Source organism: Niveispirillum lacus (assembly GCF_002251795.1).
GTDB lineage: Bacteria > Pseudomonadota > Alphaproteobacteria > Azospirillales > Azospirillaceae > Niveispirillum > Niveispirillum lacus.
The window spans coordinates 171,942-229,612 of the sequence record NZ_NOXU01000028.1; the positions used below are offsets into that span (position 1 = coordinate 171,942).

51 protein-coding genes (2 of these 51 cut by a window edge) are annotated in these 57,671 nt (G+C 59.6%); 25 read left to right on the plus strand and 26 right to left on the minus strand.

The annotated features are described in order from the left end of the window. The 5 genes from CHU95_RS11215 to CHU95_RS11235 all read left to right on the plus strand — a co-directional run. Nucleotides 1-349, plus strand: partial view of a glycoside hydrolase family 43 protein gene (locus tag CHU95_RS11215; RefSeq protein ID WP_207762453.1) — the end only. It extends 659 nt beyond the left edge of the window; 349 of the gene's 1,008 nt are visible here — the last part of the coding sequence; its start codon lies off the left edge, out of view; its stop codon occupies nucleotides 347-349. A gap of 258 nt (nucleotides 350-607) precedes the next feature. Beyond that, on the plus strand, nucleotides 608-1,450 hold the full coding sequence (locus CHU95_RS11220) for an alpha/beta hydrolase (RefSeq protein WP_207762454.1): 843 nt from the start codon (nucleotides 608-610) through the stop codon (nucleotides 1,448-1,450). Between the two features lie 181 nt (nucleotides 1,451-1,631). Continuing rightward, nucleotides 1,632-2,321: an isochorismatase family protein gene (locus CHU95_RS11225; RefSeq protein WP_245838153.1), complete on the plus strand. Its 690-nt coding sequence runs from the start codon at nucleotides 1,632-1,634 to the stop codon at nucleotides 2,319-2,321. A gap of 17 nt (nucleotides 2,322-2,338) precedes the next feature. Further along, nucleotides 2,339-3,298, plus strand: a complete 960-nt coding sequence (locus tag CHU95_RS11230) for a polysaccharide deacetylase family protein (protein ID WP_094456425.1) — start codon at nucleotides 2,339-2,341, stop codon at nucleotides 3,296-3,298. Further along, complete coding sequence (locus tag CHU95_RS11235) at nucleotides 3,298-4,221, plus strand: polysaccharide deacetylase family protein (RefSeq protein ID WP_094456426.1); 924 nt, start codon at nucleotides 3,298-3,300, stop codon at nucleotides 4,219-4,221. The genes CHU95_RS11230 and CHU95_RS11235 overlap by 1 nt, the downstream gene beginning before the upstream one ends. Nucleotides 4,222-4,340: 119 nt before the next feature. Here CHU95_RS11235 and CHU95_RS22430 read toward each other — a convergent pair whose 3' ends face one another. The 16 genes from CHU95_RS22430 to bchF form a co-directional block, all read right to left on the minus strand. Continuing rightward, a complete protein-coding gene (locus CHU95_RS22430; protein WP_165772123.1) occupies nucleotides 4,341-4,514 on the minus strand; it encodes a hypothetical protein in 174 nt (57 codons plus the stop codon). A gap of 372 nt (nucleotides 4,515-4,886) precedes the next feature. Continuing rightward, a complete protein-coding gene (gene idi, locus CHU95_RS11240; protein ID WP_207762455.1) occupies nucleotides 4,887-5,462 on the minus strand; it encodes an isopentenyl-diphosphate delta-isomerase in 576 nt (191 codons plus the stop codon). A gap of 21 nt (nucleotides 5,463-5,483) precedes the next feature. Beyond that, entirely contained in the window at nucleotides 5,484-6,701 is a 1,218-nt protein-coding gene (gene hemA, locus CHU95_RS11245; RefSeq protein WP_094456427.1) for a 5-aminolevulinate synthase, read from the minus strand. Nucleotides 6,702-6,733: 32 nt separating this feature from the next. After that, nucleotides 6,734-7,570, minus strand: a complete 837-nt coding sequence (gene puhE / locus CHU95_RS11250) for a putative photosynthetic complex assembly protein PuhE (protein WP_094456428.1) — start codon at nucleotides 7,568-7,570, stop codon at nucleotides 6,734-6,736. A gap of 6 nt (nucleotides 7,571-7,576) precedes the next feature. Beyond that, nucleotides 7,577-8,686, minus strand: a complete 1,110-nt coding sequence (gene acsF / locus CHU95_RS11255) for a magnesium-protoporphyrin IX monomethyl ester (oxidative) cyclase (RefSeq protein WP_094456429.1) — start codon at nucleotides 8,684-8,686, stop codon at nucleotides 7,577-7,579. Next, nucleotides 8,683-8,988, minus strand: coding sequence for a hypothetical protein (locus tag CHU95_RS11260; RefSeq protein WP_094456430.1), 306 nt, complete (start codon nucleotides 8,986-8,988; stop codon nucleotides 8,683-8,685). Before CHU95_RS11260 ends, acsF begins: the two co-directional genes overlap by 4 nt. Then, entirely contained in the window at nucleotides 8,985-9,479 is a 495-nt protein-coding gene (puhC, locus tag CHU95_RS11265) for a photosynthetic complex assembly protein PuhC (protein WP_094456431.1), read from the minus strand. Before puhC ends, CHU95_RS11260 begins: the two co-directional genes overlap by 4 nt. A 10-nt stretch (nucleotides 9,480-9,489) precedes the next feature. Further along, nucleotides 9,490-10,161 carry a photosynthetic complex putative assembly protein PuhB gene (puhB, locus tag CHU95_RS11270; RefSeq protein WP_094456432.1) on the minus strand — a complete coding sequence of 224 codons (672 nt, stop codon included), beginning with the start codon at nucleotides 10,159-10,161 and terminating at the stop codon, nucleotides 9,490-9,492. Beyond that, entirely contained in the window at nucleotides 10,158-10,943 is a 786-nt protein-coding gene (gene puhA / locus CHU95_RS11275; protein ID WP_094456433.1) for a photosynthetic reaction center subunit H, read from the minus strand. The genes puhB and puhA overlap by 4 nt, the downstream gene beginning before the upstream one ends. A 37-nt stretch (nucleotides 10,944-10,980) precedes the next feature. Beyond that, the gene (locus CHU95_RS11280; RefSeq protein ID WP_094456434.1) at nucleotides 10,981-12,420 is read right to left on the minus strand and encodes a BCD family MFS transporter; all 1,440 of its coding nucleotides are present in this window, start codon (nucleotides 12,418-12,420) and stop codon (nucleotides 10,981-10,983) included. Next, a complete protein-coding gene (bchM, locus tag CHU95_RS11285) occupies nucleotides 12,417-13,130 on the minus strand; it encodes a magnesium protoporphyrin IX methyltransferase (protein WP_094456435.1) in 714 nt (237 codons plus the stop codon). Before bchM ends, CHU95_RS11280 begins: the two co-directional genes overlap by 4 nt. A gap of 13 nt (nucleotides 13,131-13,143) precedes the next feature. Then, nucleotides 13,144-13,962: a ferredoxin:protochlorophyllide reductase (ATP-dependent) iron-sulfur ATP-binding protein gene (gene bchL / locus CHU95_RS11290; protein WP_245838158.1), complete on the minus strand. Its 819-nt coding sequence runs from the start codon at nucleotides 13,960-13,962 to the stop codon at nucleotides 13,144-13,146. Between the two features lie 107 nt (nucleotides 13,963-14,069). Then, complete coding sequence (locus tag CHU95_RS11295; RefSeq protein ID WP_094456437.1) at nucleotides 14,070-17,843, minus strand: magnesium chelatase subunit H; 3,774 nt, start codon at nucleotides 17,841-17,843, stop codon at nucleotides 14,070-14,072. Then, entirely contained in the window at nucleotides 17,815-19,371 is a 1,557-nt protein-coding gene (bchB, locus tag CHU95_RS11300) for a ferredoxin:protochlorophyllide reductase (ATP-dependent) subunit B (protein ID WP_094456438.1), read from the minus strand. Before bchB ends, CHU95_RS11295 begins: the two co-directional genes overlap by 29 nt. After that, a complete protein-coding gene (locus tag CHU95_RS11305) occupies nucleotides 19,368-20,669 on the minus strand; it encodes a ferredoxin:protochlorophyllide reductase (ATP-dependent) subunit N (RefSeq protein WP_094456439.1) in 1,302 nt (433 codons plus the stop codon). Before CHU95_RS11305 ends, bchB begins: the two co-directional genes overlap by 4 nt. Continuing rightward, on the minus strand, nucleotides 20,666-21,205 hold the full coding sequence (gene bchF, locus CHU95_RS11310; protein WP_094456440.1) for a 2-vinyl bacteriochlorophyllide hydratase: 540 nt from the start codon (nucleotides 21,203-21,205) through the stop codon (nucleotides 20,666-20,668). Before bchF ends, CHU95_RS11305 begins: the two co-directional genes overlap by 4 nt. 394 nt (nucleotides 21,206-21,599) lie before the next feature. Here bchF and CHU95_RS11315 point away from each other — a divergent pair, with 394 nt between their 5' ends. From CHU95_RS11315 to CHU95_RS22090, 6 genes are all read left to right on the plus strand, one after another. After that, nucleotides 21,600-22,382: a cobalamin B12-binding domain-containing protein gene (locus CHU95_RS11315; protein ID WP_133065508.1), complete on the plus strand. Its 783-nt coding sequence runs from the start codon at nucleotides 21,600-21,602 to the stop codon at nucleotides 22,380-22,382. Further along, a complete protein-coding gene (gene ppsR, locus CHU95_RS11320; protein WP_094456442.1) occupies nucleotides 22,379-23,818 on the plus strand; it encodes a transcriptional regulator PpsR in 1,440 nt (479 codons plus the stop codon). The genes CHU95_RS11315 and ppsR overlap by 4 nt, the downstream gene beginning before the upstream one ends. Before the next feature lie 152 nt (nucleotides 23,819-23,970). Then, complete coding sequence (gene chlG / locus CHU95_RS11325; RefSeq protein ID WP_094456443.1) at nucleotides 23,971-24,891, plus strand: chlorophyll synthase ChlG; 921 nt, start codon at nucleotides 23,971-23,973, stop codon at nucleotides 24,889-24,891. Nucleotides 24,892-24,999: 108 nt separating this feature from the next. Then, nucleotides 25,000-26,286, plus strand: coding sequence for a BCD family MFS transporter (locus tag CHU95_RS11330; RefSeq protein ID WP_245838162.1), 1,287 nt, complete (start codon nucleotides 25,000-25,002; stop codon nucleotides 26,284-26,286). 66 nt (nucleotides 26,287-26,352) lie between these two features. After that, a complete protein-coding gene (locus CHU95_RS11335) occupies nucleotides 26,353-27,561 on the plus strand; it encodes a geranylgeranyl diphosphate reductase (protein ID WP_094456445.1) in 1,209 nt (402 codons plus the stop codon). Then, a complete protein-coding gene (locus CHU95_RS22090; protein WP_133065509.1) occupies nucleotides 27,545-27,844 on the plus strand; it encodes a hypothetical protein in 300 nt (99 codons plus the stop codon). The genes CHU95_RS11335 and CHU95_RS22090 overlap by 17 nt, the downstream gene beginning before the upstream one ends. On the opposite strand, the gene CHU95_RS11340 is transcribed toward CHU95_RS22090, so the two are convergent. Then, nucleotides 27,811-28,260: a TspO/MBR family protein gene (locus CHU95_RS11340; RefSeq protein WP_207762456.1), complete on the minus strand. Its 450-nt coding sequence runs from the start codon at nucleotides 28,258-28,260 to the stop codon at nucleotides 27,811-27,813. The two genes, CHU95_RS22090 and CHU95_RS11340, sit on opposite strands and share 34 nt — an antisense overlap. A gap of 154 nt (nucleotides 28,261-28,414) precedes the next feature. Here CHU95_RS11340 and CHU95_RS11345 point away from each other — a divergent pair, with 154 nt between their 5' ends. From CHU95_RS11345 to CHU95_RS11355, 3 genes are all read left to right on the plus strand, one after another. After that, on the plus strand, nucleotides 28,415-28,804 hold the full coding sequence (locus CHU95_RS11345) for a c-type cytochrome (protein ID WP_094456446.1): 390 nt from the start codon (nucleotides 28,415-28,417) through the stop codon (nucleotides 28,802-28,804). A gap of 201 nt (nucleotides 28,805-29,005) precedes the next feature. Next, the gene (locus tag CHU95_RS11350; protein ID WP_094456447.1) at nucleotides 29,006-30,913 is read left to right on the plus strand and encodes a 1-deoxy-D-xylulose-5-phosphate synthase; all 1,908 of its coding nucleotides are present in this window, start codon (nucleotides 29,006-29,008) and stop codon (nucleotides 30,911-30,913) included. A 123-nt stretch (nucleotides 30,914-31,036) separates the two neighbouring features. Then, the gene (locus CHU95_RS11355) at nucleotides 31,037-31,954 is read left to right on the plus strand and encodes a cobalamin B12-binding domain-containing protein (RefSeq protein WP_245838155.1); all 918 of its coding nucleotides are present in this window, start codon (nucleotides 31,037-31,039) and stop codon (nucleotides 31,952-31,954) included. A gap of 150 nt (nucleotides 31,955-32,104) precedes the next feature. Here the strand turns inward: CHU95_RS11355 and CHU95_RS11360 are convergent, their stop codons facing one another. The 4 genes from CHU95_RS11360 to CHU95_RS11375 all read right to left on the minus strand — a co-directional run bounded on the left by CHU95_RS11360 (nucleotide 32,105) and on the right by CHU95_RS11375 (nucleotide 38,066). Continuing rightward, nucleotides 32,105-33,532 carry an alkaline phosphatase PhoX gene (locus CHU95_RS11360; RefSeq protein ID WP_094456448.1) on the minus strand — a complete coding sequence of 476 codons (1,428 nt, stop codon included), beginning with the start codon at nucleotides 33,530-33,532 and terminating at the stop codon, nucleotides 32,105-32,107. A gap of 43 nt (nucleotides 33,533-33,575) precedes the next feature. Further along, on the minus strand, nucleotides 33,576-36,497 hold the full coding sequence (locus tag CHU95_RS11365; protein ID WP_245838156.1) for a TonB-dependent receptor: 2,922 nt from the start codon (nucleotides 36,495-36,497) through the stop codon (nucleotides 33,576-33,578). A gap of 124 nt (nucleotides 36,498-36,621) precedes the next feature. Next, nucleotides 36,622-37,584 carry a FecR family protein gene (locus CHU95_RS11370; protein WP_094456449.1) on the minus strand — a complete coding sequence of 321 codons (963 nt, stop codon included), beginning with the start codon at nucleotides 37,582-37,584 and terminating at the stop codon, nucleotides 36,622-36,624. Next, nucleotides 37,581-38,066 (minus strand): RNA polymerase sigma factor, encoded by a 486-nt coding sequence (locus CHU95_RS11375; RefSeq protein ID WP_094456450.1) that lies wholly within the window; start codon nucleotides 38,064-38,066, stop codon nucleotides 37,581-37,583. Before CHU95_RS11375 ends, CHU95_RS11370 begins: the two co-directional genes overlap by 4 nt. Before the next feature lie 326 nt (nucleotides 38,067-38,392). Between CHU95_RS11375 and CHU95_RS11380 the strand changes: the two genes are divergently transcribed. The 6 genes from CHU95_RS11380 (at nucleotide 38,393) to CHU95_RS11405 (ending at nucleotide 42,793) form a co-directional block, all read left to right on the plus strand. Further along, nucleotides 38,393-38,551, plus strand: a complete 159-nt coding sequence (locus tag CHU95_RS11380) for a periplasmic nitrate reductase, NapE protein (RefSeq protein ID WP_094456502.1) — start codon at nucleotides 38,393-38,395, stop codon at nucleotides 38,549-38,551. 96 nt (nucleotides 38,552-38,647) lie between these two features. Then, nucleotides 38,648-38,860, plus strand: coding sequence for a 4Fe-4S dicluster domain-containing protein (locus CHU95_RS11385; protein ID WP_245838163.1), 213 nt, complete (start codon nucleotides 38,648-38,650; stop codon nucleotides 38,858-38,860). Next, the gene (locus tag CHU95_RS11390; protein ID WP_165772124.1) at nucleotides 38,857-39,126 is read left to right on the plus strand and encodes a chaperone NapD; all 270 of its coding nucleotides are present in this window, start codon (nucleotides 38,857-38,859) and stop codon (nucleotides 39,124-39,126) included. The genes CHU95_RS11385 and CHU95_RS11390 overlap by 4 nt, the downstream gene beginning before the upstream one ends. Next, nucleotides 39,123-41,624, plus strand: a complete 2,502-nt coding sequence (napA, locus tag CHU95_RS11395) for a nitrate reductase catalytic subunit NapA (protein WP_094456453.1) — start codon at nucleotides 39,123-39,125, stop codon at nucleotides 41,622-41,624. Before CHU95_RS11390 ends, napA begins: the two co-directional genes overlap by 4 nt. Nucleotides 41,625-41,627: 3 nt before the next feature. Beyond that, complete coding sequence (locus tag CHU95_RS11400; protein ID WP_094456454.1) at nucleotides 41,628-42,158, plus strand: nitrate reductase cytochrome c-type subunit; 531 nt, start codon at nucleotides 41,628-41,630, stop codon at nucleotides 42,156-42,158. After that, nucleotides 42,158-42,793, plus strand: a complete 636-nt coding sequence (locus CHU95_RS11405) for a NapC/NirT family cytochrome c (RefSeq protein ID WP_094456455.1) — start codon at nucleotides 42,158-42,160, stop codon at nucleotides 42,791-42,793. Before CHU95_RS11400 ends, CHU95_RS11405 begins: the two co-directional genes overlap by 1 nt. A gap of 938 nt (nucleotides 42,794-43,731) precedes the next feature. On the opposite strand, the gene CHU95_RS11415 is transcribed toward CHU95_RS11405, so the two are convergent. From CHU95_RS11415 to CHU95_RS11425, 3 genes are read right to left on the minus strand one after another with little or no spacing between them, the layout of a single operon-like run. Then, nucleotides 43,732-44,676, minus strand: coding sequence for a LysR substrate-binding domain-containing protein (locus CHU95_RS11415; RefSeq protein ID WP_094456457.1), 945 nt, complete (start codon nucleotides 44,674-44,676; stop codon nucleotides 43,732-43,734). Nucleotides 44,677-44,691: 15 nt separating this feature from the next. Next, nucleotides 44,692-46,527: a CocE/NonD family hydrolase gene (locus CHU95_RS11420; RefSeq protein ID WP_245838157.1), complete on the minus strand. Its 1,836-nt coding sequence runs from the start codon at nucleotides 46,525-46,527 to the stop codon at nucleotides 44,692-44,694. Next, nucleotides 46,524-48,080 (minus strand): AbgT family transporter, encoded by a 1,557-nt coding sequence (locus CHU95_RS11425; RefSeq protein ID WP_094456459.1) that lies wholly within the window; start codon nucleotides 48,078-48,080, stop codon nucleotides 46,524-46,526. Before CHU95_RS11425 ends, CHU95_RS11420 begins: the two co-directional genes overlap by 4 nt. A gap of 440 nt (nucleotides 48,081-48,520) precedes the next feature. Here CHU95_RS11425 and CHU95_RS11430 point away from each other — a divergent pair, with 440 nt between their 5' ends. Together CHU95_RS11430 and CHU95_RS11435 are read left to right on the plus strand one after the other, a co-directional pair. After that, complete coding sequence (locus CHU95_RS11430) at nucleotides 48,521-51,244, plus strand: TonB-dependent receptor (RefSeq protein WP_094456460.1); 2,724 nt, start codon at nucleotides 48,521-48,523, stop codon at nucleotides 51,242-51,244. A gap of 141 nt (nucleotides 51,245-51,385) precedes the next feature. Beyond that, nucleotides 51,386-52,522 (plus strand): CapA family protein, encoded by a 1,137-nt coding sequence (locus tag CHU95_RS11435; protein WP_094456461.1) that lies wholly within the window; start codon nucleotides 51,386-51,388, stop codon nucleotides 52,520-52,522. Between the two features lie 219 nt (nucleotides 52,523-52,741). On the opposite strand, the gene CHU95_RS11440 is transcribed toward CHU95_RS11435, so the two are convergent. Together CHU95_RS11440 and CHU95_RS11445 are read right to left on the minus strand one after the other, a co-directional pair. Beyond that, nucleotides 52,742-53,581 (minus strand): universal stress protein, encoded by an 840-nt coding sequence (locus CHU95_RS11440; RefSeq protein ID WP_094456462.1) that lies wholly within the window; start codon nucleotides 53,579-53,581, stop codon nucleotides 52,742-52,744. A 29-nt stretch (nucleotides 53,582-53,610) separates the two neighbouring features. Then, nucleotides 53,611-54,477: a universal stress protein gene (locus CHU95_RS11445; protein WP_207762458.1), complete on the minus strand. Its 867-nt coding sequence runs from the start codon at nucleotides 54,475-54,477 to the stop codon at nucleotides 53,611-53,613. Nucleotides 54,478-54,602: 125 nt separating this feature from the next. Between CHU95_RS11445 and CHU95_RS11450 the strand changes: the two genes are divergently transcribed. The 3 genes in view from CHU95_RS11450 to CHU95_RS11460 are tightly spaced (at most 49 nt apart) and all read left to right on the plus strand, a layout consistent with a single transcriptional unit that may run on beyond the window. After that, nucleotides 54,603-54,854 carry a helix-turn-helix domain-containing protein gene (locus tag CHU95_RS11450; RefSeq protein WP_094456463.1) on the plus strand — a complete coding sequence of 84 codons (252 nt, stop codon included), beginning with the start codon at nucleotides 54,603-54,605 and terminating at the stop codon, nucleotides 54,852-54,854. Nucleotides 54,855-54,858: 4 nt separating this feature from the next. After that, on the plus strand, nucleotides 54,859-56,580 hold the full coding sequence (locus CHU95_RS11455; protein WP_094456464.1) for a cation:proton antiporter: 1,722 nt from the start codon (nucleotides 54,859-54,861) through the stop codon (nucleotides 56,578-56,580). Nucleotides 56,581-56,629: 49 nt separating this feature from the next. Next, nucleotides 56,630-57,671, plus strand: the 5' portion of a protein-coding gene (locus CHU95_RS11460) for a cation-transporting P-type ATPase (RefSeq protein ID WP_094456504.1). The gene runs 1,568 nt beyond the window's last position; 1,042 of the gene's 2,610 nt are visible here — the first part of the coding sequence; the start codon lies at nucleotides 56,630-56,632; its stop codon lies off the right edge, out of view.

Here is a 57,671-nt window from a genome sequence, read left to right on the forward strand (position 1 = left end):
GCACAAAAGAGGTGATGTATATTACTTGACTTACGCATCCCTTGACCGGTCGACGCACCAAGATGAGCGCGTGTCCTATGCAACGGCGCCGTCGATCGAAGGGCCATGGACTTGGCGCGGAGAATTGACCGGTTCCGGCAAATACAGTTTTACGATCCATCCCGCCATCATAGAGTTCAAGGGAAATTGGTACTTATTTCTGCATAATGCTGCACTGACCATCGGGGACCTGAATGGTGCCCTTGGCCGGCGGTCCGTGACTGTTGAGTATCTGCACTACAACAAAGATGGAACCATGATACCAGTAATCCAAACCAATGCTGGCGTCACGACTGAGCAGCAACCATAGTAATTTTTCCATCTACCGGTGTATACTGTTGGACTAGGGCATTTCTGGATTTTTTTTAATGAATAAGACGGATGTTGACTGTATTTTTTATCAAACAATTCAAATGACGAGGGTTAACAAGTCCACCGAAAGGACTTTTCAACATAGCTCAACATAGGTAAGGGAGAAAATACCATGCCGCCAACGAAGTGGCCTACTATTCTGGCGATGACTTTAGCGTTGAGTCTGGCACCGCCAGCCCCCGCTCAAACTGATAAAATGACGCCCATCGCTATTCCCGACCAACCAAATGCCATTGAGTTGGGAACTGGTTCATTGCCGGGTGCTACAGTGAAGGAGAGCTGGCATAGCCAGTATGGAAGCCTTTTCGCGCGCAACGTCACCATTGCGACGCTTACACCCTTCCTGCCAGATCCGTCTCAGGCAACGGGCGCTGCGGTCATTGTGGCACCTGGCGGGGGATTCCGCACCCTATCCATGAACAATGAAGGTTGGGACGTTGCCAAAGCCCTTGCTGACCAGGGGGTTGCCGCCTTTGTGCTGAAGTACCGTCTCAATCAGACACCAGCGGACATGGGGGCCTTTGAACAATCGATGCGGGATATGTTCTCCGGCGCAGCCCGTCCCTCCCGGTCATCCCCTGACGAGATGATGCCCCTTCTCGAACCACAGATTGCCGATGCGCGTGCGGCCTTTACACTGATCCGGCAGCGGGCCAACCACTGGCGCATTGATCCAGATCGGATCGGAATGGTGGGGTTTTCGGCCGGCGCGATGCTGACCATGGCGATGACACAAAAGGGTGTAGATGCCAAACCCGCCTTCATCGCCAACATCTATGGCCCTGTCGGTGCGATGAAACCACCCGCCGATGCGCCCCCCTTGTTTGTGGCGCTAGCAGCCGATGACCCCCTGTTCGGTAACATGGGGTATGGCTTGATCGATAGTTGGCGCACGGCTGGACACCCAGTCGAATTCCACCTTTATGAACGGGGTGGCCATGGATTTGGCATGTATCATAAGGAAACCACCAGCACCGGCTGGTTTAATGCATTCAGCCGCTGGCTGGCCATGCACGGATACATGAAGCCAAGGGCCTGATGGCTTGAAGCTCTTCCCGTTGCCACCCAAAGCAGTGAGTGACAAGACCGAAGGGGAATCCAGGTCAACCGCCCTCCTGGCCGCATGGTGGCCATATCGTGATTTACCGGTTGATCCGTCAAGCATGTTGCGATTAAATGATATATTATTATATCATTGACTGCGCAAAAGGGACGGTACGATGCGGTTTGAACCGACGATGGTGCGGGAGGACAAGACAGCCCGCCAATTGTTTGAACAGGTGAAAGCCAATCCGGCCCGCGCGAGGTTTGGGTTCGGAAACCGCGTCGCCATCGTGAATGTCGACTTTCAGCAGGCCTATACGCGGCCAGACCTGTTTCCGAGAACGGCCTATGTTACCGATCCGGATCAGATTATCCATGTTAACCGGATCAGCGCTGCCGCGCGCCGGCTGGGCATGCCCGTTATATGGACCCGTGTCGCCTACAAGGCGGATGCCGGTGATGCGGGTGTGTGGGGTACACGTACCAACACACCCGACAGCTTGCAAAACATCAAGGCCGGCAGCGACCGCCATGCTTTTGATCCACGGGTGGAGATAGACTACACGGTGGATCTTGTTTACGACAAACGTATGCCTTCAGCCTTTTTCGAGACACCGCTGCCCAGCTATCTTGTCTGGCACAAGGTCGATACGGTGATCGTGACTGGCGGCAGCACATCGGGCTGCGTTCGCGCAACAGCAGTGGATAGTCTCTCACACGGCTACCGCACGATCATTGCTGAAGAATGCGTGGCAGACAAACATGAAAGTTACCATTTTGCCAACCTGACTGACCTTCTCCTGAAATATGCGGATGTCGTCACTGTGGCAGAGGTAGACACCCATCTGGCCACTCTGGCTGCTTGATCGGAAAGACGGTCCCGATGCACAGCGATCCCAACCTGTACGATTTCTGGCCCTACCGTGATCGCCCCAAAATCACATGGCCTTATAACAAGAAGGTCGCCTTCTGGGTCGCCCCGAATATTGAATTTTATGAACTGGACCCACCCACTAACCCGTCGCGCAAACCTTGGGGGCGGCCGCATCCCGATATCGTCCCCTATTCGGCACGCGACTGGGGCAATCGGGTCGGCCATTGGCGTCTGATGGAAGTGATGGACGAATGCGATATACGCGGCAGCATCAGCCTTTCTGTTGCTATGCTGGACCACCATCCGGAGATTATCCGTGCATGCGTAGACCGCAATTGGGAGTTCTTCAGTCACGGGATCTATAACACACGTTATTCGTACAACATGTCCGAGGCGCAGGAACGCGCGGTGCTGGAAGACAGTATCAGGTCCGTCATGGACGCTACGGGACAACGAATTCGCGGCTATCTGGCCCCAGCCCTAACCCATACTGAACGCACCCTGGATCTTCTGGCGGAGTATGAGTTCTGGTACAGTTGTGACCTATTCCAGGATGACCAACCGCAGCCGTTGAAGGTAAAGGGCGGTAAACGTCTGATCTCGATGCCCTATAGCCTAGAGGTTAACGACGTAATCACCTATGGCATCTACCAGCAAAGCCCACGTGCCTATGCCGATACCCTCATGCGGCATTTCGATCAGCTACTGGAGGAAGGGTCAGAGACGGGTACAGTGATGTGTATTCCACTGCATGCCTATCTGGTCGGCCATCCCCATCGTATTGGGCCGTTCCGAGAGGCGCTGCGCTACATTACCAGCCATCGTCAAGATGTTTGGGTAACGACGGCCAAGGAAATTGCCGAGTTCTACTTGGCCAATCATTACGAACAATCGCTGGCCGATATCGCCCGGCGCGGCAATTTCCGGCCCGGTACTGGCTTCAACCCCGGCCAGCAGGGGGGCCTGTAATGAGCATCCTGCCTGACAGTTATTTGACCTATGCCCGGCGCCACGCCGGTCCCGACCATGACTATTACCCGGCATCGCCCATTGTTGACCGCGCGCCTTTGACCCTACCAAGGGCGGCGTTGCTAGGCCTGTGGGTCGTGGTTCCGCTGGAGTTCTTCCCCCTGAACCCCACCGGGCAGCCCTTCAAGACCCCCGGCGCCATGCAGACCCCTTACCCAGACCTGCGCCACTACACCACCCGTGATTATGGGAACCGCGTCGGAGCCTATCGCTTGCTCAAACTGTTCGGCAAGCTTGGCCTGCGTGCCACCTTCGCGGTGCAAGGTGCCGTGGCAGAGCGGTACCCAGGGCTGGTCCGGGACGTTCTTGCGGATGGGCACAATATCTGTGCCCATGGTTGGGACACGGATAGCCTTCACCATTCCGGACTGTCGGTGGATCAGGAAAATAGCTTCATCACCCGCACCCTGGATGCGCTTCACTCGGTTTCAGGAACCCGACCCGACGGCTGGATAAGTCCAGCGCGGGCAGAAGGGTTCGCGACACCGGCCCGACTGGCAGCCAACTCTATACGTTGGTTTGCCGACTGGGCACATGACGACCTACCCACCACGTTTCAGACACAGGAAGGCATATTGGCGGCTTTGCCTCTGTCAAACGAGTTGGATGACTGGCAGATCCTGATTAACTATACCCGGCCAGAGCAGGAATGGGCCATCCAGGTAAGAGACGCTGCGGACTGGCTACTGGATGAAGCCAAACGGCTCAATAGTCCACGTTTGCTAACCCTGACCTTACGTCCATTTGTCAGCGGCCTGCCCTATCGTATCAAGTTAATAGAGGAGGGTCTGTCTGGCGTGTTAAGGCGTTCGGATGTATCCGTGGTGGGGCCGGACGACCTGCTGAATTTGTTATCGCTGTAACCGAGCACTCGCCAACCGCAACGCACCGCGGGTGGCTTCAAGCAGTGATGGCATTGTTTGCAGCACTCCGCTGTCGGAGAACAGGCGGTGCGTCCGGGTCACCTTTTGCTGGGTGTTACTCACTCAATGAAACGGCGTACCGCATTGTTCACGCTGGAGGAATCTGGGCTTTCCTGATTGTCGTTCTCCACGCCCAGACGCAGCAGCGGAACACGGACCTCCGCCAATGCGCTCAGGACAAAGGGATCGGCGTAGTGTAGGGCAACTGCCCAATTGACCCTAAGAACATACACCTCCCCCCATGACAGCCCCCCAAGCCCAGTTCAGCATGCTCAGTTGATCACCGATGATGGCAAAACGGCTCGGCATCAGCCCCAATAGCACAGAAGCGGCGGATTGCGGATGGTGGCTCTCTGGCTTATCGTTGTGACCGAGTGGAACACCGATGTGGCAGAGTGATCTGACCGACCTTAAAGTCATAAATTGGGGTTGGTTCTACCTGCCAATCATACTGGACAATTATGCCCGCTTTGTCATCGCAGGGGGACTGTGTACGACGACGAGGGGCCAAGACGGCGCCAGGCACCTTGGCCCTGGCGCTGTACGCATCGGGCTGTGATCAGGTCGAGGTCGCCAACCGGTCCCGCGTGTTCAGCAACAATGGCTCATCTTACATCGCCGGCGATCTGGCGGGGGCAATCAGACGGATAGCCGAAGGCAAGGTCCGGAAAACGCAGCAGATAGATGCGTAGCCATGGCGTGAAATGTTCCGGCCACTGAGCAACTTCACGCTGTAAGTCGTTAATTCTGACCCAGCGGGTCGCTGCCACCTCCTGAGGATCAGGGCGCAGCACCATTTGGTTACGGTCAACCGATGCGCTGAATAACGTTACGCGTTCATGTTCACGCAGCCCTCCGCCAACATCAGCCTCATAGTCGACCGTCAGATGGCGATTCAGCGGCAGGGTGACGCCAAGCTCCTCCGTCAATCGTCGGGTAGCACACGCCTCAACTGTCTCCCGCCAATGCGGATGGCTACAGCAGGTGTTCGCCCACAGGCCTCCGCAATGGTATTTGCCCGAAGCCCGCCTCTGAAGCAGGACCCAGTCACCGTCAAAAACAAACACCGAGATGGCGAGATGCAACTGACCTGTGATGTGGGCGTGCAACTTTTCTATTGGAAACAGGGAGCCGTCTGCGGCCACCGCAGGAATGACCATCGGCCTCTCGATCATTCCCATGGCCGCCTCTCTCTTCTTTCGTTAGGCAACACGCCGGGCCAGCGCACATTGCGACCACAGCGACGACAGGGCGTCAGCCAAGTGACGTATGTCGGCATCGGTGTGAAGCGGCGTCGGCGTGATCCGTAAACGTTCTGTTCCGACCGGCACAGTTGGATAGTTGATGGGCTGGACATAAATACCAAACTGATCCAGCAATATATCGGATATCCATTTGCATTTGGAGGCATTTCCTACCATTACGGGCACAATATGGCTTGGATTGTGCATATGGGGAATGCCGCGGGCGTCCAGCGCTTGGCGAACTTTTGCGACGGTTGCTTGATGGCGCGTGCGCTCGATCTGGCTGTCCTTCAGATGGCGAATGGCAACGGTTGCCCCGGCGGCTAAGGCGGGCGGCAACGCCGTGGTGAAGATAAAGCCAGACGCAAATGAGCGGACAAAGTCCACAAGAACCGTAGAACCTGTGATGTAACCACCCATACAACCATAGGCCTTGCCGAGTGTGCCTTCGATGACCGTGATCCGGTCCATCAACCCTTCTCGTTCAGCGACACCACCACCGCGCGGACCATACATACCGACAGCATGCACCTCATCGATATAGGTAATGGCACCGAACTCATCAGCAACATCACAGATCTCACGGATCGGCGCGATATCGCCATCCATGGAATAGACCGATTCAAAAGCGACCATCTTTGGCCGTTTCGGGTCATCGGCGGCCATCAGATTCCGCAGGTGCTGGTAGTCATTGTGCCGGAAAACCCGACGCTCGCAACCAGAATGGCGAATACCTTCGATCATGGAAGCGTGGTTCAGAGCATCGGAGTAAACAATAATCCCTGGAATACGTGAGAGCAGCGTACCAAGTGCTGCCCAGTTGGAGACATAGCCGGAAGTAAAGATCAGAGCGGCTTCCTTGCCATGCAAATCAGCCAGCTCCTTCTCCAGTTGTACATGGTAGTGATTTGTACCTGAGATATTTCGGGTGCCGCCTGCACCGGCACCACATTTGCTGATGATCTCGGTCATCCGCGATGTCACTTTAGGGTGTTGCCCCATGCCAAGATAGTCATTGGAACACCACACAGTAACCTCCCCAGTCTGACCATCGGCCCGATGGACGGTAGCCCTAGGAAAGGCTGTGCATTGGCGTTCCAGTTCAGCGAATACACGGTAATTGCCAGCATTCTTCAGGTCATCCAATGCCTGTTGCATATGAGCGAAAACGTCCATTTTTGTCCCCTTTCCGTCCCTGTATTCCAGAATTATTGCTGTTTGTCGGGTGCCTGTCGGATAACAACAGGGTGGCTACCATGATCAATACTGTGTTTACCCCCCGTCGGTACCGCCCAACGCCAAAGCGCCGTATCGGAAACGGGAAGAACAAGAACCAGATGTTCAAGGATGGCCAGCGCCATAAAAGTCGCCAGCAGTGAGTGCCCGACGACCGAATGGTCCTGTGTTGCCTCGTTGGCCGCGATAACAAGAAGGACGAACAGCGATACCGCCCCTGCCATCAGTATGTAGAAAAGCGGGGTAAGCCGGTCTGTCCTGAAGTAACTCTTCAGATGCGCGATACGCCGAGGCATTAATTCACTGACCGCATTGGGCGCCCCGAAGAAGATCAGCAGTTTTGCAGAGATCCGCATACCCCACAGCAGGCCGAAAGCCGCAAGCCCGAACAAGTTCGGGCTGTTGGAAAGGGCCACCCAAAGACCTAGACCTGTCACCAGAATGGCAATTTCATGATCGCAGATCGCCTCCCAAGCAGCACGGAACCGGGCGAACCCAACGAGGGCGGGCGGGCACTCACCTGCCCGACCTCCCATGAGGACACCGGTCAGGAAGGCGGCTTCATGCCAAGCCCAGACCAGCAAAGCGCCAAAGAATCCGGCATAAGAACCAAGCGAGGTTGTTTCCTGCGCACCGAACCACATCAGTCCGACCCCGGCGATGCCAAAAAAGGTCATCACCGGCATCACCTGCCGCGGACCCCAACCGCCACGTTCCGTGCGATGGACCACGGCCAGCACAAGCCCGGTTGACAACCACCAAACGATGATGGCGATCAGAACAACGATGACCGGGTGGGCTGTTTCCATGATGCCCTACCACACCGGAAGCAAGCGCGAGGTCGCCGGGATCGCGTTCGCCTTCGCGGGCACCATGTACATTCGCACGAAGTTGCCAGCCGCCGCCGCCGCCCACCAAGCCTTGGTCACCGTCCCCATGAAGCCGCCGCGTTGTTTAGCAGCGTTCATGCGGCGATTGATCCGCTCCATCCGCCGGAACCCCTCGCACAGTGCCGGATTATCCAGATCCAGGACCAATGGAAAACATTGGCGCGAAATCTCCGAGGTCAGCCGGAACACACGCATATCGTAATCGTCAATATCCACGCCCATTGCCGCGTGAAAGGCCGGACGCATGTGATCGCGCACATACATCGTGGTGAAAACTGCCAGCAGGAAGAACTTGATCCAAAATTTGTTGATGCCTTTCAACAACCGCTCATCAGAGCGGATGATCAAGGAAAAGGCCTCACCATGCGAAAACTCGTCGTTACACCATTCCTTGAACCATTTGAAGATCGGGTGGAACCGACGGTCAGGGTTCCTCTCCAGATGACGAAAGATGGTGATGTATCGGGCATAACCAATCTTCTCAGATAGGTAAGTAGCGTAATAAATAAACTTTGGCTTGAAATATGTGTATTTCTTTGCCTTAGCCAAGAACCCCATGTTAACGCCGATTCCGAAATCCTTAAGCGCGTCATTGATGAAGCTGGCATGGCGAGACTCATCCCGGCTCATATAACCGAAGAGCTCGCAGATCTCTTTGTTAGTACCGCGGCGCTTCATTTCTTTGTAAAGCACGCAACCGGAAAACTCAGAGGTCAGCGAGGAAACCAGAAAGTCTGTCAGTTCCTCGCGTAGAGCTGGGTCAAGGTCATCAATGTTGATCGAATCCCAGTCGGCATTGCGGCGGAAATGCCCCTTATTGGGATCGCTGCGCATCTGCGCAATCAAGGCGTCCCATTCTGCCCGCACCGGCTCCACATTGATCCGATCCATCTCCTCGAAATCGGTGGTATAGAAGCGCGGCGCCAGCATCGTGGAAACGAGTGCGCTGCGCGTCGTGTCATTGACCGCCGCTAATTTATCCTCAATCGATGGTTCATGATCATGGAGATCGGCCTTCAATGCTTGCTTGCTCATGACAGCGCCCTCTCCGTGAAGTTGAATTCGCACAATTCCAGCATTTCCAAGTCACCTGTCGCTCTTATCCAGGCACGCTCCAGCGCACCAGCGCGGGTGATGGTCGCCTGGCGACGGAAACTTTGGCTTTCCCCATAAGGGACCTGCACCGGCGCTCCGTGCACCAGTACCTCGTCACCGGGATGGATGATAACTCCATTGTCGAAGCGCAGATGCGCCCCCAGCGCCTCGAAAGTATTGTTGATTTCAACGGTGCAGTTGATCGTCTCGCGTCGCCGCATCAGTGCAAACAACGGGTTCATGGTTGGCCTCCCCCTTGCGGGCCGAGCAAGGCGGCAAACGCCGCCGCATTGTCACGCCCAAAAGCATCGAGGTAAACGCGCTCACCAGTCGCTGTATCAGACAGACTGACCCGACCAGACTCCCAGCGGATCAACCGGTAGGCGGCATCTTTGGGCGCGGAAGCAACATCGCGCATCCGCTCGAACGCCCGCAACGACCCGCGCACAAAACCACCTTCATTCGCCGGATAGGCGACGATGACGGCCCCGGTGGTCGCGTCGGTCACCACAACCTGATCCCCGGCAGCGCGTGTAATGGTGATGTCACGAACAGCCAGGGGCCGGCTCGCCTCTTCCCGCACGACACCAATCCCCGTTTCCTGCCCAAATAGCACGGCGACAGTCGCAAAGGTGAGAAGCCCACCAGTGGCTAGAAGAATCCCGGCAGGGAACCGGTTGATCGTCCGCCGTTTCCGACTGTCGAAGTAACCCAGGCTAAGCGCGGACCGCATTTTTGCCCTCCTATTCGGCATCAATGGCGTGCGGGACCACATCGGCAGCATCGGCGGCGACCAGAAGACGTGGATGGCCTGACCGCCCACTGGCATGGCGGCCATAAGCCAATGTCAGCACCGCCCCAACTGTTTCGGCATCCGGCAGACAAATCAGGCTGGGCTCCGGCGCTGCGAAACGCCATCCCCGCACATGCGGCCATTGCACCAACCAAGACAATCGGTGGCCCTTACGCAGTGCAATGGCGATCGTTCCAGCCTTGCCTGTTAACCGCCCGAGAGCCACCGTATCAATCTGGCTGAAAGGCAGGTTCAAGGTCATCGACAGGGCGACGCCAAAGCGCATAACCACCCGCTCGCTGGTCACAGTGTAAAGCGTCGTCCGTTCAACCGCCCAGGCAAACAGTTCCAGCAGAGCCAGCACAAGCGCCGCCAGACCGATCAGAACAGCGACAGAGAACAGAATGCCACCAATCGGCTGTCCATCAGCCATCCCGGCAGCAGCGGCCCAAAGCGCTAGCACAACGAAGTAAGCGCCAATCCATGTGCCTTTCAGCACATGCTTAACCACCAGTCGCGCGGCGGGCCGACCCTGCCAAAGGATTTCCTCTCCTGCCGGGAGCTTTCCCGGCAGGCCCGGCACTGGCTCGATTTCGTGCTCACGGGCAATGAACTGTTTCACAGCAGCGACTCCTGTCTGTCACTCACCGCATACAGAAGACCAGCCCCGTAATAGGCAGCGATCTTGTCCTCTTCGCGCAGCGTTACCACCCCGTTCTGGGCAGTGACCGGCACATCTGCAAACTGGGCAGCAGTGATCGCGTGGACATACAGTCGGCGCTGATCACGACCGAATGACTGAACAACAACAAAGTTGTTGGGCAGAAGGACCGTACGGGCCGCCTCGCCAGCACCAATGGTCACTTCGTAATAGCGGATCAGGTGTTCAGACCGATCAACCCAGACATCGTTGACCGTGCCAGCTACCTTGCCGTCACAGGCAAGAACTGGCAGGCCGCGCGGATCTGTCTGTCCCTCTGCGATGGCAAAACCCTTGGCGAGGCGCAGAGGGACGATGCGGAGATCGCCATGGGCCGTCATATCGGGATGCTCAGCACGTTCGGCCCAGGAACCGGGTCCGATACCGGCAAGCAAGGGGTTGCCCACCGGCTCGATAGGATAGCCTGGCGCCTTCGCAAAGCGCTTGGCCGACAGCGGTCGCGTATCACGGACAAAGTCCGGAACCTGCTTGGTGCCCTGACCATGAGGCAGAACAAAGGTCTTTTTCGGCGGAATGAACAGGAACGGGTTTTTATTGTACCGCCCCGTCGCATCCTCTTCCAATGGGTAGCCTTCTCGCCGGTCCTCCTGCCGGAGGTACCAGAGAAGGCCGGCGAAAAAGAGCCAGAAGGCGTAGAGCACCATCTGTGCCACATCAAGGCTGCCGCCGAGAGAACCGATCATCTTTGTCCCTCCAGTAATTTGGCACGTATGCCGGCGATCAGCCGGGCATCTCCGCCAAGCCCAAACGCATGTCACCCGTATCGCTTGTCCGATAGCGCAGACCCGTGAGAGGGCCGATCACTGCCAGACAAACGAAGAGGAGTACGATTTCCAGGGCATAGACGGTGATGTACCCAGCAGCCCGGGTCACCATCGCCTCGCCCAAAATGCCATCGAGCGCCAGACTGTTGACGCCATTCTTGATCAAACCGGCCGCCAGAAGGCTACTGCCCATGGCCGTAGACTGGACTGCTCCCCAGGCACCAACCACGATCCCACTTTCCGAGCGTGCCGATAGCGCCATGGCCCCCAACAGTGTCCCGACGGAAAACAGCCCACCTCCCAACCCGACACCGGCCGCGCCGAGGTGGAACAGGCCCTGGATCCCCAATGGTTCCGCCAGGATGATCAATGAGAAGGCGCTGATCCCGATCAGCAGCCCGCGCGCAGCGATACGGTACATCTCTCCGCCGGCATGAAGGCTTTGCGCAGCCCAAGCGAAGCCGGCCACTGCACCCGCTGCCCAGAAACCGGTCAACAGCGTAGTGCGCCCGACCGACATGCCCAGGATTTCGCCGCCATAGGGTTCCAACAGAATGTCCTGCATGGAAAAGGCAGCCGACCCGATCGCAACGGCCAGCAGTAATCGAACGGTACCAGGATCACTGCGATACTCCCCCAGTGCTTGCCAGAAACCGGCCCTTGTGCCGCGCTTCGCAACCATAGCAGGATTGCGAGCCTCCTGTTTCCAGATGGCGACGACGTTCAATGCGATGGTGAGAACCGCTGTGCCCTGGATCACCTGGATCAGCCGCATAGCGGAGAAATCCACTAAGGCCACCGAATAGAAAGCCGAAGCACCAATCATCCCAACCAGCAGCATGACATAGAGCAAGGCCACCACTCGGGGCCGCTTCTCTGCCGGAACAAGATCGCTCGCCAACGCGAGACCTGCCGTCTGTGACATATGCATGCCAAACCCGGCCAGCATAAAGGCAGCGAAAGCGCCCACAGCGCCGGCCCATTCCGGTCCCACGGTCTGCGATTGCAGCAGGAGCAGAGCAAAAGGCATGATGGCCAGCCCCCCGAACTGCAAAAGGCTGCCAAGCCAGACATAGGGAACCCGCCGCCAGCCCAACACCGACCGGTGCGCGTCGGAACGGTAACCGAAGAACAATCGCAAGGGGGCCGCTAGTACAGGTATGGCAATGGCAACAGACACCAGCGTAATCGGTACGCCAAGTTCCACAACCATCACCCGGTTCAAGGTGCCGTTCAACAGCACCAAAACACAACCAACCGAAATCTGGAACAAAGCCAACCGCAGCAGCCGCGACAACGGCAGTTCGACAGACGCCGCATCCGCGAACGGCATGTACCGGGTCCCCAGCTTTTGCCAGAACCCAATAATTCTGCGGTTGGCGGCGCCCACGGTCATGGCCGGAAGACCTCCATCGCCTGCGATTTATAAAACCCGATAGAGACGCGCTCTGTCTGCCCCACCGACCAACCGGCCATATCCGGCCGAGCAATAAGGCTCTCCACCAGGGCAGCGGTATCTACAGGGTATATGGAGGGCGACCGATTGCCGCGTGGAAAGGCACGGCCAGCCGCAAGCATAGTGCGCAAGAACCGCGAACCGGGTGCCAATGTAAAGGCCATCTTGCGGTCTGTGCGCGCTGCTAACTGCTCAAGCACACCGATGGCGTGTGCCGGCTCGTAATGGATCAACACATCCATAGCGATAACGGCGTCGAACCGCCCATGGCGTGTATCAAGCATGTCGCCGCTGTCGAACCTGACGGAACCGACCCGCCCACTGGTTGGGCGAAGCTCGGCTGCGCGCTGGCGCGCGTACTCGACCATTTGAGTGGACAAATCAATGCCCAGGACATCCGCCCCTCGATCCATCAGTTCCAGCGACATCACCCCCGATCCGCATCCCGCATCCAGAATGCGCCAACCGCTCAAGTCCTGGGGCAACAACCCCATAAGGATGCGGCGCATGCAGTCCCGGCCTTTACGGACTGTTGCACGAATGCCGCTGACGGGTTGTTCACCCGTCAGTTTCTTCCATGCGTCGAGGGCGGTACGATCGAAATAATGCTCGATCTCTCCCGTCCGGCGAATGTGGTCGACATGTGTCATGGCGCGACCTCAGTTACTCGAAACCAAGGAAATCAAAGATCTGTCGATCCTTCATCGGCTCAACCAACAGCCCTGGTGTCCCCGCCCAAAGCGTCTCTGCCAGCTTCAGATATTCCTGCTGGATGGCGAGGATCTCCGGGCTGTCGCCCATCTCAAACAAGGTGCTTTTCTTCAGTCGGCTGAGGCGCACCTGATCGCTGTCGGGGATGTGGGCCAGGCGCTTCAGGCCGATGGCGGCGTTGTAGCGGTCAATCTGGTCTGTCTCCCTTGACCGATTGGCGATGACGCCACCTAAGCGCACCTCGTAATTCTTCGACTTGGCCTTGATCGCCGCCACGATGCGGTTCATGGCAAATATGCTGTCGAAATCATTGGCCGCCACGATTACGGCACGTTCAGCATGCTGAAGCGGCGAGGCGAAACCACCGCAGACCACATCACCCAGCACGTCGAAGATCACGACGTCGGTATCGTCCAGCAGGTGATGTTCCTTCAGCAGCTTGACCGTCTGCCCCACCACATAACCACCGCAGCCGGTGCCCGCCGGCGGTCCACCCGCCTCGATGCATTGCACGCCGTTATAGCCCTGGACCATGTAATCCTCGGGCCGCAGCTCCTCGGAATGGAACCCCACCTTCTCCAGCACGTCGATGACGGTGGGGATCAGGCTTTTGGTCAGGGTGAAGGTCGAGTCATGCTTGGGGTCACAGCCGATCTGCAAAACCCGCTTACCCAGCTTGGAGAAGGCAACCGCAAGGTTGGAAGAGGTGGTGGACTTGCCGATGCCCCCCTTGCCATAAACGGCGAAGACCTTGGCTCCATCGATCTCCATGGTCGGGTCGAGATGGACCTGAACACTACCCTCACCGTCGGCGCGTTCGCGCAATGACTGAACGAGACGCGCGTCACGTTCTACTGTCTTGGTATTGATCTGTATGTTCATTCGGCAGCCTCCCTTGCCACGCCTTCCAGACGGTCTTCGAGTTCCTCACCCGCCCGGCGGAGGGCATCGAGAGTCTCTGTGTCCGGCTGCCAGTAATTGCGCTCATGCGCCTCCATCAACCGGGCCGCGACGCGGGCCGTAGAGGCGGGATTAAGGCTCGACAGACGCTGGCGCATCTGGGTGTCGAGCACGAATGTTTCTGTCATCTGTTGATAAACCCAGGGGTCGATGCCACCGGCAGTGGCCGACCAACCCAGAGTATTGGTCACCTGCGCCTCGATCTGGCGAACACCCTCGTACCCGTGCTTCAACATGCCCTCGAACCATTTCGGGTTCAGGGTGCGGGTACGGGTTTCCAGAGCCACCTGCTCACCCAGCGTACGGACCTTGCCCTCGCCCTGTGTCTGGTCGGAGATGAACACCGGCAAAGCGGCATCACCCTTGGCCCGCGACACAGCCTTGGTCAAACCGCCCAGCGTGTCGAAATAATGCTCAATGGTGGTGACGCCGACCTCGACAGAGTCGAGGTTCTGATAGGCCATGTCCACTTCACTGAGGATGGAGTCCAACACAGCCGCCTGATGGCTGGTCTTGCCCTTGTGGTTGATCGCGAAGCTTTTGCGCTTCGTGTAGGTCTCGGCAATTTCTTCATCATCCGTCCAGGAGGAGGAACCGATCAGCATGTTGACATTGGCGCCATACGCCCCGTCTGCGTTGGAGAAGACACGGTATGAAGCCGCCTCAAGCACACAGCCATGGGCCTCGCAATAGGCCAGCGCGTGCTTGCGGATATAGTTCATGGAGACCGGTTCATCGGCGGTCGCAGCAAGGTAACTGGCCTCCGCCAACATCGCCGCCTGAATGGGCAGAAGGTCACGGAAGATGCCCGACAGGGTCATGACGGCATCAATGCGGGGGTGTTTCAGTTCCGCCAGCGGTATCAGCTCCGCTCCACAGACCCGGTTATAGGCATCCAGCCGGGGACGCGCCCCCATCAGGGCCAGGGCCTGCGCCATGGGCGCGCCGCCGGTCTTCAGATTGTCCGTACCCCACAGCACGATGGCCACCGTTTCCGGCAGCCGCCCGTCAATCTGACGATAGCGTTCAAGGATCTTCGCCGCCTGACGCTCCCCATCCTGCATGGCAAAGGCGCTGGGCAGGCCGAACGGGTCAAAGCCATGGATGTTGCGTCCGGTAGGCAGCAGGTCGGGCGTGCGCAGCAGGTCGCCCGACGGTGACGGCATCACAAACCGTCCATCCAGCGCACGGACCAGACCGTCCAGTTCTTCATTATGCAGAAGGCCGACATTCATCGTCGACAGACGGGTGACTGTAGCGCGCCTCGCATCGTCCGCCCCGCGCAGGGCCGCATCAATCGCGCGGCTGTCCTGATCCACGATGGCCGCCATGAGGGCTGTATCACCGCGCAGGAAGGCGGCATCCTCCATGCCGGCAACCACATGACCCAACAGTTCCAGCCGCTCTGCCCGGTCCATGCCCTGGCCCACCACATGCAAGCCATGCGGGATCAAGGCATATTCCAGCTCCATCATCTGCTGCATCAGATACTGCACGGCCTGTGCCTCGTCGGCATCCGGCGGTGCGGGGCTGAGGTCCAGCTGCTCGGCCTGCACGCGGATCAGCGCCATCATCCGCCCGCGCTCGGCCGTAGCCTCCGGCGGGGTGGCGCGATAACTGTCAAGGCCGGCCTTCAACTCACTCAAGCCCTTATATAGCCCGGCCTGTGTAATGGGCGGGGTCAGATAGGACACCAGGGTGGCCGCCGAACGCCGTTTGGCGATAGAACCTTCAGACGGATTATTGGCCGCATACAGGTAAAAATTCGGCAGGGCGCCGAGGATACGGTCAGGCCAACAGGTGGCTGACAGGCCCGTCTGTTTGCCTGGCATGAATTCCAGCGCCCCGTGCGTGCCGAAATGCAGCACGGCATCGGCGCGGAATGTTTCACGCAGGTAGGTGTAGTAGGCGGCGAAGGCATGGTTTGGGGCAAAACCGCCCTCAAACAGCAGGCGCATTGGGTCGCCCTCATACCCGAATGAGGGTTGCAGACCGACCAGCAGATTGCCGAACTGCCGACCCAACACGAAGATGCCGCGTCCATTGCTCAGGATGCGGCCTGGTGCAGCGCCCCATTGCGCCTCAATATCGGCCAGATGCCGTTCGCGCCGAACATGCTGATCCGCCGAGACCACGGCATGGACATTCGCCTCCGTCCCATGGAAGCCGGCGTTACCCTCCAGCAGCATGGTACGCAGCGTGTCGACGCTGTCGGGAACATCGACATCATACCCTTCTGCCGCCAGCCGTTTCATAGTGGCGTGCAGGCTTTCAAAGACAGCAAGGAAAGCGGCGGTACCGATGCTGCCGCTGTTGGGCGGATAGTTGAACAGGGTGACGGCAATACGCCGCTCGCGGCGCTGCTTGCGGCGCAGATCGACCATCGCCGCCAACCGGTCAGCCAGAAGCTCCACCCGCTCCTCATCCGGTTGCATGCAGGCGCGGTTGGCGGGGCATTCACCCAACTGCCGGGCGCAGGTACAGGGCTTGGCTTTGGCCCCACCTTCTGACCGACCACCGATGACCATGGCGCCAATGGCCCCATCCAGTTCCGGGATCGCTACCATCAAGGTAGTTTCAATCGGCGTCAGGCCCTGTCCGGACTTCTGCCAGCCTTCCTTCGACTGGAATTCCGTCACGAAGGCCGACAGGTAGGGCACGTCCAGTTTGCCCAGCGTCCGGGCCGCAGCGGTGCTGTCGCTGTAAGCGGGGCCGCCGACCAGCGAGAACCCGGTCAGCGAGCAAAGCGCGTCGATGGCCACACCGCCACCGTCAACCTGCATAAAGCGTTCAACCGCCGACCGCATGTCCAGGCCGGAACAGAAGGCCGGCACCACGCGGTAGCCGCGCCCCTCCAATGCTGCGATCACCCGGTCATAATGGGCCGTGTCACCAGACAGGATATAGGTGCGCATCAACAGCAGGCCGATGGTGCCACGCGGCGATGGGACGGTGGGCAGCGTCCACAGTTGCGTTGTGACACGCGGGTTTAGGCGCGGATGATAAAGGCCGACATCGGGATATTCGACCGGATCGCCAACCGTGACCTTCGTCTGCAGACCCTTGCGGTCACCGCGCGCATATTTGGCGACCAGCAGACGCACCATGTTGGCCACATTGTCTTCCGACGCGGCGATGCGATACTGCAAGGTCAGGAAGTAGTTGCGCACATCCTGGGCCGTGCCGGGGATAAAGCGCAGCAGCTTGGGCAGGCGGCGCAGCATGGCCAATTGCCGTTCGCCCGCCGATTTGCCGCTGTCCCGGCCGCCACGCGAACTGGATCCGCGCAGCTTTTTCAGTAGCGCCAAGGGGCCCTTCTGCTCATCGCTCATGCGGAAACGGCCCATGGTCGTGTATTTCATGACCGTTCCGGCGGACATACAGCAGACCATGGCGTCGCAAGCGCGATGACGGGCCTCCAGCACGTCGGCAATGGCCTTCACATGCTCTTCAACGAAGATCATCGAGACGATGATAATGTCACCGGCCAGGATATCCGACCGGCAAGCCGCCAGCCGACCCGCATTCTCCGCCCAATCGGTGGCAGCATGGACCGTCAGAACCAGACCCGGCAATTCGCGTGTAAGCGCAATACGGGCTGCGTCCACTGCTGCCACAATGTGATTATCCAATGTGACCAGCACCACCCGGACCGGGGTGCTGTCAGCGGGCGAAATGGGCTTTCGCGTCATACAGCGTCTCCACGGTTATCGGATGGATCCCCTTGCCCCGGGCAAAGAGTTCGGTGTTGCGCCGGGCTTTGCCCCGGACAAAGAACGGGATCTTCTGCAGCTCCCTCTCCGCCTCCAACGTCCAGGCCGCAACCACGCCTGCCGGGGCCGCCGCTACGCTGACCGCAGGGTCGGCGGCGGCCGGAACCGGAGCCGGTATGGCAACAGGGGCATGGGGATGCAGGTGAGAGGCGGACGCCCCGTCGTTAAACTCAAAATCGTCGCGGAACATCTGCAAAAGATGCTCCTCCAAACCCATCATCAAGGGATGGACCCAACTGTCAAAAATGACATTCGCCCCTTCGTTCCCCATTTGTGGCGAGTAACGGGCGGGGAAGTCCTGCACGTGCGTGGGCGCAGAAATCACGGCACAAGGAACGCGCAGGCGCTTTGCAATATGGCGTTCCATCTGGGTGCCCAGCACCAGTTCGGGCCGGGCGGCGACAATCGCAGCCTCGACATCCAGATGGTCGTCGCTGATCAGCGCCTCCACCCCATACTTGGCGGCCGCCTCACGCACATCGCGGGCGAACTCACGCATGTAGGTGCCAAGGCCACAGACGCGGAAGCCCAGTTCCTCCGACGCGATGCGGGCGGCGGCGATCGCATGGGTCGCATCGCCGAATATGAAGACCCGCTTGTTGGTCAGATAGTTACTGTCGATGGAACGGCTGTACCAGGTCAGGCGATCACGGCCTGGGGTCTCCCGGGCGGGCAGACCGGCCTGGGCCCGCACCTCTGCCAGGAACTGCTGCGTAGCGCCCACGCCGATAGGAACGGTGGAGATGAAGGGCATGCCATGCGCCGTCTTCAGCCACCGCGCCGTGATGTCAGCGATTTCCGGATACAGCACGATGTTGAACGCCGCCTCCGGCAGGCGGGCCAGATCGGCGGGTGTGGCACCCAACGGGGCCACGACGCGTACGTCCAACCCCTCGTCTGTCAGCAGCTTGACAATCTCTGTCACGTCGTCGCGGCAACGGAAGCCGAGCGAGGTCGGACCTAGAATGTTGCAACTATTTGCCGGGATGTTCTCGGGCCGTGGATTCCGACCCACGAAGGCACGGACCAGACGGTAGAAGGTCTCCGACGCCCCCCAGTTTTCCTTCTTCTGATATGAAGGCAGTTCCAACGGCACCACCGGTACCGGCACATCTAAAGTGCGGGCCAACCCGCCCGGATCATCCTGCAACAGCTCTGCTGTACAGGATGCCCCAACCAACAGGGCGTCAGGCTTGAAACGCTCAACGGCGTCACGGCATGCCTGTTTGAATATATCCGCTGTCGACCCGGCAAGATCGCGGGCCTGGAAGGTCGTATAAGTGACAGGCGGACGTGACTGCCGCCGTTCAATCATAGTGAACAGGAGGTCGGCGTAAGTGTCACCTTGTGGTGCGTGCAGCACATAATGAACACCGGTCATTGAGGCGGCGATGCGCATGGCGCCAACATGGGGGGGGCCTTCATAGGTCCACATAGACAGTTTCATCGCACGGCCCCCCGGCGATCAGTGCCGTTACTCAGGATCGCATTGCGCATCAAAGGGCGGGCGAACAGTTCTGCCAGATCACCGGCCTGTTCAAAGCCCTGAATAGGGGTGAAACTGAATTCAATGGACCATTTGCTGACGCGCCCCTCCGCCTCAAACGGATTGGCAAGACCAAGGCCGCAGACAATCAGATCAGGATTGGCGGCCCTGCAGCGGTCGATCTGCTGGTCCACATCCTGACCCTCGGAAAGGGTAACGCCCGCCGGTAGCAGCGCCAACTCTGCCGCCACATGTTCGCGATGCAAATAAGGGCTGCCCACTTCCACCAATTCTGAACCCATCTCCCGCGATAGAAAACGCGCCAGCGATGGTTCCATCTGGGAATCGGGGAAGAAAAAGACGCTGCGACCTTCCAACCATGGCCGATAATGGGCCATAGCTTCAGCAGCACGGCGGCGCGGCTGGGTAATCACAGTATCAAACAGCGTCATATCGACACCGAAAGCCGTGCATATGGCGCGCAACCAGGCACTGGTGCCTTCGGCCCCCAGTGGAAAGATCGCGTCGATACGACGGGCTCCCCGGGCTTCTAGCGCCGTCGCAGCAGCACCGAGATAGGGCTGGGCTAAGATGAACCTGGTCTCCGGCCCCACCGTGAGTCCGTTGATAGCGTCGCGGCCTGGCAAGAAAACGACACCCGAAAGGCCTAGTTCGGCAAAGAGGCGTGAGAACTGATCTTCAACAACGTCGGCCAGACAACCCAGCACCACCAGCTTGGCAGCAGCGCCGGATGATCGGCTGGACGCTTTGTCGGCGATCAGCGCAGCCAGGAAGTTATCCTCACCTTGGGTGAAGGTTGTCTCAATCCCGCTTCCGGAATAGGCGATGACGCGGTGTCTGGGGGCATGCGCTGCATTAAGCCTTGCCGCCGCCTTTGACAGGTCAAGCTTAATGACTTCTGACGGACATGATCCGACCAGGACCAGCATGCGGATATCAGGCCGCCGCTCCAGTAGACGGGCGACAACTGCATCCAACTCATCATGCATATCGGCCATCCCGGCCAGATCACGTTCTTCCATGATGGCGGTGGCAAAGCGCGGCTCGGAAAAAATCATCACGCCTGCGGCCGATTGCAGCAGATGCGCGCAAGTCCGCGACCCGACAACCAGGAAAAAAGCATCCTGTACCTTGCGGTGTAACCAGATGATGGAGGTGAGGCCGCAAAACACCTCATGCTGGCCACGCTGAAGGATGGGGGCGGGTTCAGCGCAAGCGGTACGTTGGGGCAGGCTCATGATACCCTCCCCGCAGCCGACAGGACTGTCTCGATGTCATTGGTCTCACCCGCGCGCCGGGCCGCATCCAGCCGAGCCATACGTAGTTTCCAGAGAAACTGCCCCGCGTTGACGATGTAAGTGGCGTATGCGGCCAGCGCCAACAGCATCAAGCCAGTTGCAGCAAGTGTCGCGAACCAAAGGGCCACCAGGTAGGCGGTGTGCAAGGCCAATACGAGCATGGAGAAGACATCTTCCCAGAAGAAGGGCCGGGCAAAGAGGTAAACGCCGAAGACTTCCTTCTCCCAAATCGACCCGGTGATCATGATCGCATACAGGGTGAGCGTCTTGATCACCACGGATGCCTGCGCCATGGCCAAGCCTTCGCCCGTGGAGAGATACCGTACGATCAAACCCAGGCTGACCAGGAACACCAGAAACTGAACTGGCGCCAACACACCTTGGACCAAGGTCCATCCGCTCGCGTCACGGCGACGCCGCTCCTCGTCGGTGTAGAGCGCAGGGCCCGAATGCGGTTGTTGGATCTTGCCGACCACGCTCTCTCCTCCTCCCCAACACTGTTCCGCGGGGACTATCGGGATGGGTAAGAGTACCCACCGAAACGAAAGAGTGTCAACCTAAGTTGACGTAAATTTCGATTTACAATGTTCGTCAAGCCCGCCATTCTGGGGTTGTTCGCCACCGTGCTGATCGCCTGAACCACGACCGCACCTTGCGCTGCGCAATCTCTGGGTCAAAAGGGGGGCGTCTTCGCGTGAGTAGATGGCCAGAATATTGACCGACACAGACAGCCACTATAATCAGCGCACCGCCCTGCGGGCCGATGGGCCATCTGGCAGTGTATCGCTTGCCCAACACAGCGAGGCAGGGTACCTACCGTGCAGCGAACGGGAAGGGCTCCGCCGCATCATCCAAAGGACCGTTATGCCAATGACGGCCGAGAAGCTGGCGACGCGATATGAGATCGGGCTGGAGCATGATCGTCGCTACGATGCTGCCCTGGACGCCTTCTGCACGCAGGTCGTCCAGCCAGGAATGCGGGCAGCAGCGCTACTGGAACTGATGCGCCGCGCAATACCGGTCAGTCAGCCTGATATTGTCTTTGTCCTTTTCATAGAGGCGGCAGCCCGGCAACTCGGCCGGAAATGGATTGATGATGATTGTGATTTCGTCGATATCACCATCGGCACGGCCCGACTTCAGGAGATTATCAGGCTTTTGTCCTTCCAGTTCCGAGGGCGAACGGCCCGGACCTGGGTTCCTTTTGTGGTACTGCTGACACCTGTTGGTGAACAGCATACATTGGCCCAACATATTCTGGGACTGCTGTTCGACGCGATGGGCTGGTCCAGTCAGATCCTAGAGGGAAAAGATCTGCAGGGTGCGGGGTTGAAGTCAGCGGTCCGCCGGGCCGATATGATCTGCATTGGATGGAGCACCCAGCGCCTGAAGCAGGAATTCGCTGACCTTGTTGGCCTCATACGATCAGCCGCACCCGCTTCACGGACGCCAATTGTCGCAGGAGGCAGCGCTGCATTAGAGTTTGTTGATTTTCTCGTGGCTTTGGGGATTGACTGCATTTGCGACAGTGTCTACTCCGCGTCCAGGATTTGCGAGAAATTTTATGAGTTGGAAACTCTCGGCCATAAGGCACAAGCGTCTGGCCAACAGGTCATCGTCAGTGGTGGTCGACCTGATTGGCAATTACGATGAAGCCCGTTAACGGTAAGTCCGCCATGATCGGTGCCGAGATTGCCGTCAGCCTGCTGAAATCGCTGGATACCGAATCGCTTGTCTCCCTGATCTGCCTTGGTGCTGATCTAGTGCTGCTGGTGGACAAGGAACACAAAGTTGTGCGCGTTGCCTTCACGGATCCGGAAATTGGCGCCTATGGGATATCCAAGGGCGTCGGACGCCGTCTTCAGGATCTGGTGACAATCGAATCTGTGGCCAAAATCGATGCGATGCTGTCGGGCCGCAACAGCGTGCGGCATGCTCGCGGGTACCAGGTCAACCATGGCTGCGAGGGTAAGCCGGACCTGCCAGTCCTTTATACGTCCTACACAGCAGAGGGTTTCCCCTACACACTCGTGATCGGCCGAGAGTTGCGCCAGCAGATGCAGGACCAGCAGCGATTGGTGGAAACACAGATGGAACTGGAAGCCGATTATCGGGAACTTCAGGAAGCTGAAGCCCGTTATCGCACAGCATTTCGTGTGTCCACCATTGCACATATCATGCTGGATGGTGAGCGTAAGACTGTTCTGGATGCCAATGCCGCCGCCATCAGCCTGATAGGCGGTGGCGTTACCGGCATTGTAGGTAAACCGTTCCGCGATCTGTTCCGTAAGCTCGACAGGGACGCGCTGAGCGATGCTATCGGCGAAGCCCGCCACAGCGCAGGGCCTGTTCGGTTGGATTCGGTAAGGACAGTGAAAGGTGAGCCTGTTTCACTCAACCTCCGTTCCTATCGCGAGAATGGCGTTACCAACCTGATCATCTCCGCCTGGCAGAGCGGGGATGCCCAGGAAGCGCGGCGTCAGTTGGCGGAAAAGCGCCACGAACGGCCTGTCGACCTCTCCGATGTGCCGGAACCCGCTGTTCAAACCAACGATCAGGGGCAGATCATCGGGGCCAATGCCCTGTTCCTTGATCTGGCCCAGGCCCCATCCACAGCCCAAGTCCTCGGCCGCAATCTGGGAACTTGGTTCTCCAAAACATCACTCGACCTGCATGTTTTCTATTCACGACTGGCGGAAGAACAGGTTGTACGCGGGTTCGCAACGACCCTGACGGACAATCTCTCCGGGGACCGTCCTGTGCTGGTGTCCGCCCGCCGCAACCCTGAGACCAGCCTCACCCAGGTAATCTTTGTTCCGCAGCCTGTCATCTCAGAGCGCTTGGCCATTCCTGCCCCTGGCGCTCCTGAACAGGCCGACGGGTTTGCCCATTTGGTTGGTCGTGTTCCGCTTAAGGATCTGGTGCGCGAGTCGTTGGAAGTGATCGAGAAAATCTGCATTGAGGCTGCGTTGGACCAGACCAACAACAACCGCGCATCGGCAGCGGAGATGTTGGGCCTGTCACGGCAGAGCCTGTACATCAAGCTGCGCCGACACGGTCTGGAAGATTATCGGCCGTCGTCCAACTGAGAAATTACCAATCTGCCGTCGATAATGTCCACCCCGCGGACCGTGGCGGCGGTGTGTGCGCCTGGCTGCGCCATGAGATTGGTGTCACGCGCTGCATGTAAAAGTGTCAATTCAGATTGACACTTTGTGCCACATTGGCCTAGCATCCCGTCATGGACATCACCCGCACCGACACATTGCGACGTGACTGGCCGGGCCCCGCTGCGGTGCTCGCGCTGCTGAAGCCCATCACTTGGTTTCCCCCCATGTGGGCCTATGCCTGCGGCGTCATCTCGTCGGGGCAGCCCTTAAGCCCCTCACTCATTGCAGCAGCCCTTGGCATGCTGCTGGCTGGCCCGTTGCTGTGCGGCACCAGTCAGGCTGTGAATGACTGGTTTGATCGGCATGTTGATGCGATTAACGAGCCGGACCGTGTGATCCCTTCGGGACGCATGCCCGGCCGCTGGGGCCTGTATATCGCACTGCTGATGTCGGCACTGTCAGCTGCGGTGGCAGCGGTTCTTGGGCCTTTGGTCTTTGTCGCAGCGTTGGCCGGATTGGCCCTGGCATGGGGGTACAGCGCGCCGCCTTTCCGCTTTAAACAGAATGGGTGGATCGGTAATTCGGCGGTGGGGCTAAGCTATGAGACTTTGCCGTGGATTACCGCAGCGACGGCGATGACAGGCCTTGTACCGGAAACGCCGCTTCTGTTGGTTGCGCTGCTATATGGGGTCGGCGCGCACGGCATCCTAACGCTGAACGATTTTAAATCGATACGGGGCGACACGGAGATGAATATCTCCACATTGCCGGTATTGCATGGCGCTTCAGTTGCGGCCCGCATTGCTTGCGTCGTGATGGCGGTTCCACAATTGGCTGTTATCGGTCTGCTCGCCTACTGGTCGCTACCCTACCACGCTTCCGGCATCGCCCTTTTACTGGCGATCCAGGTGGCCTGCATGCGCCGTTTTCTAGCCGATCCAGTGGGTCGGGCTGTCTGGTATTCCTCAGTCGGCGTCGGCCTTTATGTGTCCGGTATGATGTTGGCCGCCTTCGGCTTGCGGCAAGCCTTTCTGACCACACCCATCGGCTGAGGATTTGCCATGAGCACAAGCGCTCACGCCGTCTCCCACCGTGACACCGCCCGGATGACCGGTCGCAGAGAGGTTCTCGGCTGGCTCGATATTCTGCGGCTAGGGTTGGTGCAGGCCGCTTTGGGCGCGATTGTGGTTTTGACAAACTCGACCTTGAACCGCGTCATGGTCGTTGAACTGGGACTGGTTGCGACCATTCCAGGTCTCCTGGTCGGTGTACATTACGGTGTGCAGATCACCAGGCCGCTTTGGGGGCACCGGTCAGATACTGGAAGCAGCCGCACGATTTGGATCCTTCTTGGACTGGCATTGCTGGCTCTTTCAGGCACTCTTGCCTCTGCCTCAACTTTGTTGTTTGACGACAGTCCGGCAACGGGCCTGATGGTGGCGTTCGTCGCCTATGTGCTGATTGGGGTCGGGATCGGCGCCAGTGGTACGTCCCTTCTCGCCCTGCTGGCAACGCGCACACCACCGGAGCGTCGCGCGACGGCAGCAACGATCACCTGGATGATGATGATCTTCGGTATCATCGTCACCTCCATCCTGACCGGCCTCATGCTGGAACCCTATTCTCATCTCCGTCTTGTCGAGGTGACAGCCGGGACGGGCGCCGTTGCGTTTGGAGTGGCTTGGATGGCGGTGCTGGGCATCGAGCGCAAACCAACTGTCACCCCGGTCCTTGCAGAAAGTGCAAAAAGAGTCCGTTTTACGGATAGTCTGCGGGAGGTATGGCAGGATGGTGAGGCCCGCCTGTTCACGCTGTTTATCGCCATGTCAATGCTGGCCTATTCGACCCAGGATCTGATTCTGGAACCTTTTGCCGGCTTGCTGTTTGGCATGACACCAGGACAGTCAACACAGTTATCCGGTGTACAGCACGCCGGTGTCTTCGCTGGAATGGCCGTAGTCGGTATCGGTGGATTGGTCTTCGCGGGGCGTTTTCCCGGATTGTCGAAGTTGTTCATCATAACTGGCTGTCTTGGCTCTGCCGCCGCGTTGGCGTTACTCTGTTTCGCTGCAACCGTCGCCCCAAATTGGCCGTTGTCACCGCATATCTTTGTCCTGGGGTTTGCCAACGGTATGTTTGCCGTTGCCGCCATTGGGACCATGATGCAACTGGCGGCGCAGGGGCGGACCGGCAATGCCGGCATGCGCATGGGGGTTTGGGGAGCCGCACAGGCTGTTTCCTTTGGTCTCGGCGGCATACTGGGCAGCGTCGCGCTGGATGTGGGGCGGTTGATCACAGGCCGTGATGCAAGTGCCTTTGGACTGGTGTTTGCGCTTGAAGCAACGCTCTTCATCGCCTCAACACTGGTAGCATTACGCATCGGACGCCACCGGCCGATTGAGACCATGCCAAAGTCTTCTGCACCCTCCATCCAGGCAGCGGAGTAGCCGATGACCGCGACAGGCACAGGCGCCCAATCTCCCTCAAAGCCTCAAGACAAAGACTGGCCGCACATGTTCGACGTGGCTGTCATCGGTGGTGGCCCCAGCGGGGCGATGGCCGCAGAACGGTTGGTTGAGAACGGGTACAGCGTGTTGCTGGTCGACCCTGGCAACCGCATCAAACCATGCGGTGGCGCGATCCCATCGCGTACTCTGAAAGATTTTGCGATCCCAGAGGAACTGCTGGTGGCACGCGCCGGAGCGGCTCGGATCATCGCACCCTCCGGCCAGCAGGTCGACATGCAGATTGGCGACATTGGTTTTGTTGGCATGGTGGACCGCGCCACTTTCGATCCTTATTTGCGCGCCAGGGCCGAACGCGCCGGTGCACACCTGTTCACCGGCAAACTGATCGGGCTGGAGGAACGTGTTGATCGCTCCCTTTGGCTCTCCCTTGCCGCCACCGACGGCGATCCTACCGCATCGCCGCTGATCCTCCGTGCGCGCATGGTGATTGGGGCCGATGGTGCAAATTCAACCGTCCGCCGCCTGATGTTCCCGGCCAACAAGCGTCCGCCTTATGTATTCGCTTACCACGAGATTGTGGAAAGCCCAGCGGAGGGAATGGCCCCGTCCTTTGCCCCTGACCGGTGTGACGTCATCTATGATGGACGCGTATCGCCGGACTTTTACGGCTGGGTGTTTCCGCACGGAAGCCACACATCCATTGGCTGCGGGTCCGGCGTAAAAGGCCACGACTTACGTGGTGCAACTGCGGCATTGCGGGTGAAGGCTGGTCTGGCTGACTGCAAAATCGTGCGTCGGGAGGGCGCGCCGCTGCCACTAAAGCCCATGCGGCGGTGGGATAACGGCCGTAATGTTCTGTTGACCGGCGATGCAGCCGGCACTGTCGCACCAGCCTCTGGCGAGGGCATCCATTACGCCATGCTGTGTGGCCGTCTCTGCGCCGATGCGGTCCAGAAATGTCTTGAAACCGGTCAAGTCTCTGCCTTGAGGGAGGCCCGGCGCCAGTTCATGCGGGCGCACGGCCGGATCTTCTTCATTCTCGGGCTGATGCAGGCCATATGGTATCGCAACGACCGCTTTCGGGAAAAGTTCGTCGCCATGTGTGCTGACCCTGACGTACAGCGCCTCACGTGGGAATCATACCTGAACAAGGCTCTGGTGCGGCGCGACCCGCTGGCCCATGTGCGCGTATTCTTCAAGGATCTTGCGGCATTGGTTGGTGTCAGGGTGGGTGGCCATGGACCTGCTGCTTGAAGCACTCCACAGCGGGTGGATCACCGTGGTCGCCATACTGATCCTATGGACCGAAACGGTAGCGCTATCCGTTATTGCCAACAACCCACGACGACGGTTCCGGGTCCTGTGGGCCAATGCCTGTTCAGGAACATGTCTTCTGGCGGCTCTGGGGCTAGCCCTCCGCGACAGCAATTCCATCTGGATCATGGCTTTGCTCGCAGGGTCATTGGTGGCGCACGCCATCGACATCCTTATGCGCGGCGGCAATCACCGGCGCGCATTCAGCCGCAAAACAGAATAGTTCAGGCAACCTGCGATGGTCACCCAGACCAGATAAGGCAGAAAGAGCAGTGCGGCGACCTCCGATACCGGCCACGCCGTGAGGATGAAGCCAGCGATCGAAACCCAGAGCAGAAAAATATCCACCAGCGCCAAACCCATCCGACGCAACCCGAAAAAAAACCACGACCAAAACGCGTTAACGACGATCTGCATGGCCCAGAACATCATCGGCAAAGACCAGCCCGCTCGCTCCCAGACCTGCCAACCGGCATAGGTGATTGCGGCATAAAGTAACGTCCAAACGACTGGAAAGGCCCATTTCGGCGGCGTCCAGGATGGTTTACGCAAACTCTCGTACCATTCTCCAGGTTTAAAGATCGCCCCGCTGGAAGCGGCGGCCAGAACGATGAAAACAAAAACCAAGGCCGCCATCATCTACTCCTTTTGCCCCTTTGGCAGTTGAGACAGTAAACGAACGGACACGATCCGCAACGATCACATTGATCCGGCAAAATGTCGCTCAGTTGGACCCAACCGACTGGTTCTTGGCCTTCACCGCGAACTGAAACTGCGCTAGGGGAGTTGAACCATGTCCAAATTCACTGCGTCTGCCTGTTTGATTTTGCTTTCGCTTGTACCGGTGACATCGCATGCCGTGGACGGCGATCCTGCGGCCGGCAAGATAGTCTTCAACAAATGTATGGCCTGCCACAATGTCGACAATGAGAAGTCGAAGGTCGGTCCGTCACTGATGGGCTTGATCGGACGGCAGCCAGGCAGCGTTGCAGGCTACACCTACTCCAAGCCGATGGTAGAGTTTGGGGTTGGGAAAACCTGGGATGAAGCCTTGCTGAAGACCTACCTCCCGAACCCCAGGGCGATGGTCAACGGCACGAAGATGGCGTTCCCCGGTTTGAAGACCGACAAGGAGATCATCGACGTCATTGCCTATCTCAATCAGTACAGTCCGCGCAAGTGACAGTGGGATCGGCACCGCCTGTCAACACGGGCGGTGCCAAAATCATCCAAAAGTGTAAATAAAAGTTTACACACCGTCTCATTTCCCCGACAATCCTTCCTGTCACGCCTTGCCATAAAGGCTCGGGCGTTCACGCAAAAAGACGGCAGGAACCACCTGCGGGCGCGGGGCGGTTGGTGCTCATGCGCGGGAGGATACGCAATGAGCCTTTTATCCGTATCTTCAACAACACCCTTGCTTGATCGTGTCCGCGATCCCTCGGACCTGCGGGTGTTATCCGATGACGAGTTGCTGTGTTTGGCTGGGGAGCTTCGATCAGAAACGATCAATCTCGTCTCTGAAACAGGCGGCCATCTTGGCTCAAGCCTGGGGGTCATTGAATTAACAGTGGCGATCCATGCCGTTTTCGACACACCCCGGGATAAGTTGATCTGGGATGTCGGCCACCAGTGTTATCCCCACAAGCTGTTGACAGGTCGACGTGCTGCCATGCGGGCGCTTCGGAAAAAGGGCGGTCCCTCCGGCTTCACCCGCCGTACCGAAAGCGAACATGATCCGTTTGGGGCCGCCCATTCCTCAACGTCCATTTCCGCTGGACTGGGATTTGCCGTTGCACGGGACTTCGGGGCCGATATCGGCGATGTCGTCTGCGTCATCGGTGATGGCGCCATGTCGGCGGGCATGGCATTTGAAGCTATCAACAATGCAGGCGCATTGGGGCGTCGCATTTATGTCATTCTTAATGACAATGCCATGTCGATCTCGCCACCCACGGGTGCGCTGTCAACCCATCTTGGCAAACTGGCGGCGCCATTAAGGTCTGGTCAGGAAGATGGTTCGTCCGCCGCAATCACCAGCCTGTTCGAACAGTTGGGTTTTTCCTATCACGGCCCTGTCGATGGGCACGATTTGAAGGGACTGTTGGCTACCTTGCGCGGTCTGCGCCAAGACGCGGACGGACCGGTTCTACTGCACGCCGTAACCCGTAAAGGGGCGGGATATGTCCATGCCGAGCAGGCCGCAGACAAGCTCCACGGAGTTACGCCCTTCGACATTGCGACGGGCGCACAGGCAAAGCCCCGCGCCACTGGCCCCAGTTTCACAAAAGTGTTCGCCAATGCCTTGATAGCGGAAGCTGAGTGCGACCCCCGTATTGTCGCTATTACCGCCGCTATGGCTGGCGGCACAGGAATCGATATGTTCGCTCGTGCCTTTCCAGAACGCAGCTTTGATGTCGGTATTGCAGAGCAACACGCCGTCACTTTTGCAGCAGGCTTAGCAGCGGGCGGCATGCGGCCCTTCTGCACGATCTACTCCACGTTTCTACAGCGGGCTTATGATCAGATTGTGCATGATGTCGCGCTGCAGGGCTTACCCGTTCGTTTTGCCATCGACCGCGCCGGACTGGTCGGCGCCGATGGCCCAACCCATGCCGGCGCCTTTGACATCGGCTATCTGGCAAACCTGCCCGGTTTCACCGTGATGGCCGCCAGCGATGATACAGAACTGATGCACATGGTGGCGACGGCTGCGGCACATGATGCAGGCCCTATCGCCTTTCGGTATCCGCGGGGAGAGGGGTCCGGGATCGATCTACCGGCAAAGGGAAGCATCCTACCGATTGGTCGCGGACGCGTGGTGGAAACTGGCTCGACCGTCGCGCTGTTATCCTTTGGCACACGACTGGGACAATGTCTCGCTGCGCGGCAATCCCTGGCTGAACGGGGTATTTCTGTCACCGTTGCAGATGCACGCTTTGCAAAGCCGCTGGACACGGCTCTGATCGACGAACTGGTTTCCAATCATCGGTTGCTAGTGACGATTGAAGAAGGAGCGACCGGTGGATTCGGCGCCCTGGTGCTGCACTACCTTGCCGGCCGCGGCATGCTAGATGGCCGGTGCGGCGTGCGGACCATGACGTTGCCTGACAGTTTTATCGCGCAAGCCGCGCCTGATGAGATGTACGCAACGGCACGCCTGAATGCCGACCATATTGAACAATTGGTTGTTGGCACGCTCGCGCGTACCGGCAGAGAGGGGCAACCACCACTCAGTTACACTGGGCCGGAACGCCCGTCGCCTGGCTCACGCCGTATCGCGGCGGAGTAAGCGGATCGCGCCGGACCATGGCAAAAATTGATCCGGCGATGAAAAAAATTGCAGAAATGTGGGGATGCGGTAATCTTCCTCTGTGAGGAAGGCTTACTTCCCAGGCCAATCACCGGGGGGGACATGGCCGAAAAAGATCATACCAGGACCAGCGGGTTACCCAATCCGCCAAAGGCCTTGAAATCCGGACAGACTAGGGGAACAGCCGCCGATGCTCATCTGAGCACCAGCGATCACCGTACGCTTGAGCGTGCGATCCGGGGTTCAGTATCCAGCATCGTGGGTGCCAGCCACCCGGACCATGCATCTGCACTTGATCCGGATACAGGGATCGAGAGCGACCTGATGCTGCATCCCGAACACCACCCCATGGCGCGACAGATGCCCGGTGCAGACAAGGCAATCAGCTATCGCACCAGCCTTCTGGAGTGCTTGATCAACCCGGACCCGCGTCACCACCGCCATTTCATCGACGAGTTACTGCGTGAAACGGTTCCTGTGCGGACACTCGCCGTCCATCTGTTTGCGCCGGTTGCAACAGAACTGGGTAACCGTTGGTGCACGGATGAAACCGACTTTATGCAGGTCGCCGTCGCGTCGACGCGGCTCAGCATGATTGTCAACCATGTCTCCCATGCTAGCACAGTCTCTACAGTGGAGCCAACGGCGCAGCGTCGTGTCCTCCTGGCCCGTACACATGGTGCGCAACATACGATTGGCGTATCCATCGTGGCCTCGTGCTTCCGTGACATGGGCTGGGCTGTTGATGGCGGCAGTGATCTTGAGATTGACGAAGTTCTGTATGAGCGCCTATCTCGCAAACCCTACGATCTCCTTGGTATCTCTGTCAGTCGCGTTGACGAAATACGTGAATGTACAGAAGTAATCCGCCGTGTACAGACCACGCCCAAGATCAGACGTGTGAAGATTGCCATTGGTGGTCCTGCGGTCGTCGCCTCCCCTTCGGCCTTCCAGCGAATTGGAGCAGATTTCGTGACCCGCTCCGCGCTTGATGTGATGCAACTGGCCAGCCACATCTAAGATGTGGAACAACCCAGCCTCATCCAATCCGATCATGGCGGCTGCCGCCACTGATGCCGACATTCACTGACCAAACTACATGGACCACGCCGGCAACTAAACCAAGCACGGTCCTTGATCATGGTTTCTGCCCGGCGGTGACAAGCCATATCAGGCAGTGGGCATCATCCGCCAGGGGCCAGTGATAGCAAGCGTGAGGCCTGGCCGCTGGATATTCACGAACAGGGTTGATGCATCCGGTGAAAAACAGACACCCGTAAACTCACCATTATCCTTGTGCAGGTTGGTGGCGAATGGGATCAACTCACCTCGACGGGTCAAGATTTGCAGATGGTTTCGTACCGGGCGGTTCCCGACAGGCCGATCCTCACACAAGATCAGGCCACCCCAGGGCGCAACGGTCAGATTATCCCCGGCCTCCATCGCTTGTTCGCCAGGGCTTTCATAGAACAGTTCCAGGGTTCCAGGGCTGGCCTGTTCGCCGGATTGCCCTTCTTGGGGTGATGGGTGATAGCGCCAGACCTGCCCCACCTGTGCGGCGCCCGCATCGGTGGTGGTGAAGTAGATCTCCGGCCGGCCATCAGGGCTGCGACCAAAGATGATACCCTCCCCCCGGCTGAACAGGGCAGCCCCCCTGGCGGCGCCGCGTTGGTTCAGGTCGCCATCGGGCGCGTCGACCCGGTCCAGGTCGATCCAGTCGACCGTCAGGCTTTGGCCAGTCTTCACTGTGCCTGCACCCCAGCCAGGTTCGCTGTCCACAGGCCAGTTACGCAGATCGGCCATATGATGTCCCCGGATGCAAAGTGCTTGCAGCCGTCCCCCTTTTACCAGCTCTCCTCTGTAGTTGGGCAAGTAGCGATAGAACAGACAACGGGGTTCATCCTGGGTCAGATAAACGATGCCGGTCGCCGGATCGACAGCAGCGGCTTCGTGCATGAAGCGGCCCATGGCCTTAATGGGCACAGGCTTGACCGGGGTGGTGGCACCCGCTGGCACCTCGAACACAAAGCCATGATCCTTGCCGGTCAGCGGACCTGCCCTGTCCGCCCGCTCCTCGCAGGTCAGCCAGCTTCCCCAGGGGGTGGCCCCGCCGGCGCAGTTCTGGGTGGTGCCCGCCAATGACAGGTTGGATTGTTCGATCCGCCCGGTGCGCAGATTGTAGGTAAAGCTGCTGGTCCCGCCCAGCAGCGGGCGCCCATCCGGTGCGAAATCATAAATCAGATCGCGCGACAGACGTCGGGCCAGACTGTGGTCTGGTCCGAAGGCGCCCCGATCAGTGACCGTTGGGTTGAGTTCATGGTTGCGCACCAGCCGACAGCGATCAGGGTCGCCAGGGATGGCGAACGCTGCCATGCCATCGGGCGCACCTGGTGTCGGGAAACCGTCGGACATTTCATCCCCGGTACGGGAGATTACCCGATAGGAAAACCCTTTTGGCAGGTCCAACAATCCCGCCGGATCCCGTTCCAGGGGCAAGGAAAATGGCGCTGTCCCGCCGCGCGCCGCAAAGGCGGCCAGACCGGCAAAACCCAGGGAAGCGGCGGTTGCATTCTTCAGCCATTGGCGACGGGACAGCATGGGAAACAAGCTCCGAAACGGATGGACAGTCAGGGATGACGGATCAGAACTTGGCCCTCAGGCCCAGCGTTAAGGTTCGGCCATAATAGTCGTAACGGGAGAACAGATCGTCGGCCACGAACTGCCACTGCGCCTCGTCGGTGATGTTCATCGCCTCGGCCACCAGGGTCAGGTTGTCGTTGATCTGCCAGGTGACATTACCATCCAGGGAACCGAACGCCTTGTCATTGGCGTTTTCCAGCCCGTTGGTGCCAACCTGGGCCAGCACGTCGCCGCGCCAGCTATAGGACAGGCGGAGACCGATCGGCCCGTTTTCATAAAAGCCCGTCAGATTGAAACTGTGGCGGGCCACGTTCTCCAGATCATCCTTGATGATCCGGGTTCCATCGAAGTAAGTGGCCTCGGTATCGGTGAAGGTATAGTTGGCTAGCAAGCCTAGCCCGTTGAATGGCTCCGGTAGCATGTCGAAGGTCTGCTGATAGGCGATTTCGACGCCCTTGATGCTGGCATCACCGCCATTGACGCGGGCTGACAGCTCATAATCCACCCCGTCCACGACCAGCGTCGATTTACGGGTGGTCATGAAGGTGCCGATATCCTTATAGAACAGGCCGCCGATCAGGGCGCTGCTGGGGGCGAAATACCATTCCAGCGTGGCGTCATATTGCCAAGCCTCAAACGGTTCCAGGTTAGGGTTGCCGCCCACCGCCGTGAAAATCCTGTCCGACGAATTCAGGGTCAGACGCGGGGCCAGATCGGCCAGAGAGGGCCGCGTGATGACCTTGGCCACCGACACGCGGCTGACCAAATCATCGGTCAGGTCAACGGCCAGGTTGGCGGACGGCAGGATGTCGGTATAGTCCTTTTCGAACCGCACCGGGTCCGCCTTCCGGCCATCATCGGCATGCCCGGCGGAGACCTGTTTGGTGCCTGCCACCCGCACGCCGGCATTGCCGCGCACCGGCAGGCCCGCTACCTCGCCATCCAGATCGGCCATAATATAGGCGGACTTGATCCTTTCGGTGATGCGGTAGGAATTGCGCAGGTCGGCACGGGCCAGCGGCTGATTGATCAGGGCGGGATCCATCAGTTCAAAGAACTTGTCGCCGTTGGGTACAACCCATTCACGCGGCAGGGTTGCGCTTGTCTGACCCAGGAAGTCGTCAACCAGAAAACTGGTCTCATAATATTCCGGACCATAGAAGGTGCCGGTGATGGATCGGCCATTCCGGTCGCGGGTGATGGTCAAGTCGCGACGATCATAATCGCGCAGGCGATCACGGTATTTCACACCGGCCTGCACCGCTGAAACTGGCCCCCATCCCAGTTCTTTTTCCAAATCAATCTGGCCAGCCTTTTCTGTATCCAGGCTGTCATTCACGCGCCACTCCAGGCGGCGCCCCGGCAAGGTGGCCGGGCTGTTCAGGTTGGCCGTCACGAACCGCAAATTGTGCACCTGATCACCGGCAGGGAAGTACTCAAAGGCGACATTGCCGACGGGACCCAGCACGCGCGAACGGCGGATGGGCGTGGGCGTATCGCTGTAGGCGCGGGAATAGGCGGTGTCCGCCGTCAGCGTCCAGCCATCACCAAAGCGGAAGGCCCCGTTCAAGCCGGCCTGCAGGTTCTCATGCGCCAGGTCCGACTGTTCGCGCCCGATCTGGCTGGAGGCACCGACTGTGCCGGCCACCAGTACACCTTCGCGGATCACGGCGGTATTCGGGACCAACTGCGCCCAGTTGAAATCCGCCGAATAGGTCAACTCATCATACTTGATGTCAAGATCGGTATAGGCGAGGTCCAGATTGATATCGATGTCCGGTGTGGGAAACCACTGCACCGCACCCGACAGGCCGATCCGTTCGCGTTCTTCCTGCTCCAGTGTGGGGCGGGTGCTGGCGGAACGATAGATGGGGCCGCTGTCGGCCACCCGGTCGCCATTGGTGTCGATGCCGGCGGGCAGATAGGACCAGCCGCCATTCATGGCCCGGTCCTGGCGCATGGAGCGCTGGTCATAGACGGCGGCCAGCAGCACCCCGAAGGTCCGCTCCTCATTGCGCCAACTGGTCAGACCGGAGAAACGCGTATCCAGCTTATCCGCCAATTCCGGATAGGAGAGAGTGGCGGAAAAGGCGTGTTCGGTATCTTTCAGATCCAGGGGACGGAAGGTGCGGACATCGACAATGCCACCGATCGCGCCCTCATCCAGGGCAGCGGTCGGGCTCTTGATGACATCAACACGAGAGACCAGTTCGGATGGCAGGGTATCGAAGCGGAACTGCCGCCCGCTCTGGCCACTGTCGCGCACATTCTCGTTTACCGCAGCGCTGCGCCCGTTCAGGGTCGTCGTCTGGAAATTCGCACCCAGACCGCGCACGCGTACAAAAAGCCCCTCCCCCCTGTCACGCACGATGGAAATGCCAGGGACGCGCTGCAACGCCTCGGCAATGTTCTGGCTGGGGAACTTGCCAATATCCTCGGCGGATATGGCATCCACAATGCTGTTGGCCTCACGCTTGATATCCAAGGCGCGGGTGATGGACCCCTTAAAGCCGGTGACGATAATCTCTTCCAGTTCTGGTGCCGCGGCTACCTGGGGCTGGACGGAAGCCGAAAACGGGGCTGAAGCAGGGGTGGCACTTGCCGCCTGCCGAAGCAGCAACACTGTCTCCCCGTCCAGTTGGAAGTCAAGGCCAGTACCGGCCAGAAGCTGGCGTAAACCCGCCTGGATGGCCACCGGCCCGTTTACCCCTTGGGTCCGTTTGCCCGACAGAAGGGACGGATCGGCCATGACCTGCAGACCAGTCTGACGTGAGAAGCGGTCCAGCGCGCCAGCCAGATCACCCGCTGGAATGGACAGATTGGAACTGGCCATCGTCGGTTGCTGCGCCAGGGCAGCAGACACTGCCGGCGACAAAGGAGCCAAGGCCACCCCGGCCAGCAGGGCAATTCGAATGGTCTTCACGTCTTTTCCCCCAAGGAACGCTGGCGCCGCCATGAGGCGCAGGATCAAGGGAAAGACGGGCTGGGACACCAAAACCGGACAGGACAATTATATGAATGTTTAAGGGCACTTACATGACAAGCGTTCAAACGGTCACCAGTTCCAGCACCCCACCGCGATGCCGCACCGTAAAACCATGCAGTTTACCAAGCGAGGCCAACAACCGGTCCGGTTCAGTGAGTTTGAACCGCCCAGCCACACGGCGCCCGGCGATAGCCGGATCAGCGATATGGACGGGAACGGGGGCGGTACGGTTAAGCCGCTCTGTCAGTTGCGCCAATGAAAGGCCTTGGGTCACCAGCCACCCAGAACGGAAGTCACCTGCCTGCGGGTCGAAAGCGGTCGGCGGGTTCAACTTTAGTCCCGTAACACCGGCACGTTCGCCCTTCGACAGCCGGACAGCCTGTTCGCCAACTGTGACAAGGGCTGCGCCTTCATAGACAGAAATTTCTGTCAACCCCTCTACGAGATCAAGATTCAAGGCCCCAGCCTTTGTCTGGATACGCGCGGGGCCACAGACAATGTCAAACGGGGGTCCTACCTGTGTGGTTGCCACCTGGAAAAAGGCCTCCCCCCGCGCCAACATGACGTGTCGTGTAGGCATCAGCGTGGATGCAAACAATTCAGTACGGCCATTGACAGTCACCTGGCTTCCATCGGCCAGGGTTATGGGTTGGATTGTTCCTTGTGGCACGCTCACCCATCCAGCACCATCCACCTGTTCGCGGTGTACAAGGAGGGGGGCACCAATTGATAGGGCCAGTGCAGCGGCGATACTTCCACCAAGCAACGCCCTACGACTGGGCTGTCGCATCGCAGGTTCGGTGGTGATGTACCGGGTCATGGCCACAGCAAGGGCATCATCCAGAAGAATGTCCCGCATCGCCCGCAAGTCATCCGGGTGAGCTGGATCGGCCGCCAGCCAAGCGGCACGCTCCACCTCCTCCGCTGGAGAGAGGGCTGGCCCCTCCACCTCACGCAGGGCCCAATAGGCACCGCCTTTTGCCATGTCCTGGTTAGCGGGCAGCATCAATGGGTCCCCGCTCATCGGGCGCCCTCCCGGCCCATCTCGCTATGAAGCCATTCCAAGGCCCTGACGACATGCTTCTCAACGGCTGCCACATTTAGGTTTAGGGCCTGCGCGATCTCCCGATAACTCTGCCCATGGAGACGCCGGCGGATGAACACCTCACGACGCAGGGGCGGCATGCGTTCCAAAGCCCGCGCGAGCGCGTCGGCCCGCTGCCGCGCCATGACTGTTTGTTCGGCACTGGGGCGATGACAGGCCATCTCTGGCTCCAGAACCTCCGCGTGGCCGGTACCGCGCATCCGGTAATGGTCCGAAATCAGGTTGGTTGCGATCCGTAGACTGAACGCCAAACTATCGGCCACCTTGTTGGACTGCATATAGGCGATCAGACGGGTCAGGGTTTCCTGTACCAGATCGTCGGCCAAGAATGGATCACGGACACGGCGCAAGATGAACCCATACAGCGCCTCGCGCTTTGGCAACTGTTCCGCCCATTCCATCCTGGCAAGTCCATTCAGTCACATGCATTGGAGTGGCTGTTACAGGAGAATTGTTGCACTGCCGTGACGAGCCGACGACAGGGCCTCAGAAGCAGCACCCTCGCCCTGAGCAGATAGGTCTCACGAGAAGGAGAGGCCCTTACATTCTCCAATGAATTGACAATTATCAAACGTGTATTTGTTGATAATCAACGCCGCCATTTTTAATATTACATTTGACATAGGTGATTATTATTCTGGCTCTGGTAAATTGATTCTGATCAATGCTTGTTCGGATACATGACGCTATGGTTTTCCCAGCAAACAATAGATCTCAACAGGATATCATGGATGCCGCCCCCGCCCCGGACAGCCGGAAAGTTGAACTGTTGAGGTTCATCTTCCTGGCGTTCGTCTTCATACCCGCCCTCTCGATCGGGGGTGTAGCCGCTTACGGCTTCGCCATCTGGGTATACCAGATGTTTGCTGGGCCGCCGGGCATGTAACACAAGGCAAGCGCCATGGAACCCATGCTTTCCCGCCGCGCCCTGTTCGGGCGGCCGCAACCTTCCGGCACAACACCTGCTGATCCGCCCCTGGCCATGACCATTGCCCATTGCCTAGCGGAGACTGGCGCCTATTGCCGGACATGCGGTGACGCCTGTCCGGAGGGAGCCATCCGCTTCCTGTTGCGATCAGGCGGGCGGGCGAGAGCCGATGTGGATGGGGAACGGTGTACTGGATGCGGCCATTGCCTGCCCCCCTGCCCGGTCAATGCCATCCGGCTTATCCCACGCGACGCAGGCCGACCATGAATGAAGACATCCACATTTCCAGCTTGGTCGTCCATGTCCGCCCGGATGCGCGGGACCGGGTGATCACGCGCATCCTGTCATCGGGTGGAGACGTCGTTCCCACCCTGGGCGACGATAGTCGCCTTGTCGTGGTGATCGAATGTCCCAGTGCCGGGGCAACGGCAGACTTCCTGGACATCATCAATGCCATTGCCGGGGTCTTCAGCGCCCTTCCCGTCTATCACCATGCCGAACCAGCGGCATGCCTTGCGGAGCCGATGCCATGACCCTGACCCGCCGCGACTATCTGAAGGCCCAGGCCGCTGCCACCGCAGCCGTCACTGCCGGCGTCACCTTGCCGACCAACGCCGCCCCCCTGCCTGCTGGCATGGACGCCAAGGTGAAATGGTCCAAGGCCGCCTGCCGTTTCTGCGGCACCGGTTGCGGTGTCATGGTTGGTGTGAAGGAAGGCCGTATCGTCGCCACCCATGGCGACCAGAAGGCCGAGGTGAACCGGGGCCTGAACTGCGTGAAGGGCTATTTCCTGTCCAAAATCATCTATGGCCAGGACCGGCTGACCACGCCGCTGCTGCGCATGAACAACGGCCAGTACGCCAAGGATGGGGATTTCACCCCCATCACCTGGGATCAGGCCTTTGACATCATGGCCGAAAAATGGAAGGCGACCCTGAAAGCCAAGGGACCCGAAGCCATCGGCATGTTTGGGTCCGGGCAATGGACGGTGCATGAAGGCTATGCCGCCGTCAAACTGATGAAGGCCGGTTTCCGCTCCAACAATATCGACCCCAATGCCCGGCATTGCATGGCGTCCGCCGTGGCCGGTTTCATGCGCACCTTTGGCATTGATGAGCCAATGGGGTGCTATGACGATATCGAGGCTGCCGATGCCTTTGTATTGTGGGGCAGCAATATGGCGGAGATGCACCCCGTCCTGTGGACCCGCATTACCGACCGCCGCCTGTCCAACCCGGATGTCAAGGTGGCGGTGCTGTCCACTTTTGAACATCGCTCCTTCGAACTGGCGGACATCCCCATGGTGTTCACGCCGCAGACCGATCTGGCCATCCTGAACTATATCGCCAACCACATCATCCAGACCGGGCGAGTGAACAAGGATTTCGTGACCAAACATACCACGTTCGTAAAGGGCCGAACCGATATCGGCTATGGGCTTCGGCCCGATAACCCCCTTGAAAAGGCCGCAGAAAATGCCAGCAAGGCCAACGAGTCCGATCCAATCGGCTTTGAAGAGTTCGCCGCCTTCGTTGCGCCTTACACGCTGGAGAAGGTGGCAGCGCAGGCCGGGGTGCCGACGGCCCGGCTGAAGGCGCTGGCAGAACTTTATGCCAATCCGAAGATCAAGGTCACCAGCTTCTGGACCATGGGCTTTAATCAGCATACGCGCGGCGTCTGGGCCAATAACCTTGTCTATAACATCCACCTGTTGACGGGGAAGATCTCCCAACCCGGCAACAGCCCCTTCTCGCTCACTGGTCAGCCCAGTGCCTGCGGCACGGCACGGGAGGTCGGGACTTTTGCCCACCGGCTTCCCGCCGACATGGTGGTGACCAATGCCGAGCACCGCGCCCACGCCGAACATTTGTGGAAACTGCCGGAGGGCACCATCCCTGCCAAGCCGGGCTTTCATGCAGTACAGCAGGACCGGATGCTGAAAGATGGCAAGCTCAACTGCTATTGGGTGCAGGTTAACAATAACATGCAGGCGGCCCCGAACACGGGGAACGAGACCTGGCCCGGCTATCGCAACCCGGAGAATTTTATCGTCGTCTCCGATGCCTATCCCACCGTCACCACCATGGCGGCCGATCTGGTCCTGCCCGCCGCGATGTGGGTGGAGAAGGAAGGGGCCTATGGCAATGCCGAGCGCCGCACCCAGGTCTGGCACCAGTTGGTGAACGCCCCCGGTGAGGCGCGGTCGGACCTGTGGCAGTTGGTGGAATTTTCCAAACGCTTCAAGATCGAAGAAGTCTGGCCGGCGGAACTGCTGGCCAAAGCCCCCGAATATCGCGGCAAGACCCTGTTTGATGTCCTCTTCCGCAACGGACAGGTTGATCAATTTCCCGTTAGCGAATGCGACCCGGCCTATGAGAACCGAGAAGCCAAAGAATTCGGCTTCTATCTGCAAAAGGGACTGTTTGAGGAATATGCCAGCTTTGGCCGGGGCCACGGCCATGATCTGGCTCCTTATGAGCGTTATCACGAGGAGCGCGGCTTGCGCTGGCCGGTGGTGAATGGCCAGGAAACGCGCTGGCGCTTCCGCGAAGGCAGTGACCCCTATGTCCCAGCAGGCGAAGGCATGCGCTTTTATGGGCATAAAGACGGCAAGGCCCGTATCTTCGCCCTGCCCTATGAACCGCCTGCGGAAAGTCCGGACAAGGATTATCCCTTCTGGCTGTCCACCGGCCGGGTTCTGGAACATTGGCATTCGGGTTCCATGACCCGGCGTGTACCCGAACTGCATAAGGCCGTGCCACAGGCCCTTTGCTACATGCACCCCGATGATGCCCAAGCCATGAATGTGCGGCGCGGGCAAGAGGTCGTGGTGGAATCCCGCCGCGGTCAGGTGCGCGCACGGGTCGAAACACGTGGCCGCAACAAACCGCCGCGCGGGCTGATCTTTGTGCCCTGGTTTGATGCCGATGTGCTGATCAACCGCGTCACGTTGGATGCCACCGACCCGATCTCCAAACAGACCGATTTCAAGAAATGCGCCGTGCGCATTACGCCAGTCCAGGGGGTTTGAGCCATGAAAACCCTTCCTATGGCCTTCATTCTTGCTTTGCTGGCCACGCTGCCCGTGTTGGGTGTGCCGCTGGCACGGGAAGCCTTTGCCACCGATCAAAACACCAACGCCACCCTGCGCGACGTCAATGCCAGCGGGCGCCCAGCCTTTACCGGTGCAGATGGGCTGACCGTCCAGGAAGCCCCCCCCATCCCGAAGGATGCCACTGATGACCGCCGCCGGCAGCGCAATTATCCCGAACAGCCCCCGGTGATCCCGCACCAGATTGTCGGCTATCAGTTGGACCTGCGCGCCAATAAGTGCCTGACCTGTCATGCCCGCGAGTTCACTGGCGACAGTCAGGCGCCCATGATCTCTGTCACCCATTTCCAGGATCGGGATGGACAGGTGTTGGGGGCAGTATCAGCGCGCCGTTACTTCTGTCTGCAATGCCACGTGCCCCAGGCCGACATACAGCCACGGGTCACCAACGGCTTCCGCGATGTCGACAGGGTTATCCGCGAGGCCATCCCTCCGGCGAACGGAGGCCAATGATGGGCATTATCCGTCGCGCACTGAACCTGTGCTTGTCGACCTGGCGGGCCTGCAACCGCCCCGCTGGCCATCTTTCCCTGGGGTTTCTTACCCTTGGCGGCTTCGTGGCCGGCGTCTTCTGGTGGGGTGGTTTCAACACCGCCCTGGAGATGACAAACAAGGAGGCGTTCTGCATCGGCTGCCACGAGATGAAGGACAATCCCTATGCCGATCTGAAGCAGACCATCCATTATGCCAACCGATCCGGCGTGCGCGCCACCTGCCCCGATTGTCACGTTCCGCATAACTGGACCGACAAGATTGCCCGCAAGATGCAGGCATCAAAGGAAGTCTGGGGCAAGATTTTCGGCACCACCAACACGCCGGAGAAGTTTGAAGCCAAGCGCAAGGAACTGGCGAGCCACGAATGGGCCCGCCTGAAGGCCAACAACTCCCTGGAATGCCGCAACTGTCACAGTGCCGATAGCATGGACATTACCCGGCAGGGCGTGCGGGGTGCCGAAGCGCATCAACGCTTCCTGTTCACCGGACAAGCGACTTGCATCGATTGCCATAAGGGCATCGCGCATCGTCTGCCCGATATGACCGGTGTGCCAATCTGGACGATGCCACAACAGGCCGCGCTGCCGCACTGACCCCGAGGCCTTGTATGGCGACTGTTGCCGGTCAAGGCCAGCGACCAACGATCCCCGTGGGCGTGACCGACCAAAGGGGATTTCCATTCGGTCCGTGACACCAAGTTCGATGACAGCACCCCGATCGTCCCTGACGAAGGCCACACTCGCCATCTATTTCGGAGAAGAGGTGCCACCATCTCCGAATGCAGGGCCGCTTGTGCAACATCATGAAACAGAAAAACAGGGACTGTTTCACCGTGCAACCCTGACCAAACACCAACCGGGCCGTTTAAACGCGCAAATCATGCCTGTTGATGATCCATGATAGCAAAGACAGCAGAAAAAGTCAGCGGTTGGAGCAGCAGAAGCGCAGTGACCCGCGAAAATCCCCGCAACGATGTACCGGTGCCCGGTAATCGCCAGGTCCAACGAACCCCACACATCGCAAGGCCCTGATGGGTCCGGACATTACGAAGGCCGGGCCGGCATCGCGCCGCTGGATGCGTTGAATAACAGGTAACCGGCAAACCAGATCCGCGCGGCATCGAACCCACCGCCGGGATGGGGGGGATGACGAGGGTCCAGGAACGGTGGACTTGCCGCACCAAGACCGGCCGTCATTCAGCGGTCGCGATCACAAGGAAATGGTTGCCTGACCGCGATGGCAGTCCTCTGGCGGCTCCATCCGCGACGACAACGGCAACACGGTCATCTACGAACCAGTCAAACAATGCCTGTTGGTGAGGAGGACCCATACTGTCGGGTTCATCGGCGCCATAGGTGGGAATACCATTCAACCGCAGAGGCATCACCACGAATCCAAAAAAGTGGAATGTAAATATTATCTCATGAACATAATGGCCTATTCACCCCCCTCATCAACCGAATATTATTCGTCAAAATGGATTTGTTCTGAAAACATGGAGTATTATCACAGGATGTTGAATAAATGCACCTTACACTGGGCTTCCGGCCGTTTCATCCAGGACATCTTTCGGCTGCTGGGCAAAATAGTGCTTTGCGTCGGACAGAAACTCCAACGCCAATCGGGGTGGAGCGACCATCGCGGAAGTCACAAAAGCATATTCATGGCGAAGATCAGGTCGGAAAGGCCGCATCAGCAACCTGTTGCCCAGATAGGAGCGGGCAAGCATTTCATTGACGATGGCCACCCCAATACCACGCGTGGCAAGCGCGCACGCAGAACCAATGGTATGGGTTTCCACACGCACCTCGGGACGCACCCCTGCCCTGGCAAAGGCCGCATCAATATGGGATCGCGATAACCGACCCAATCCAAGCAACACCAGAGGCACGCCTTTCAAGGACAGCGGGTCCAGCCAGGAGCGCGCTGCCAGCGGGTGACCGATGGGCAAGACACAGACGGTACCGCTGTTCGCGACCGGGACCGAGGTGAGATCGGGTCGGTCCAGCGGTAGTTTAAGAAACCCGCCATCGACCGCCCGCGTCGCGATCAACGTCTTTGACGTTTCAACACTGCGGCTGTCAATGGTCAGATGCACCTTCGGGAAGCGGGATAAAAACCGGTCGATAACGTCCGGCAAGACCCCTTCGGCAAAGCTGGGCGGGGCGACCAGTCGCAATTGCCCAACCTGAAAATCGGCGATGTCACGCGCGAGTGCGCGCACACGTTCCATCGTGCCCAGAGCCAGGTCAGCCTCATCGAACAACAGCAAGCCGTCCGGTGTTGGTACCAGCCGCCCCTTATCCCGGTAAAACAAGTCAAAACCGATCGTCTGCTCAAACTGTGCCAGCAGCCGGCTGACAGCCGGTTGGGTCAAACCCATTGCCGTGGCCGCCGCCGTGACAGAGCCGGTCTTGACGATTGCATGAAAGGCACGAAGGGCGCGCAGGCCGAAATCGGGGCCATCATTGTTCATGCCCACCCCCCTGGTTCAGGCGTCGTCGGGCACGATAGGAAGGATGAGATGCGATGGGTACGGCGGCCCCAAATGCACGGTGTTGCGCGCGATGACCGGATCGCCGGGGTCCTGGCCGGCCGGCGCGCCCGTCCCGGCATTGACATCAAAATGCGGGAAATGGCTGCTGGCCACGTCCAGGCGAATTCGGTGACCGGCCTGAAACCGGTTGGCGGTGGGAAACATCTCAATATCGAACCCATAGACCTGTCCCGGCAGCATCAGGCGCGGCTGTTCAAACCCGTCACGGAACCGCGCCCGGATAATGCCATGGCACAGGTTCATGGCAAAGCCGGGCGTGCCATCAGCACCAGCAGGATATTCATCCACCAACTTCACCACGAGATCCGTGTCGACAGCCGTGGATGAAAGGTACAGCCGAACCATAATCGGGCCGACGACGGTCACGTCCTGGTCCAGCCTGGCAGTGCGAAAGACCAGGATATCCGGGCGATCGGCCAGGGCGCGGCCGGGCTGCGGGCAGGCCAGCCAGCCTTCCCGTTCCCGCTGATCATAGGCACCGGCAGGGATGATGGCGCCACCGCTGGCAACTGCACCGCCGATACTGGGCACCGGGTGCGCGGGGTCATGATCCCAGGAAAGGCAACCCTGCTCGCCCATCCCTGCGGACAGGCTGCCATCGGGCGAAAGGTGGAAAGTGGTTGCGCGTGCCTCTGGCGGCGGCCAAGCGCTGAAGAACCGCCAGCATCCACCATGGCGCCAGCGTCCCCGCTCATTCCTGCCGCCGGGACCGCCGCCCATGATGAACAGACTGACCGGATGGGGCAGCGGGTCTGGTACATCCCGCTTCAGCAGCAGGTGATGATCCAGGAACGTCCGGCGCAGCGCGGTGTAATCCAGCGCCAGATTGCCATCCAGCGTCGCCGACGGGCCAAAATCCACCTCACCTGCATAGGTAACGGACCGTTGCCCATGCGTCCAAGGGCCCATAACCAACCGGCCAGGCGCCCGGCGGCCCCCGGCCGTCAGCCCCTGAAAATTCTGGGGCGTGGACATAGCGTAGGGATCGTACCAAGAACAGACATGCAGCATCGGCACGTCTGGGAAGGCACGATAATGGCCACGGGCATACAGGCCCGGGCGTTGCCAGCCGCTGTTAAAACATTCATCAGCCCATTGCTGGACAATATAATCCTCATACTCGGGCGCGGCACTGATCGGGGAATGACCGGTGCGCCAAGGGTTGATATGCATCCAGTTGCGTACATCCTGCGCCGCCAGCGCCGCCTTCCGTATAGGATCGGCGGCCGTACGGGGCGACAGGGCTGCATGTTTGACAGCCCAGGTCAGTTGCTTCAACTCATAGGCCCCACCCTGGCGGATACCGCTATGATAGGCGCTGGCAAAACCGCCGCTGTCCATGATCATGGCGCCAAGGCCGGGCGCACCCAGGCTGGCCATGGCCGCCTGCGTATGCGCCCCATAGGACAGGCCCAGCGTACCAATGCGCCCATCGCACCAAGGCTGAAGCCGCAGCCACTCCAACATGTCGATACCGTCTTCAGCCTCATACACATATTTCGTGAACTCGCCTTCCGACGCGAACCGACCGCGACAATCCTGCAAAACATAGGCATAGCCGGCGTTAACGAAATCAGCCGCGACCTCGGGTTTGGAACGCGGAACCGGCTGTGCCGCGCTGCGGTCGGCATGGTTTGTGCCGCATTTGTTGTAAGGTGTGCGCTCCAGCAGCACCGGCCAAGCTCCGTCCCCTGGCAGATAGATGTCGGTGGCAAGCCGGATACCATCCCGCATCATCACCATGACATCGCGCAGCACAACCATCGTCATGGCGACACCTGCGGCAATGCATAGGTCACAGCGGCCCCCGGCCCAACCGGCAGTTCCAGGGCCACCCAACCCATTACCAACAGGCAACCGGCCGCCAGAAAAGCCAAACCGTAGGGCAGCATCAGGGCCAGGACCGACCCCACACCCGCCCCCTTGCTCCACCGCTGGCAGATGACCAGCACCAGGGGAAAGTTAGACATCAGCGGGGTCAGGATGTTGGTAACACTGTCCCCCATGCGATAAGCGGCCGTGGTCATTTCCGGCGAAATGCCCAACAGCATCAGCATGGGCACCACGACCGGGGCCATCGCACTCCATTTCGCGGATGCAGACCCGATGAACAGATCAAAACTCGACGACATCAGCAGCAGGCTGACCAGCAGCAGCGGCTGGGGTATGTCGAGGGTCCGTAGCGCCTCCGCCCCCTTGATCGCGATGACCGGCCCCAGGTTGGACCAGTTAAACAGGGCGACAAAATGGGCCGCGAAAAACACAATCACCAGATAGGGGGCCATGGTCTTCATGCCGTGGCCCATCATGGATACGATGTCACGATGCGATTTCACGGTGCCGACCGCCCGGCCATAGGCCCAGCCGGACGCCAGGAACAGCAGCATGAACCCACCGATCAGCGCCCGATAGAAGGGCGTGGTCCGTTGCGGCCCCTCTGCCGCGCGGTCCAGCAGCGGGGTGAAGCCCGGCCAGAAGATGAAGGCCGCAAACAGGCCGATAACAGCCAGCGCCGCCAAACCGGCATGAGCCAACCCTCGCCGCTGAGCCGCGGTCAACCCCTCCCGCGGCACGACCAGTGCCGCAGTTTCCGTGTCAGGCCGCCAAGGTCCCAGTCGCGGTTCCACGATGCGGTCAGTGATGAACCAGGCAACAGGCGCAAACACCACACAGATACCAATGCTGAACCACCAATTGCCCAGCGGGTTCATCGTGAATGCCGGATCGATCAGGCGGGCTGCCGCCTCTGTGATGCCCAGCAACAGTACATCCACCTGCCCCGGCACCACGTTGCCAGCAAACCCGCCGGAAATGGCCGCAAACGCTGTGGCGATCCCGGCCATGGGATGGCGCCCCGCTTCCGCATATACCAGGGCGGCCAGCGGGATGAACACGACATAGGCGGCATCCGACGCATGGTGCGACAACAGCCCGATAATAAAGATCGACGGTGTCAACGCCCAGCGCGGCACCTTGCCGATCGACCCGGACAACAGAGCGGTGAACAGGCCCGAGCGTTCAGCCACCGCCGCCCCCAGCATGACGACCAGAACCAGACCCAGGGGCGGAAAGCCGGTCAGTGTTGTCGGCATGCCAACCAGCAGGCGACGGAGATTGGCCTCGGTCAGCAGGCTTTCAACCTGCAGCAACTTGCCGCTCACCGGGTTGACTGCACTCCATCCGACGCTGGCGGCCAACACCGACAAGGCGATGACCAGCAGGATGAAGCCCAGGAAAATGAACACCGGGTCCGGCAAAGCATTGCCCCAGCGTTCAACCCGGTTCAACCAGCCGGGACGGTCATCGTTGTGCGTGGATTGCATGACAAGACCTTCTCACACCATTCTTCCCTGGTCGTGACCACTCCAGGAAAAGTTTGTTTGCGCTCACGCGCCGGCCGGGCGATGGCCAGCCTGCAATATGCCAAGGGGAAAATACCCTACCCATCTTTCAGGGACAGGTTAGTGGCCAAGCTTGAGAACATGCAATGTGATGGTCGGATTTTATCGGTCCATAAGAAAAGTGTATGGCCGTATCTGGTCCGTTGAGTTTTCCTGTGCCCCCTGATGCCGAATTTCTAAGAACCTTTTCCATTATAGTTATATAAAAACTCCTTCAAATTGAGGCAATACATACCGAACTGTCATGACCCCGTGCCTTAACATCATAGACTTGTGATGGCTGTCCCCTTGCCACTACCGTCGTCGCGATCAGATTGCCCGGGTTTCGAACAGGGCATGGACAAAATAGACAGGAGTGGGTCATGGGACGTGCACGGCGCGCTAAACTGACGGCGGCAGGTTTTCTTCCAATAGCCTGCATGATGATCGGGTCCGGTCATCACGCCCATGCGCAGTCTGAATCGGATGGCCTGGTCCTGGAAGAGATTGTGGTCACGGGATCGCGGATCATGCGCCGCGATGCGACCACCGTTGGTCCCATAACCACACTCACCAGCGCAGACATCGCGGCAGCAGCCCCCCTTTCCGTTGGTCAGTTGCTGCAACAACTGCCCGGCGCCGGTTCAAGCCTGAATTCAAACGGAACGGCAGGGGTCTCGCACGGGTCCAGCAGCATCAACCTGCGTAATCTCGGCACCGGTGGCACCGCCAACCGGGTTCTGGTCCTGGTCGATGGTAACCGGTGGGTCAACGGGGCCGGCACCCGAGGCTTCCGGGACTTTGTCGATCTCAATACCATCCCGATGGGCATCGTCGATCGTGTGGAAATTCTGAAGGACGGTGCCTCGGCCATTTATGGTTCGGACGCGATTGCCGGCGTGGTCAATATCCACACGAAGAAGACCTTTGACGGGGCGGACGCCAAGGTCATGGGTGGCGTCACCTCAAGAGGCGATGCCCGCAGCCTGAGTGCAGAGACGACGTTGGGTCGGGTGTTTGGTCAGGGCTCTTTCCTGATCTCTGCCTCCTATGTCGATCAGCAGCCGATTTTCATTGAGGATCGGAAACTGACCACGATTTCCCTGGCGGGCCCCACCGCTGCTGGCCCGCTTGGGTATTACCGGCTTCCCGGTGTGACAACCGGTACCAACCGACTGGTCAAGATTGCCGGAGCCGCAGGCACCAGCCCATCGGATTTCCGCCTCTGGACAGCGGCTGACTCCGTCAATGCGGAGACGGGAACCTATGCCGTCGGCCCCAGTGAGCGCACCGGGCTGTTCGGGCGGCTGACCTGGGATTTCCTGCCGACGGTTCGGGGCAAGATTGAGGGTATGTATAACAAACGCCTGTCGGATCAGAAATTCTCGCCTCTTGTTTCCCGCATCCGGGGCAGCGACGGCATGACCATGCCGGCCAATCACCCGTTCAATCCCTTCGGTCGTGCCTTCTCCGGCTCCACCTTCGACATCCAGCGGCAGTTGGTCGAAATGGATTTCCGGTACAACGAGCAGAATGTGAAAACACAGCGTTACGCTGCCGGGCTGGAAGGCGAGTTTGACCTGGGAACGGAATGGCGCTGGGATCTTTTCTACTCCTACGCCCGCAACGATGCGACCTTCACCTCGCGCAACCAGATCGACCAGGACAAGTTGGCGTTGGCCATCGGGCCTAACGATCGCTGTGTGGCCAATAGCTGCGTGCCGATCAACATCTTCGGAACGCTCACGCCGGCGATGATTGACTATATCCGCTATAATGCGCGCGACGAAAACGGAACACGTCAACAACAGGCTGCTTTCAATATCAGCGGCTCTCTGTTCGATCTTCCCGCCGGTGAGCTTGGCATGGCTGCCGGTGTGGAATATCGCAAGGAGGAGGGTTACGACGATCCCGATCCGATCGTTTCCGCCACCCCACGGTTTCAGACGTTCCGCCGCACGACGTCGGCCCCGCGTGATCCGACCCGCGGCCAATATGACCTCTGGGAATCCTATCTGGAGCTGAATGTGCCGCTGCTGGCCGATCTGCCGTTGGTGCAGTCGCTGGACCTCAGCGCGGCAGCCCGCTATTCTGACTACAGCACGTTCGGCGACACGATCACCACAAAGCTCGGACTATCCTACCGGCCGATCAGTGATCTGATGATCCGCAGCACGTTCTCCGAGGGCTTCCGGGCACCCAGCATCAGCGAACTCTATGCGGGTGCGCGCCAGACCAACCTTCCCGCCACCGATCCGTGCAATGGCGGCGGTGCCGGGCGGCCCGGCTGTACCGGGGTGCCGACAACCTATAATCAGCGCGATTTCAATAATGGTGGCATCCTCTCCACCGTTGGCGGCAATGTTCTGTTGCAGCCGGAAACGGCCGATACGTGGAGCGTCGGGACGGCGTGGACCCCGGACATGGTCGACGGCCTTACCGTCACCGCCGACTGGTACCAGATCAAGATTGACAACGCGATCAGCAGCCTGGGTTCACAACGTCTTCTCAACTACTGCGCCAACACCGGAGAGCGCTGCGAGCTTGTCCGCCGCGCTGCCACTGGGGAAATCACCAACTTGCAGGACGGCCCGGTCAATCTGAACCGGATTGAAGTCGAAGGCATTGACCTGACGGTTCGCCAGCAGTTCGAAACAGAATTCGGCAATATCGAAGCCGTCATCGACGCGGCACACCTGATCCGATATGTGAATTTCATCACCAATGAGGACGGGTCGATCACTGTCGATGACCGGACGGGCCGGTCCGACGTTCTTCGCGAAAGTTATCCGCGCTGGAAGGGCACCGGGTCGTTGCGCTGGAGCGATGGCCCGTGGGAAGCCGGCTGGCGCGGGCGCTATATCGGCAAAACCACGGAAGTGGTGGGCAACCCCGTCAATGGCGGACATATCCCGGCAATCATCTATCAGGATGTCCAACTCGGCTATGAGTTTGAATCGATCGGGGTCAATCTGACCCTTGGCGTGGACAATATCTTTAATGTCCAGCCCCCTGCATCGTCGGTAAACCAAGGTGCCAACTACGATATCAACACCTATGACATCCGTGGCACCTTCCTCTATAGCCGTCTCAGCGCACGTTTCTAACAGGGTGAACACTTCCGGCGGGGACGCCTGAAGAGAAACCATGAGGTAGAATAGAAGCTGGGTGCGTTTCGACTGCATCGTTAGCCCAAGGGTACCGGACAAGTCCATCCCATCCGGCCATGCCAATCCTGGAGACCGTGGATGAGTGACATCACATCGGGTTCGACTGTCAGCCGACGCACCCTTCTTCTCGCTGGCGGCGCTGCCCTATCTGTTTCAGCAGCGCTGCCGGGCCTGGCGCAGCAGCGGCCTTTGCGCTTTTCAGCGATTGGCCAAGCACTGATCAAGCATGATATCCGCCAGTATTCTTACCCGGATTACCGTCTGCTGGCGGATCATCTGGCCAAGGCGGATGTGGTTTTCAGCAATCTGGAGACTGCGATCAACGGGCCAGGGGCCGGACCGCCCACACGGGATACCCAATTCTTCCACGCCACAGAGCCGGAGGTTCTGGACGTGCTGAAGGATTTTCACATCAATCTGCTGGCTACGGGCAATAACCATTCTTTCGATCTCAATACCGGTGGCATACTGACAACCTTGGAAGCCGTGGCCAAGGCGGGTTTCGTGCACGCAGGCACGGGCGTAAATGCCGCAGACGCCGCCAAGCCCGCCTTCTTGTCGGTACCATCGGGAACAGTGGCCTTGGTTGCGATGGCCACGGGCCGGATCCGCGAAGGCGGGGCCGCAACGGATACGCGCCCCGGCGTCAACGAAATCCGGCGCGGCGAGGATGGTCAGTTCAATGTGGAGGATGAGCAAAGGGTGCTGGGAGCCATCCGCACAGCGGCGGCGCGGGCGGATATTGTGATTGTCTATCAGCATAACCATTACTGGGAGCCGGATTTTGCCGACACCCCGGCCTGGCTGAAAATCTGGGCCAAGCGGTGCATTGATGCCGGTGCCCATGCCTTTGTCGGCCATGGAGCACCCATCCTGCAGGGCATTGAATTCTATAAGGGCTGCCCGCTGTTATATGGTCTTGGGAGCTTCATCTTCCACAGTCGGACAAATATCGGCCATTACCGGCCCGAGGTCTGGGACAGCGCCATCATCGACCTGGTTTTCGAGCGGGGAAAGGTTCGTCAGCTCGACATTCTTCCCGTAGCCCTCAACGAAGTTGGGATCAGCACCGAGAAACATTTCGAAACCCGGGGGCGGCCGACGCTGGCCCGGGGAGACCGGGCACGACGTATCCTGGAACGACTGGCCACGATATCCGCCCCCTACGGTACCAATCTGGTCATTGAGAACGACAGGGCCTCTGTAGTGCTGTAGATTGATCTCATCGGTGAATACTAAGACTTAACAGGAAGATGTAGTGGGTTGCCGGGTGATCGCCGACCCCACGACCACGACTTGTTTCAGAATATCGGTCGCTGGCGTCGCGATGGCGTGCATCATAGCGCCTGCGGCCTCCCGCCCCTGGAGGGAGGCCGCGCCGGACTGTTGACAGTATCTTTGTCCAGCCGGCTGCCAGGTGCTGCTAAACGGCGATCAATGAGAGAGAAGGACGGGCAGGCGCAGGTTGGCGAACACCCCGGTTGTGGCGCCACCCAGCACAAAATCCCGCAGGCGGGAATGGCCGAACCCTCCCATCACCAGCAGATCGGCACTGAGGTCCAACGCAGCATCCTGCAAAACCTCGGCGATGGGTCGGCCGTTCAGTTTGATGTTACGGGCTTCTGACAGGAAGCCGTGACGACGCAGGGATACGGCCAAGGTTTCGGCAATATCATGGTGATGAAGTTTCTTTTCGTCCGGAACCGTCAGGACCGTGATCCGTGTGCCCGGTTTCAGCAGCGGCAGGGCATCAGCCAGCGCCCGTGCAGCGGCACGGCCGCCGTCCCAGGCGATGGCAACATGGTCCAGGGCAGCAGGCCTGGACACAGGTGGAACCAGGATAGCGGGGCGCCCCGCGCCGAATATGACGGTCTGCGCCAGATCGTGGATGGACAGATGGTCCTTGGTCCAGCCAAGCAGGCTCAGATCATAGTATCTGGCCTCGCCAGCAGCGGTGTCCGCTATCGCACCTGGAGCCAGATGGCGGGTGGCGCATTCCAGCGACACAGTCGCGGGCACCAGTGCGCTGATCAGTTCCTGCTGGCGCTTTGCTTCGGCCTGGCTGTACGCTTCTGTCGTGCGGATCATTTCCGGGATGTTCAGGAACAGCCCCCCAACAGGCGAGGAAACACCAGGGATATCCGCCGTGAAGGCGGTAACATGGAGATCGTACTGGAGCGTTTCTGCCAAAGCGACGGCAGCACGGAGCGCGTCATCGGGGACGACGTCCGGATAGGTGGCGAGGGGCAGATAGGCGGTCCGACCGTTCGTCATGGTGCATTCCTCCGTTAGGTTCTGTCTGATCAAATTGCGGTGGCTGGTGGTATCGCCAGCACATCAACCGCTGCATCCCGCAACACCTGTTCCGTGACACTGCCCAGCAGCAGTTTCTGCAGCCCGCTCTTGCCATGGGTGGCCAGCACAATCAGGTCGGCATGCACATCCGCCGCGCCTGACAGGATTTCATGCTTCGCCGTCGTCTGTTCATAGCGCAGGAAGCACTTCGCAGACCCGACAGCGGTTGACGCACAGAATGTTTCCAGGGCCAATGCCGCCTTCTGCCCTTCCTCTTCGATGTACAATCGACGGTCACGTTCATCCATGGCGGCGGGCAATGCCAAGCCCAGCAAGGGCGCGTCAAACACATGGAGGATCGAGTGGGCAACAGTGCCCGCAATGCCCAAGCCGGCGTAGGCGGCGATGGCGGCGCGAGACCCATCGCTGAGATCGGTGGTCAGCAACACATGCCGGTAGGGTGCAGCCGGTGCAGCATTGACCATCAGCACCGGGCAGGATGCGGCCCGAATGGTCCGCTCCGCCGTCGTGCCGATAAAGATGTCGCGGAACAACTGGCGGCGATGAGGGCCGATCACCAGCAGGTCCGGGGCCATCGCTGCGGCGACCTGGATGATGGCCTGGGACGGTTCACCCAGCACCACCTCCACCTTGCAGCGCACCCCGTCGATGTTACGCAGCGTGGCGGCCATGTCCTGCAACAGGGACAGCGCCTCGCGGCGTTCTTCCTCCACGATACGCCGGGGCCGATCCTCATCAACGGCATTGACCAGCGTGATGTCTGCGTCCCATTGCCGGGCCAGCAAGGTTGCCCGCCGCAGTGCGCGGTCCGACCGCTCCGACAAATCGGTCGCCACCATGATGTGCTTCATCATCCGCCTCCGTCCATCTTAGGCAAGCGCAGTGAACCACAGCAAAACCGCGTCATCTTTGACCTGGATCAACGATCCATCGCCTTTCTTCGCTATTTTACACCATGTGATGCAATGGGTGCCCAGACATGCCACAGGATCGCTATCAGACAGTTCAGGAAGTCGCTGACCGGCTGAAGGTCAGCGAAGCAACGGTTCGTCACTGGATCAAGGAAGGCGCCCTGCGGGCCATTGATGTCGGCAAGGGCTGGCGGATTTCCGACCAGGATTTGGATGAATTCCTGCATCGGCACGAAACACGCCCGCGCCATGGCGGCCCCACCGTGCCAGCAACCGCACCCGACGACCATCCAACAGGAACCGCAGGACGGGAGCATTGACCGCATGACGCCCTTGGCCCCCTTTACCGAAATCGCCCTGTTGCTGGTGATGGCCGCTGTCATCGGGCTGGCTGGTGTGCTGCTGCGCCAACCCCTGATCGTCAGCTTCATCGCTGTCGGGCTGATCGCGGGGCCGTCAGCCCTGGACGTGGTCCATTCGGATGCGCAGATCGATCTGCTGGCGGAACTGGGGATTGCCGTCCTGTTGTTCCTGGTCGGCATCAAGCTGGATGTGAAGTTGATCCGGTCGTTGGGCGTGGTTTCGCTGATGACCGGGCTGGGCCAGGTCGCGTTCACTTCCATCTTCGGCTATCTGATCGGGCTGGCCCTAGGGTTGGACCCGGTGACCAGCCTTTATGTCGCGGTGGCGCTGACCTTCTCCTCCACCATCATCATCGTGAAGCTGCTGTCGGACAAACGGGAGATCGACTCCCTGCATGGTCAGATCGCGCTCGGTTTCCTGATCGTGCAGGATTTGGTGGTTGTGCTGGCGATGATCGCGCTGTCGGCCATCGGGATCGGTGCCCAGACGGGCGGCCATGGCGGTGGCTCCATCGGCACGGTGCTGGCCTCGGGTGCTGGTCTGGTGGCGCTGGTGGTGGTGTTTGTCCGCTATCTGGCCGATCCGTTGACGGCGCGGCTGGCGCGGGCACCGGAACTGCTGGTGGTTTTCGCCATTGCACAGGCGGCCATGTTCGCCGCCATCGGCGATCTGGTGGGCCTGGGCAAGGAGGTTGGTGGCCTGCTGGCTGGCATTTCGCTGGCTTCCACCCCCTTTCGCGAAAGCATCGCCGCGCGTCTGGCCCCCCTGCGGGATTTCCTGCTGCTGTTCTTCTTCATTGCGTTGGGCGCGACGCTGGACCTGTCGCGGCTGGATGCGCATGTCACGGGGGCCATGGTCTTTTCGCTGTTCGTGCTGATCGGCAATCCGCTGATCGTGCTGGCCATCATGGGGGCAATGGGATACCGGCGGCGTACAGGCTTTCTGGCCGGGCTGACGGTGGCACAGATCAGCGAATTCTCCCTGATCTTTGTGGCCATGGGTGTCAGCCTGGGCCATGTCGGCGACGACGCGCTGGGGCTGGTGACCATGGTCGGTCTGGTGACCATCGCCGCCTCCACCTACATGATCACCTATTCCCACAAGCTGTTCGCCCTGTTTGAGCCTTATCTGGGACCGTTTGAGCGGCGGGATACACCGCGCGAGCCGATGATCGTGACCAGTGCGGCGACAGACCGGCAGGAACCGCTGATCATCCTGTTCGGGCTGGGCCGGTTCGGCAGCGCCGTCGGCCTGCGGCTGCAACGACGGGGCATCCGGGTCCTGGGGGTGGATTTTAACCCGCTGGCCGTCCGGCGCTGGCATGAGATGGGCCTGGATGCGCGGTTCGGCGACGCAACCGATGCCGAGTTCATGGCCGAACTGCCACTGACGCAGGCGACCTGGGTCGTCTCCACGGTGCCGCAGCATGTCACCGGCCTCAGCCAGGAAGACACACGGCGGACCCTGCTGCAACTGGTCAGGGCCTCCGGTTACCGGGGACGGGTGGCCGTCACCTCGCACGGTACACGCGAGACCGCCAGCCTGCTGTCATCCGGGGCCGACTTGGTGTTCGAGCCGTTCCAGGATGCCGCCGACCGGGCGGTGGAACTTCTCTGCGGCGGTGACAGGGAAGCCCGCACCGAAATCCCGGAAATCGAAACAGAAGGACGCGAGCTCGCCTGATGGCCATTGCAGGCCATGGGTGCTGCCGATCAGCATGAAGGAAACCAGCATGCCGCTCACCACACCCCACAGCGCCACACCCGAGGACTGCCTAGCCGCTCTCGACGCGGGTCTGGATGGTCTTAGCGGAGCAGAGGCCGCTCACCGGCTGTCGGTGCATGGACCGAACCGCCTGCCGGAGTCCGCAGGCCGGGGACCGCTGCTGCGTTTCCTGACACAGTTTCACAATATCCTGATCTATGTGTTGCTGGGGGCAGCGACGGTCACCGCCTTCCTGCAGCACTGGGTCGATACCGGCGTCATCCTGGCGGTGGTGGTGGCAAACGCCGTGATCGGCTTCATCCAGGAGGGCAAGGCCGAAGCGGCCATGGCCGCGATCCGGAACATGCTGGCGCCGCATGCCGCCGTGCTGCGCGACGGGGTACGGGTCACCGTGGATGGTGCCGATCTGGTACCCGGCGACCTGGTGCTGCTGGAGGCGGGTGACAAGGTGCCCGCCGACCTGCGGCTGCTGGAGGCGCGGGGACTGGCAGCGCAGGAGGCGGTACTGACCGGGGAGTCGGTGCCGGTCGATAAGGCCGTGGCCGCCGTCGCCGCCGATGCGGCGCTGGGCGACCGTCGGTCGATGCTGTGGTCAGGCACGCTGGTCACCCAAGGCACGGCGCGGGGATTGGTTGTTGCAACCGCCGGACGGACGGAAATCGGCCGTATCGGCAAACTTCTTGCCGATGTGGAGCAGTTGACCACACCGCTGGTCACCCAGATGGATCACTTCGCCCGCTGGCTGTCCTTCCTGATCCTGCTGCTCTCCGCGCTTCTGCTCGCCTATGGCTATTTTGTCGGCCAACATCCATTTGGCACCCTGTTCATGACCGTGGTGGGTGTGGCGGTCGCCGCGATCCCCGAGGGCCTGCCCGCCGTGATGAGCATCACCCTGGCCATCGGTGTGCAGGCCATGGCCCGGCGCAATGCCATCGTCCGGCGCCTGCCGGCGATTGAGGCCATTGGGTCGGTTTCCGTCATTTGCACCGACAAGACGGGCACGCTGACCCGCAACGAAATGGTAGTGGCGGCAGTGGAGACCCTGGAGG

What these genes read in the sequence shown, in the direction of transcription:
- CHU95_RS11220 (WP_207762454.1), top strand. Translation starts at nt 608, where the DNA reads ATGACGCCCATCGCTATTCCCGACCAACCAAATGCCATTGAGTTGGGA.
- CHU95_RS11225 (WP_245838153.1), top strand. Translation starts at nt 1,632, where the DNA reads ATGCGGTTTGAACCGACGATGGTGCGGGAGGACAAGACAGCCCGCCAA.
- CHU95_RS11230 (WP_094456425.1), top strand. Translation starts at nt 2,339, where the DNA reads ATGCACAGCGATCCCAACCTGTACGATTTCTGGCCCTACCGTGATCGC.
- CHU95_RS11235 (WP_094456426.1), top strand. Translation starts at nt 3,298, where the DNA reads ATGAGCATCCTGCCTGACAGTTATTTGACCTATGCCCGGCGCCACGCC.
- idi (WP_207762455.1), bottom strand. Translation starts at nt 5,462, where the DNA reads ATGGGAATGATCGAGAGGCCGATGGTCATTCCTGCGGTGGCCGCAGAC.
- hemA (WP_094456427.1), bottom strand. Translation starts at nt 6,701, where the DNA reads ATGGACGTTTTCGCTCATATGCAACAGGCATTGGATGACCTGAAGAAT.
- puhE (WP_094456428.1), bottom strand. Translation starts at nt 7,570, where the DNA reads ATGGAAACAGCCCACCCGGTCATCGTTGTTCTGATCGCCATCATCGTT.
- acsF (WP_094456429.1), bottom strand. Translation starts at nt 8,686, where the DNA reads ATGAGCAAGCAAGCATTGAAGGCCGATCTCCATGATCATGAACCATCG.
- CHU95_RS11260 (WP_094456430.1), bottom strand. Translation starts at nt 8,988, where the DNA reads ATGAACCCGTTGTTTGCACTGATGCGGCGACGCGAGACGATCAACTGC.
- puhC (WP_094456431.1), bottom strand. Translation starts at nt 9,479, where the DNA reads ATGCGGTCCGCGCTTAGCCTGGGTTACTTCGACAGTCGGAAACGGCGG.
- puhA (WP_094456433.1), bottom strand. Translation starts at nt 10,943, where the DNA reads ATGATCGGTTCTCTCGGCGGCAGCCTTGATGTGGCACAGATGGTGCTC.
- CHU95_RS11280 (WP_094456434.1), bottom strand. Translation starts at nt 12,420, where the DNA reads ATGACCGTGGGCGCCGCCAACCGCAGAATTATTGGGTTCTGGCAAAAG.
- bchM (WP_094456435.1), bottom strand. Translation starts at nt 13,130, where the DNA reads ATGACACATGTCGACCACATTCGCCGGACGGGAGAGATCGAGCATTAT.
- bchL (WP_245838158.1), bottom strand. Translation starts at nt 13,962, where the DNA reads ATGGAGATCGATGGAGCCAAGGTCTTCGCCGTTTATGGCAAGGGGGGC.
- CHU95_RS11295 (WP_094456437.1), bottom strand. Translation starts at nt 17,843, where the DNA reads ATGACGCGAAAGCCCATTTCGCCCGCTGACAGCACCCCGGTCCGGGTG.
- bchB (WP_094456438.1), bottom strand. Translation starts at nt 19,371, where the DNA reads ATGAAACTGTCTATGTGGACCTATGAAGGCCCCCCCCATGTTGGCGCC.
- CHU95_RS11305 (WP_094456439.1), bottom strand. Translation starts at nt 20,669, where the DNA reads ATGAGCCTGCCCCAACGTACCGCTTGCGCTGAACCCGCCCCCATCCTT.
- CHU95_RS11315 (WP_133065508.1), top strand. Translation starts at nt 21,600, where the DNA reads ATGACGGCCGAGAAGCTGGCGACGCGATATGAGATCGGGCTGGAGCAT.
- ppsR (WP_094456442.1), top strand. Translation starts at nt 22,379, where the DNA reads ATGAAGCCCGTTAACGGTAAGTCCGCCATGATCGGTGCCGAGATTGCC.
- chlG (WP_094456443.1), top strand. Translation starts at nt 23,971, where the DNA reads ATGGACATCACCCGCACCGACACATTGCGACGTGACTGGCCGGGCCCC.
- CHU95_RS11335 (WP_094456445.1), top strand. Translation starts at nt 26,353, where the DNA reads ATGTTCGACGTGGCTGTCATCGGTGGTGGCCCCAGCGGGGCGATGGCC.
- CHU95_RS22090 (WP_133065509.1), top strand. Translation starts at nt 27,545, where the DNA reads ATGGACCTGCTGCTTGAAGCACTCCACAGCGGGTGGATCACCGTGGTC.
- CHU95_RS11340 (WP_207762456.1), bottom strand. Translation starts at nt 28,260, where the DNA reads ATGATGGCGGCCTTGGTTTTTGTTTTCATCGTTCTGGCCGCCGCTTCC.
- CHU95_RS11345 (WP_094456446.1), top strand. Translation starts at nt 28,415, where the DNA reads ATGTCCAAATTCACTGCGTCTGCCTGTTTGATTTTGCTTTCGCTTGTA.
- CHU95_RS11350 (WP_094456447.1), top strand. Translation starts at nt 29,006, where the DNA reads ATGAGCCTTTTATCCGTATCTTCAACAACACCCTTGCTTGATCGTGTC.
- CHU95_RS11355 (WP_245838155.1), top strand. Translation starts at nt 31,037, where the DNA reads ATGGCCGAAAAAGATCATACCAGGACCAGCGGGTTACCCAATCCGCCA.
- CHU95_RS11360 (WP_094456448.1), bottom strand. Translation starts at nt 33,532, where the DNA reads ATGCTGTCCCGTCGCCAATGGCTGAAGAATGCAACCGCCGCTTCCCTG.
- CHU95_RS11370 (WP_094456449.1), bottom strand. Translation starts at nt 37,584, where the DNA reads ATGAGCGGGGACCCATTGATGCTGCCCGCTAACCAGGACATGGCAAAA.
- CHU95_RS11375 (WP_094456450.1), bottom strand. Translation starts at nt 38,066, where the DNA reads ATGGAATGGGCGGAACAGTTGCCAAAGCGCGAGGCGCTGTATGGGTTC.
- CHU95_RS11380 (WP_094456502.1), top strand. Translation starts at nt 38,393, where the DNA reads ATGGATGCCGCCCCCGCCCCGGACAGCCGGAAAGTTGAACTGTTGAGG.
- CHU95_RS11385 (WP_245838163.1), top strand. Translation starts at nt 38,648, where the DNA reads ATGACCATTGCCCATTGCCTAGCGGAGACTGGCGCCTATTGCCGGACA.
- CHU95_RS11390 (WP_165772124.1), top strand. Translation starts at nt 38,857, where the DNA reads ATGAATGAAGACATCCACATTTCCAGCTTGGTCGTCCATGTCCGCCCG.
- napA (WP_094456453.1), top strand. Translation starts at nt 39,123, where the DNA reads ATGACCCTGACCCGCCGCGACTATCTGAAGGCCCAGGCCGCTGCCACC.
- CHU95_RS11400 (WP_094456454.1), top strand. Translation starts at nt 41,628, where the DNA reads ATGAAAACCCTTCCTATGGCCTTCATTCTTGCTTTGCTGGCCACGCTG.
- CHU95_RS11405 (WP_094456455.1), top strand. Translation starts at nt 42,158, where the DNA reads ATGGGCATTATCCGTCGCGCACTGAACCTGTGCTTGTCGACCTGGCGG.
- CHU95_RS11415 (WP_094456457.1), bottom strand. Translation starts at nt 44,676, where the DNA reads ATGAACAATGATGGCCCCGATTTCGGCCTGCGCGCCCTTCGTGCCTTT.
- CHU95_RS11420 (WP_245838157.1), bottom strand. Translation starts at nt 46,527, where the DNA reads ATGACGATGGTTGTGCTGCGCGATGTCATGGTGATGATGCGGGATGGT.
- CHU95_RS11425 (WP_094456459.1), bottom strand. Translation starts at nt 48,080, where the DNA reads ATGCAATCCACGCACAACGATGACCGTCCCGGCTGGTTGAACCGGGTT.
- CHU95_RS11430 (WP_094456460.1), top strand. Translation starts at nt 48,521, where the DNA reads ATGGGACGTGCACGGCGCGCTAAACTGACGGCGGCAGGTTTTCTTCCA.
- CHU95_RS11435 (WP_094456461.1), top strand. Translation starts at nt 51,386, where the DNA reads ATGAGTGACATCACATCGGGTTCGACTGTCAGCCGACGCACCCTTCTT.
- CHU95_RS11440 (WP_094456462.1), bottom strand. Translation starts at nt 53,581, where the DNA reads ATGACGAACGGTCGGACCGCCTATCTGCCCCTCGCCACCTATCCGGAC.
- CHU95_RS11445 (WP_207762458.1), bottom strand. Translation starts at nt 54,477, where the DNA reads ATGATGAAGCACATCATGGTGGCGACCGATTTGTCGGAGCGGTCGGAC.
- CHU95_RS11450 (WP_094456463.1), top strand. Translation starts at nt 54,603, where the DNA reads ATGCCACAGGATCGCTATCAGACAGTTCAGGAAGTCGCTGACCGGCTG.
- CHU95_RS11455 (WP_094456464.1), top strand. Translation starts at nt 54,859, where the DNA reads ATGACGCCCTTGGCCCCCTTTACCGAAATCGCCCTGTTGCTGGTGATG.